The sequence below is a fragment of the Arthrobacter sp. MDB1-55 genome (assembly GCF_059092925.1).
In genome coordinates this window covers 397583-455253 of record NZ_JBNHID010000003.1, presented here as the reverse complement: position 1 = coordinate 455253, position 57671 = coordinate 397583, and the positions used below count along the sequence as shown (strand labels likewise).

51 protein-coding genes (2 of these 51 running past the window's edge) are annotated in these 57671 nt (G+C 63.4%); 21 read left to right on the top strand and 30 right to left on the bottom strand.

Annotation, left to right across the window (positions count from 1 at the left end; translation table 11 throughout):
• Together AC5RU3_RS13680 and AC5RU3_RS13675 are read left to right on the top strand one after the other, a co-directional pair.
• Positions 1 to 735 carry the 3' portion of an NAD(P)/FAD-dependent oxidoreductase gene (locus tag AC5RU3_RS13680; RefSeq protein ID WP_493965911.1) on the top strand. 489 nt of this gene lie to the left of the window's left edge, so only the last 735 of its 1224 coding nucleotides appear in the window; the start codon falls outside the window, past its left edge; the stop codon is at positions 733 to 735.
• Positions 736 to 797: 62 nt separating this feature from the next.
• On the top strand, positions 798 to 1232 hold the full coding sequence (locus AC5RU3_RS13675) for an SRPBCC family protein (RefSeq protein ID WP_493965910.1): 435 nt from the start codon (positions 798 to 800) through the stop codon (positions 1230 to 1232).
• 10 nt (positions 1233 to 1242) lie between these two features.
• Here AC5RU3_RS13675 and AC5RU3_RS13670 read toward each other — a convergent pair whose 3' ends face one another.
• Positions 1243 to 1905, bottom strand: a complete 663-nt coding sequence (locus tag AC5RU3_RS13670) for a class I SAM-dependent methyltransferase (RefSeq protein ID WP_493965909.1) — start codon at positions 1903 to 1905, stop codon at positions 1243 to 1245.
• A complete protein-coding gene (locus tag AC5RU3_RS13665) occupies positions 1905 to 2948 on the bottom strand; it encodes an NAD(P)/FAD-dependent oxidoreductase (RefSeq protein ID WP_493965908.1) in 1044 nt (347 codons plus the stop codon). Before AC5RU3_RS13665 ends, AC5RU3_RS13670 begins: the two co-directional genes overlap by 1 nt.
• A gap of 65 nt (positions 2949 to 3013) precedes the next feature.
• Here AC5RU3_RS13665 and AC5RU3_RS13660 point away from each other — a divergent pair, with 65 nt between their 5' ends.
• On the top strand, positions 3014 to 3592 hold the full coding sequence (locus AC5RU3_RS13660; protein WP_309124604.1) for a helix-turn-helix domain-containing protein: 579 nt from the start codon (positions 3014 to 3016) through the stop codon (positions 3590 to 3592).
• Here AC5RU3_RS13660 and AC5RU3_RS13655 read toward each other — a convergent pair.
• From AC5RU3_RS13655 to aztA, 3 genes are all read right to left on the bottom strand, one after another.
• On the bottom strand, positions 3537 to 5081 hold the full coding sequence (locus tag AC5RU3_RS13655) for an HNH endonuclease signature motif containing protein (RefSeq protein WP_493965907.1): 1545 nt from the start codon (positions 5079 to 5081) through the stop codon (positions 3537 to 3539). The genes AC5RU3_RS13660 and AC5RU3_RS13655 overlap by 56 nt on opposite strands.
• Positions 5082 to 5268: 187 nt before the next feature.
• Positions 5269 to 5805, bottom strand: coding sequence for a GNAT family N-acetyltransferase (locus tag AC5RU3_RS13650; RefSeq protein WP_458116507.1), 537 nt, complete (start codon positions 5803 to 5805; stop codon positions 5269 to 5271).
• A complete protein-coding gene (gene aztA / locus AC5RU3_RS13645) occupies positions 5802 to 6506 on the bottom strand; it encodes a zinc ABC transporter ATP-binding protein AztA (protein ID WP_493965906.1) in 705 nt (234 codons plus the stop codon). The genes AC5RU3_RS13650 and aztA overlap by 4 nt, the downstream gene beginning before the upstream one ends.
• Positions 6507 to 6561: 55 nt before the next feature.
• Between aztA and aztB the strand changes: the two genes are divergently transcribed.
• The 5 genes from aztB to AC5RU3_RS13620 all read left to right on the top strand — a co-directional run bounded on the left by aztB (position 6562) and on the right by AC5RU3_RS13620 (position 11977).
• The gene (gene aztB, locus AC5RU3_RS13640; protein ID WP_493965905.1) at positions 6562 to 7440 is read left to right on the top strand and encodes a zinc ABC transporter permease AztB; all 879 of its coding nucleotides are present in this window, start codon (positions 6562 to 6564) and stop codon (positions 7438 to 7440) included.
• Between the two features lie 16 nt (positions 7441 to 7456).
• On the top strand, positions 7457 to 8635 hold the full coding sequence (locus tag AC5RU3_RS13635; protein WP_493965904.1) for a hypothetical protein: 1179 nt from the start codon (positions 7457 to 7459) through the stop codon (positions 8633 to 8635).
• Positions 8632 to 9552, top strand: a complete 921-nt coding sequence (gene aztC, locus AC5RU3_RS13630; protein ID WP_493965903.1) for a zinc ABC transporter substrate-binding protein AztC — start codon at positions 8632 to 8634, stop codon at positions 9550 to 9552. Before AC5RU3_RS13635 ends, aztC begins: the two co-directional genes overlap by 4 nt.
• Positions 9553 to 9584: 32 nt before the next feature.
• Positions 9585 to 10814 (top strand): zinc metallochaperone AztD, encoded by a 1230-nt coding sequence (gene aztD / locus AC5RU3_RS13625; RefSeq protein ID WP_493965902.1) that lies wholly within the window; start codon positions 9585 to 9587, stop codon positions 10812 to 10814.
• 128 nt (positions 10815 to 10942) lie between these two features.
• Positions 10943 to 11977 carry a copper resistance D family protein gene (locus AC5RU3_RS13620; RefSeq protein ID WP_493965901.1) on the top strand — a complete coding sequence of 345 codons (1035 nt, stop codon included), beginning with the start codon at positions 10943 to 10945 and terminating at the stop codon, positions 11975 to 11977.
• 41 nt (positions 11978 to 12018) lie between these two features.
• Here AC5RU3_RS13620 and AC5RU3_RS13615 read toward each other — a convergent pair whose 3' ends face one another.
• The 3 genes from AC5RU3_RS13615 to AC5RU3_RS13605 form a co-directional block, all read right to left on the bottom strand.
• Entirely contained in the window at positions 12019 to 12681 is a 663-nt protein-coding gene (locus tag AC5RU3_RS13615) for a class I SAM-dependent methyltransferase (RefSeq protein WP_493965900.1), read from the bottom strand.
• A 133-nt stretch (positions 12682 to 12814) separates the two neighbouring features.
• Entirely contained in the window at positions 12815 to 13078 is a 264-nt protein-coding gene (locus tag AC5RU3_RS13610) for a hypothetical protein (RefSeq protein ID WP_493965899.1), read from the bottom strand.
• A 118-nt stretch (positions 13079 to 13196) separates the two neighbouring features.
• Positions 13197 to 16775, bottom strand: coding sequence for a proline dehydrogenase family protein (locus AC5RU3_RS13605; protein WP_493965898.1), 3579 nt, complete (start codon positions 16773 to 16775; stop codon positions 13197 to 13199).
• 269 nt (positions 16776 to 17044) lie between these two features.
• On the opposite strand from AC5RU3_RS13605, the gene AC5RU3_RS13600 reads away from it, so the two are divergent.
• Positions 17045 to 17983 (top strand): LysR substrate-binding domain-containing protein, encoded by a 939-nt coding sequence (locus AC5RU3_RS13600; protein ID WP_309123968.1) that lies wholly within the window; start codon positions 17045 to 17047, stop codon positions 17981 to 17983.
• A gap of 10 nt (positions 17984 to 17993) precedes the next feature.
• On the opposite strand, the gene AC5RU3_RS13595 is transcribed toward AC5RU3_RS13600, so the two are convergent.
• On the bottom strand, positions 17994 to 19037 hold the full coding sequence (locus AC5RU3_RS13595; RefSeq protein WP_493965897.1) for a matrixin family metalloprotease: 1044 nt from the start codon (positions 19035 to 19037) through the stop codon (positions 17994 to 17996).
• 204 nt (positions 19038 to 19241) lie between these two features.
• Between AC5RU3_RS13595 and AC5RU3_RS13590 the strand changes: the two genes are divergently transcribed.
• Positions 19242 to 19892, top strand: a complete 651-nt coding sequence (locus AC5RU3_RS13590; protein WP_309072384.1) for an SDR family oxidoreductase — start codon at positions 19242 to 19244, stop codon at positions 19890 to 19892.
• Positions 19893 to 19954: 62 nt separating this feature from the next.
• Here the strand turns inward: AC5RU3_RS13590 and AC5RU3_RS13585 are convergent, their stop codons facing one another.
• From AC5RU3_RS13585 to AC5RU3_RS13540, 10 genes are all read right to left on the bottom strand, one after another.
• Complete coding sequence (locus AC5RU3_RS13585) at positions 19955 to 21517, bottom strand: aldehyde dehydrogenase family protein (protein WP_493965896.1); 1563 nt, start codon at positions 21515 to 21517, stop codon at positions 19955 to 19957.
• Positions 21518 to 21565: 48 nt separating this feature from the next.
• On the bottom strand, positions 21566 to 22681 hold the full coding sequence (locus AC5RU3_RS13580; RefSeq protein ID WP_458116519.1) for a LacI family DNA-binding transcriptional regulator: 1116 nt from the start codon (positions 22679 to 22681) through the stop codon (positions 21566 to 21568).
• On the bottom strand, positions 22678 to 23898 hold the full coding sequence (locus AC5RU3_RS13575) for a fumarylacetoacetate hydrolase family protein (RefSeq protein ID WP_309123965.1): 1221 nt from the start codon (positions 23896 to 23898) through the stop codon (positions 22678 to 22680). The genes AC5RU3_RS13580 and AC5RU3_RS13575 overlap by 4 nt, the downstream gene beginning before the upstream one ends.
• Positions 23899 to 23955: 57 nt before the next feature.
• Positions 23956 to 24747, bottom strand: a complete 792-nt coding sequence (locus AC5RU3_RS13570) for an enoyl-CoA hydratase/isomerase family protein (protein ID WP_309071932.1) — start codon at positions 24745 to 24747, stop codon at positions 23956 to 23958.
• A gap of 2 nt (positions 24748 to 24749) precedes the next feature.
• Positions 24750 to 25904: a hypothetical protein gene (locus tag AC5RU3_RS13565; protein ID WP_493965895.1), complete on the bottom strand. Its 1155-nt coding sequence runs from the start codon at positions 25902 to 25904 to the stop codon at positions 24750 to 24752.
• Positions 25901 to 27169, bottom strand: a complete 1269-nt coding sequence (locus AC5RU3_RS13560; RefSeq protein WP_493965894.1) for a CaiB/BaiF CoA transferase family protein — start codon at positions 27167 to 27169, stop codon at positions 25901 to 25903. The genes AC5RU3_RS13565 and AC5RU3_RS13560 overlap by 4 nt, the downstream gene beginning before the upstream one ends.
• A 103-nt stretch (positions 27170 to 27272) precedes the next feature.
• A complete protein-coding gene (locus AC5RU3_RS13555) occupies positions 27273 to 28394 on the bottom strand; it encodes an aldose 1-epimerase family protein (protein WP_309071935.1) in 1122 nt (373 codons plus the stop codon).
• A 10-nt stretch (positions 28395 to 28404) separates the two neighbouring features.
• Positions 28405 to 29166: an SDR family NAD(P)-dependent oxidoreductase gene (locus AC5RU3_RS13550; protein ID WP_309071936.1), complete on the bottom strand. Its 762-nt coding sequence runs from the start codon at positions 29164 to 29166 to the stop codon at positions 28405 to 28407.
• Positions 29167 to 29168: 2 nt separating this feature from the next.
• Entirely contained in the window at positions 29169 to 30083 is a 915-nt protein-coding gene (locus tag AC5RU3_RS13545; RefSeq protein WP_309071937.1) for a sugar phosphate isomerase/epimerase family protein, read from the bottom strand.
• 70 nt (positions 30084 to 30153) lie between these two features.
• Positions 30154 to 31260 carry a Gfo/Idh/MocA family protein gene (locus tag AC5RU3_RS13540; RefSeq protein WP_309071938.1) on the bottom strand — a complete coding sequence of 369 codons (1107 nt, stop codon included), beginning with the start codon at positions 31258 to 31260 and terminating at the stop codon, positions 30154 to 30156.
• A gap of 225 nt (positions 31261 to 31485) precedes the next feature.
• On the opposite strand from AC5RU3_RS13540, the gene AC5RU3_RS13535 reads away from it, so the two are divergent.
• From AC5RU3_RS13535 to AC5RU3_RS13520, 4 genes are read left to right on the top strand one after another with little or no spacing between them, the layout of a single operon-like run.
• Positions 31486 to 32568, top strand: coding sequence for an ABC transporter substrate-binding protein (locus AC5RU3_RS13535; protein ID WP_309071939.1), 1083 nt, complete (start codon positions 31486 to 31488; stop codon positions 32566 to 32568).
• A gap of 9 nt (positions 32569 to 32577) precedes the next feature.
• The gene (locus AC5RU3_RS13530; protein WP_493965893.1) at positions 32578 to 34146 is read left to right on the top strand and encodes a sugar ABC transporter ATP-binding protein; all 1569 of its coding nucleotides are present in this window, start codon (positions 32578 to 32580) and stop codon (positions 34144 to 34146) included.
• Entirely contained in the window at positions 34143 to 35162 is a 1020-nt protein-coding gene (locus tag AC5RU3_RS13525; RefSeq protein ID WP_309071941.1) for an ABC transporter permease, read from the top strand. The genes AC5RU3_RS13530 and AC5RU3_RS13525 overlap by 4 nt, the downstream gene beginning before the upstream one ends.
• Positions 35159 to 36178, top strand: a complete 1020-nt coding sequence (locus AC5RU3_RS13520) for an ABC transporter permease (protein ID WP_458116523.1) — start codon at positions 35159 to 35161, stop codon at positions 36176 to 36178. The genes AC5RU3_RS13525 and AC5RU3_RS13520 overlap by 4 nt, the downstream gene beginning before the upstream one ends.
• On the opposite strand, the gene AC5RU3_RS13515 is transcribed toward AC5RU3_RS13520, so the two are convergent.
• From AC5RU3_RS13515 to AC5RU3_RS13490, 6 genes are all read right to left on the bottom strand, one after another.
• Positions 36175 to 37587 (bottom strand): MFS transporter, encoded by a 1413-nt coding sequence (locus AC5RU3_RS13515; RefSeq protein WP_493966040.1) that lies wholly within the window; start codon positions 37585 to 37587, stop codon positions 36175 to 36177. The genes AC5RU3_RS13520 and AC5RU3_RS13515 overlap by 4 nt on opposite strands.
• Before the next feature lie 136 nt (positions 37588 to 37723).
• Positions 37724 to 41239 (bottom strand): TM0106 family RecB-like putative nuclease, encoded by a 3516-nt coding sequence (locus AC5RU3_RS13510; RefSeq protein ID WP_493965892.1) that lies wholly within the window; start codon positions 41237 to 41239, stop codon positions 37724 to 37726.
• A gap of 96 nt (positions 41240 to 41335) precedes the next feature.
• On the bottom strand, positions 41336 to 42070 hold the full coding sequence (locus AC5RU3_RS13505; protein ID WP_493966039.1) for an endonuclease/exonuclease/phosphatase family protein: 735 nt from the start codon (positions 42068 to 42070) through the stop codon (positions 41336 to 41338).
• Positions 42071 to 42124: 54 nt separating this feature from the next.
• Positions 42125 to 43237, bottom strand: coding sequence for an alcohol dehydrogenase catalytic domain-containing protein (locus AC5RU3_RS13500; protein ID WP_493965891.1), 1113 nt, complete (start codon positions 43235 to 43237; stop codon positions 42125 to 42127).
• Positions 43238 to 43259: 22 nt separating this feature from the next.
• Entirely contained in the window at positions 43260 to 44033 is a 774-nt protein-coding gene (locus AC5RU3_RS13495) for a maleylpyruvate isomerase family mycothiol-dependent enzyme (RefSeq protein ID WP_493965890.1), read from the bottom strand.
• A complete protein-coding gene (locus AC5RU3_RS13490) occupies positions 44030 to 44731 on the bottom strand; it encodes an HAD family hydrolase (RefSeq protein ID WP_493965889.1) in 702 nt (233 codons plus the stop codon). The genes AC5RU3_RS13495 and AC5RU3_RS13490 overlap by 4 nt, the downstream gene beginning before the upstream one ends.
• 113 nt (positions 44732 to 44844) lie before the next feature.
• Between AC5RU3_RS13490 and AC5RU3_RS13485 the strand changes: the two genes are divergently transcribed.
• Both AC5RU3_RS13485 and AC5RU3_RS13480 read left to right on the top strand, forming a co-directional pair.
• Complete coding sequence (locus AC5RU3_RS13485) at positions 44845 to 45207, top strand: hypothetical protein (protein ID WP_458116528.1); 363 nt, start codon at positions 44845 to 44847, stop codon at positions 45205 to 45207.
• 194 nt (positions 45208 to 45401) lie between these two features.
• Positions 45402 to 46814 carry an NAD-dependent succinate-semialdehyde dehydrogenase gene (locus AC5RU3_RS13480; RefSeq protein ID WP_493965888.1) on the top strand — a complete coding sequence of 471 codons (1413 nt, stop codon included), beginning with the start codon at positions 45402 to 45404 and terminating at the stop codon, positions 46812 to 46814.
• Between the two features lie 48 nt (positions 46815 to 46862).
• On the opposite strand, the gene AC5RU3_RS13475 is transcribed toward AC5RU3_RS13480, so the two are convergent.
• Positions 46863 to 48122 (bottom strand): multidrug effflux MFS transporter, encoded by a 1260-nt coding sequence (locus AC5RU3_RS13475; protein ID WP_493965887.1) that lies wholly within the window; start codon positions 48120 to 48122, stop codon positions 46863 to 46865.
• A 279-nt stretch (positions 48123 to 48401) separates the two neighbouring features.
• Here AC5RU3_RS13475 and AC5RU3_RS13470 point away from each other — a divergent pair, with 279 nt between their 5' ends.
• Complete coding sequence (locus tag AC5RU3_RS13470) at positions 48402 to 49748, top strand: MFS transporter (protein ID WP_493965886.1); 1347 nt, start codon at positions 48402 to 48404, stop codon at positions 49746 to 49748.
• Positions 49749 to 49826: 78 nt separating this feature from the next.
• Here the strand turns inward: AC5RU3_RS13470 and AC5RU3_RS13465 are convergent, their stop codons facing one another.
• The 4 genes from AC5RU3_RS13465 to AC5RU3_RS13450 all read right to left on the bottom strand — a co-directional run bounded on the left by AC5RU3_RS13465 (position 49827) and on the right by AC5RU3_RS13450 (position 54044).
• A complete protein-coding gene (locus AC5RU3_RS13465; protein WP_493965885.1) occupies positions 49827 to 51512 on the bottom strand; it encodes a metallophosphoesterase family protein in 1686 nt (561 codons plus the stop codon).
• Positions 51513 to 51647: 135 nt separating this feature from the next.
• Positions 51648 to 52004 (bottom strand): hypothetical protein, encoded by a 357-nt coding sequence (locus AC5RU3_RS13460; protein ID WP_458116533.1) that lies wholly within the window; start codon positions 52002 to 52004, stop codon positions 51648 to 51650.
• 35 nt (positions 52005 to 52039) lie between these two features.
• Positions 52040 to 52777, bottom strand: coding sequence for an alpha/beta fold hydrolase (locus AC5RU3_RS13455; RefSeq protein WP_493965884.1), 738 nt, complete (start codon positions 52775 to 52777; stop codon positions 52040 to 52042).
• A 154-nt stretch (positions 52778 to 52931) separates the two neighbouring features.
• Entirely contained in the window at positions 52932 to 54044 is a 1113-nt protein-coding gene (locus AC5RU3_RS13450) for a LacI family DNA-binding transcriptional regulator (RefSeq protein WP_493965883.1), read from the bottom strand.
• A gap of 164 nt (positions 54045 to 54208) precedes the next feature.
• Here AC5RU3_RS13450 and AC5RU3_RS13445 point away from each other — a divergent pair, with 164 nt between their 5' ends.
• The 4 genes from AC5RU3_RS13445 to AC5RU3_RS13430 form a co-directional block, all read left to right on the top strand.
• On the top strand, positions 54209 to 55066 hold the full coding sequence (locus AC5RU3_RS13445; RefSeq protein ID WP_493965882.1) for an ABC transporter substrate-binding protein: 858 nt from the start codon (positions 54209 to 54211) through the stop codon (positions 55064 to 55066).
• 111 nt (positions 55067 to 55177) lie between these two features.
• A complete protein-coding gene (locus AC5RU3_RS13440) occupies positions 55178 to 55966 on the top strand; it encodes an amino acid ABC transporter permease (RefSeq protein ID WP_309124703.1) in 789 nt (262 codons plus the stop codon).
• 2 nt (positions 55967 to 55968) lie between these two features.
• Entirely contained in the window at positions 55969 to 56766 is a 798-nt protein-coding gene (locus tag AC5RU3_RS13435) for an amino acid ABC transporter ATP-binding protein (RefSeq protein WP_458117125.1), read from the top strand.
• On the top strand, positions 56766 to 57671 hold the 5' portion of the coding sequence (locus tag AC5RU3_RS13430) for a Gfo/Idh/MocA family protein (RefSeq protein ID WP_493965881.1). Its footprint extends 138 nt past the window's final position; the window shows 906 of its 1044 coding nt (coding positions 1-906); its start codon is at positions 56766 to 56768; its stop codon lies beyond the right edge, outside the window. Before AC5RU3_RS13435 ends, AC5RU3_RS13430 begins: the two co-directional genes overlap by 1 nt.

The following is a 57671-nucleotide window of genomic DNA, read 5'->3' as shown; positions in this document are numbered from 1 at the left end:
ACCATGCCGGACGGTCCCGTCACCTGCGGCGGTGCCGCGCAGAAACCGATGTACCTGGCGTGCGACTACTGGCGCTCGCAGGGCGTTCTCGACAACATCCGCGTCATCCTCGCCGTTCCCACAAAGACCGTATACGGCGTCGAGGTGGTCGATGAGGAACTGAACCGCAAGATCGCCGAATATGGCATCGAACTGCGCTGCACAACCGAACTCGTCTCGGTGGACGCAGAGAACCGTGTTGCCACACTCCGTGACACGGCCGGAGGCTCGGAGGAGCAGATTGAGTACGACATTCTGCATGCCTGCCCGCCGCAGTCCGCTCCGGACTGGATTCGCTCCACCGGTCTGGCCGACGACGACGGTTTTGTCGCCGTCGACAAGAAGACCCTCCGACATATAACCCGCCCGGAGGTGTGGTCGCTCGGTGACGCCGCCGGGACGCCGAACTCGAAGTCGGGCGCGGCGCTGCGCCAGCAGACCAAGGTCCTGGCGAAGAACCTGAAATCTGTGCTCAAGGGCAGCGAGCCAAACCAGAAGTACAACGGTTACGGCGCCTGTCCTTTCACCGTCACCCGCTCTACAGTGGTGCTTGCCGAATTCGATGACACCCTGGCGCCCAAGCCATCTGTTCCCGGCTGGAAAGGCCTCGCCAAAGAGAAGCGCCTGACCTGGCTCGTGGAACGGTACGGGTTCATGCGGCTGTACTGGTACGCCATTTTGAAGGGCCGCGCGTAGGATATCCAGCGCAACCAGCTGCATAACCCTGGCTCCACCACCGCACTCAGGAGAGGACCCGCATGTCTCACCAGATCACCGTCACCCGCACCTTCGCTGCACCGAGGGAACGCGTCTTCGCGGCGTGGACCGACCCCGCAGACTTTGCTGTCTGGTTCGGCAGCTCGCAGGTGAATGTGCCGCTCGACTCCCTGGTGCTCGACGTCCGGCCCGGCGGCAGCTGGCGTGCAGTGATGGAGCTTCCCGACGGCAACACAATCAACTGGGAAGGCGAGTACACCGAGGTGACTCCGCCCGAGCGGCTCGCCCTGACCATGACGGACCGGCCCGGTACCGACCCCGGAGCTCCGGTCCATGTCACCTTCGCCGATGTGGACGGCCGAACCCAGATGACGCTCGTGCAGGAAGCCCCCGAGTTCTCCGAGGAACAGCGCGAGCAGACGGCAGCGGGCTACCAGGCATTCTTCGACGACCTGGAAGCGCTCGTCGTCTCCTGACGGAAGCTCCTCAGCTGCGGCGGCGGCCCCGGTAGATGGCATCAGCCACGGCAAGTGTTGCGCCATCGGGACCGCTGGTTTCCCGCGGGCGTGACTCGATCACCGCGTGCTCCCAACCCTCGCCGAGCATGTCCGCGATGTCCTTCCCTGTGAAGTAAAGATCGGGGAGGTTCGGACGGGCTGCCTCGCTCTGCATGTCCGACGGGTCATGCCCCACAATCAGCAGGGTGCCTCCGGGTGCGACGGCTTCTGCCAGGTTCCGGAACAGCGGCTCGCGCTGCATTGTCGGCAGGTGCATGTATTGGGCGGTGACCAGGCCGAACGCCTGTGCCGGCGGTTGCCACTGCGTGAAGTCGTGGTGTTCCCAGCGGACCGGCCGGGTGCCGGGTTTGCGCTGCTGCTGCTGCTCGTGCTCCGCAGCGCGGGCCAGCGCAACGGTGGAGATGTCGACGCCGGTCACGTCCCAACCGCGTTCGGCAAGCCATAGCGCGTCCGCACCCTCCCCGCAGCCGACGTCGAGCGCGGTACCGGGAGTCAGGCCCCCGGTCTCCGCCACGAGCTGGGGATTGGGCCGACCGCTCCAGATGCGGGTCTTCTCGCCGTACCTGGCGTTCCAGAACGCTTCGTCGAACGCGCGTGGTTCGTGCTCGTGGTGATGGTGGTGTGCATGCATCAGGAAACCTCCGCTCCTATCCTGCTCTCTCCGCGGGCGGGCATGGAAGAGAGAGAATCGGGAGAGGGCCGGTCCGATGAAGCACGATAGTCAGCGAGGTCCTGCTGCAGTTCCTCGGCCATGAGGTGATTGTTGATGGCAACCGCACTCATCGATCCCGAAGCAGCGGCCGGCAAGACCTGCAGCATCAGGTTTGCCACATTCCCCGCTGCCCACACACCGTCGACCTCGGTGGCACCCATCTCGTCCACGGCGAGGTGTTCGCCGACGCCCATGGGGTGCTGAACCGGGGTCAGCCCGAGGCTGGAGAAGATGCCGGTGTTGGCCACGAACCGCGGCCCGACGGCAAGAGCCTCTAAAGACACCACGTGCCCGTCGGCGAGTTTGACGCCGCTCAGCCGCCCGCCGTCGTTCTCGTTCAGGACGCGCGCTACTGCACCGTCCACCACCGTCACGCCGCGGGCAGCCAACTGCTCCCACTCTTCCTCGGTGGGCTCTACGGTGTCATTGAGGAAGAGGGTGATGTTGCTGCTCCACTGGCGGAACAGCAAGGCCTGGTGGCCCGACATGGGGCTGGTGCCGAGAATACCGATGTGTTGGTCGCGGACCTCCCAGCCGTGGCAGAAGGGGCAATGCAGCACTTCCTGACCCCATCGTTCCCGGAGTCCGGGAATCTCCGGCAGCACGTCGGTCAACCCGGTGGTCAGGAGAAGCCTGCGCGAAAGCAGCACTGTACCGTCATCCAGGGTGGTGCGGAATCGGTGCAAGGCATCGCCGGTGGGAACGACGTCGACAGCCGTTCCGGGGACGATGATGCCGCCGTAGCTCTCCACATCGGCCCGGCCGGCCGCCACGAGATCGAGTGGATTCATGCCTTCCCGCGTGAGGAAACCGTGTACGCCTGCGGCGGGGGAGTTGCGTGGCTGGCCTGCGTCGACGATTGCGACGCTGCGGCGTGTGCGCCCCAGCATGAGCGCAGCGCTGAGGCCTGCTGCTCCGCCGCCGATGACGACGACGTCAAATGAGTTCAGTTCAGATGTCATGTCTTCAGTCTGGAACCGTTCGCAATAGGTAGCAAGAAACCTTGCTGAAATGGCAAACTGGAGCAATGAGTGACGAAATTGGCGAGGCTCTGGCGGCGGTTGGTCCACGTCTTCGGGCGCTCCGGGTGAAACGGGATGTGACGCTGCAGTCGTTGTCGGAATCGACTGGAATCTCTGTGAGCACGTTGTCACGGCTGGAGTCTGGGCAACGGAAGCCAAATTTGGAGTTGTTGCTTCCGTTGGCGCAGGCACATCAGGTCCCGCTCGATGAATTGGTTGGAGCGCCGACTACCGGTGATCCGCGTGTACATCTCCGTCCCATCGAGTCGGGGCGCATGACAGTGGTGCCGTTGACCCGCCGACCGGGCGGCATCCAGGCCTACAAGCATGTGATGCACGCGGATATGCCGATGGAAGAGCCGGATCCCCAGGTCCATGAGGGATATGAGTGGCTGTACGTGTTGAACGGAAACCTGCGTATGGTGCTCGGCGAACTTGACCTTGTGCTCCCGGCCGGTGAAGCAGCGGAGTTCGATACCCGTGTGCCGCACTGGTTCGGGAAGGCCGACAGGCATCCCGTGGAGTTTCTCAGCCTTTTCGGACGGCAGGGGGAGCGGTTGCACCTTCGGGCGAAGAGCACCTAGCGCCCTGCATGCGTGCAGAAGCCCTCTCAAGATTGGGCTGTGCGGAGGTTCCGTGGGCGAGTTGTTCATGAACGGCGTCCTCCACCTGCCAGTATCTGTTCCGTCTCAAGGTTCTCTTGGGATCGAGGTATGCCGGCGGTCTGAACCAGGGAATTCCGTAGATCGATTCGACAGCCCAATTCCCCTCATGGATCACGTGGTGATGCCGCGAGCAGAGTAAGACGCCGTCGCTGATATTGGTGGACCCACCCGCCGCCCAGGGGATGATGTGGTGGGCTTCGCACCAGGTTGCGGGGGTTGTGCAGTCGGGGAATGAGCAACCCTTGTCGCGTGCAACCAGCGCTCGGCGCATATGCGGTGGAAAGAGGCGTTGGGCGCGCCCTATGTCGAGGACTTGACCCTTTCCGCCGAGTACTAGGGGCAGGATATCGGCGTCGCATGCCAGCTTCCGGATGCTTCGAGCGCCGATCTGTTGGGCGAAAACGGAATGACCGTCATGCCCCAGATCGCTGAGGAGATCGCGGTAGTTGATGGTCACCATCACCCGCGGGCGGTGGCCGCCGGTTGCTGGGAGGCCATCGCCGGAGAGTGCAATTTGGCATGCCGAGACCAGGCCGTCGAGCAATTCCTGCGCTCGCGTAGGGTACTCGAGCACCGAATCGTCGCCGGTGTTCAGCGATTCCCGCTTGGCCGATCCCGTGGAACCATCCGGACGGGACCCGCCCTGCGGCTGGGTTCCGGACGGCGTTGTGCCACTGACTCGGGGGTTGGTGGCGGTGTTCATCACGCTGACAAGATGCTCGAACTGCTCATCCGTGGCACCGATCTCCATGAAGTGGAGGCCATGACGCCGTCCTTTGAGGAACACGCCTTGCCTGGCTCGACGTGTTTTCTCGGTCGGTTCCTGGCCGTCCTGATCGATCACGCTCTCCCAGCGTCGCGCCAGTACCCTCAGAATGTCCTCGTCCGACTCGATGGCCTGGCGCGTCAGGTGCGTCTCCATGGCGTCCAGCTGACCCGGAGTTGCCACTGTCCTTACCCGGTGAACTGCATCCCGGATCACTGTTGCCGCCCGGCTGCTGATTGCTCCAACACTGCTTGCTGTGGCCAGGGTCGCCATCGGAGCTTCAGCCGGTGCCCCTGGTCCGGGGATGGCGGGCACCACGTCCTGTCCCAGCCGCAAACGTCGATTCGCTTCCGCACGGCTGATACCGACTCTCACCCGCAGATACTCAGACGTGCTCTTGTACGTTTCTCGAGCGTCCATCGCTTCGAGCTGATGGTCCTCGGCGGCGCGGGCTGCCAGCGTCTGGAGATGGTCGACGATCCTGGACACTCGCTCGACCGCTACGAGAGTGGACGCAACTTCCGCCTGGCTCAGCGTCAGATAGTTCGATTGAAAGTGCTGCGCAAGGGACAGTAGATCGGAATGCACTGCAGGCAGGAGGGAGGAGTCTTCCTCCTGACGTTCAGATAGTGCGACGGCCATACGTAAATTTTATCGAAGCTGTGTACTATTCGCGACGGAATACCGCCAATGTGGAGGAGTAGTGATAGTGGGTCTATCCACAGCCTGTGAGCACAGTCCTTCTCGACCAGCCGTCGCAGCCGCCGTCGTCATCCCGAGCCGCCGTTATTCGTACCCGAAGCAGTTTTGGCCGAGCCGAGTGCTCCGCCTAACGGAGGGCGCGCTCCAGTACGAAGTCGGTCTCGACGCCGCTGCCCAGCTGAAAGGTCTTGGCGCCCACGCGCGTGAACCCGTGCTTCTCGTAGAAGCGCACCGCCCGGGCGTTGCGGTCATTGGTGCCGAGCCAGATGCCCTGGGCGTCGGTTCCCTTCGATGCGATCTCCAGCGACGCTTCCATCAGGCGCGCCGCGGACCCTTGCCCATGCTGGGAGGGATGCACGTAGAACTTGCTCAGCTCGATCGTCGGAAAGATCGAGAGCGAGGACCGAACCTGCTCGTCCTTCGGGAGGTCCTTGACCAGCATGCTCCAGGCGAGGAGGTGCCCGTCTTCACGAAGACACAGCAGGATCTTGTCGGGATCCGCAATGTGCTGCGTGAATCGCTCCTCGGACAACTCTGTAGCAATGAAGTGCGCAATGTCCTCAGGTCGGGAGGTCGGTGGGCAGGCCAGTGGGAAGGTGATGGCGGCCAGCGTAGCTAGCGGGCCGGCGTCGTTCGCGGTGGCATGGTCAATAACAACGGTCACGAAGTCAGGGTAACGCTGATCGGCGTTCGTGCCGACAACGCTGATGAAAGCGATGAACCCGGTGTACCCGTATCCGCGACGACGCGACCGCCCGCGAGGGTGACTACACGCTCTGCCCGATCGATGTCCTCGGGATGGTGGCTTGACTCAATCACCGTCACGCCCCGCTGCAGTTCTTCGTCGATGGCTGCCCGAATCAGTTCGTGTGCCGCGCGGTCGAGTCCGGCTGTGGGCTCATCGAGCATGAGCACGTCCGATTCCTGGGCCAGCCCCTGAGCGATCAGTGCCCGCTGACGCTGACCCCCGGACAGTTCGGGGAGTTGCCTCCCTGCCAGATCCGCGATTCCCATCCGCTCCATCGCTGAAAGGGCAATCTGGCGATCGCGCGGACGCAGCGGTAGAAGTGCCCGCCGATGCGGCCATCGCCCCATCTCGACCGCCTGGCGAACGGTGCAGGGGAGGACTTCCGAGGTGCGGGTGTGCTGGATGACGAACGCGGGACGGAGGCTCGTGGTCAAGAGCACCGAACCGGACTGTGGCCTCAGTACGCCTGCGGCCAGGGCCAGCATGGTGGATTTTCCAGACCCGTTGGTACCCGTGATGACTGTGTGCACGCCGCGTTCGAATGTGAGCGACACTCCGCTGAGAGCCGGTCTGTCCGGATAGGCGTAACTGATGTCGCTCAAAATCACTGTTGCCACGGGCTTCTTCCTCGATTTGCGAATCATTCTCATTATCAATATAGGATGAATCACGATGGAATGGTTATTCGAGCCCCTGAGCGCGTCCTTCGTGCAGCGTGCAGTTATTGGCGGCGTGCTGGTTGCGGTCTTCTGTGCGGTGGTGGGTACCTGGGTAGTGGTGCGCGGCATGGCATTCCTCGGGGACGCAATGGCGCACGGATTGCTTCCGGGCATCGCGATCGCCTCTCTTCTGGGCGGCAACCTGATCGTCGGAGCAGCGGTCAGCGCAGCGGCGACAGCCGCTGGGGTCTCCGTCATCACACGGAATCGACGCGTCTCGCAGGACACGGCGATCGGGCTGCTGTTTGTCGTGATGCTGTCGCTGGGAGTGATCCTGGTGTCGTCAGCGGGATCTTTTGCCGTGGACCTGACGGGAACCCTGTTCGGTGACGTCCTCGCTGTCGGGACTGACGACATCCTGGTGCTCTCGATCGTCGGACTCGTAGTCCTGGCAGTGGCAGCCATCAATCACCGTGCCTTCACCGCCGTCGCGTTCAACCCGCAGAAGGCAGCGAGCTTGGGCTTGCATCCACGCCGTACCCACTTCATCCTGCTCTGCCTGATCACCCTCGCGGTGGCCGCATCCTTCCAGGTGGTCGGAACGCTGCTGGTGTTCGGCCTGCTCATCGCTCCACCGGCCGCAGCGCTGGTATGGGCCAAATCCATACGCGCCGTCATGGTGCTCGGCGCCGCAATCGGATCAGCCAGCGTCATCGCGGGCCTGTGGATCTCCTGGTACGCCTCCACCGCGGCCGGAGCCACCATCGCGCTCGTGGCAGCGCTGTCCTACTTCATTTCGGCACTTGCCTCCCCGCTCATTCCGCGAACGACGCCGGCACCCTCCCCTTCACGAGAAACGGAACTCCTCTCCAGTGCACCGCTCCACCCCTAAAGTCCCATTCCTACTGTTGGGCCTTCCGCTGCTGCTCACAGCCTGTGGCACCCACAACACGCCCGACGCCGGCACGGCGCCCACCGCTGAAGCCACCCCTCACGGCTACATCGAGGGAGCACAGGAAAACGCTGAACCGCAGACTGGACTGCTCACCTTTGACCGCGAAACCGGCGAGGCCCAGTTGCTCTCGCTGCTCACGGAGGAGAAGGCCGATGCCGGCACTTTTGGCCCGGTCGATGCGGTTCACCTCGACGTGCGCTACGCCTTCATCTCCAACGGTGACACGGTGGAGGTGTTCGACACAGGCGCCTGGACGGTGCCACATGGTGATCACAAGCACTACTACAGCACCGAGCCAAAGCCGGTAGGCACCATTGAGATCCCGGATCCGGGATCAGTCGCGGGGGATGGCTCAATGGTCGCTGTGTTCTCCGATTCGGAGGGTTACGCCTCGCTCTACAGCGTTGAGGACCTGGACGCGGGTGAGATCACCGAAACGGGACGCATTACCACCAGCCCTCACGACGGCGGCGTCGTCGTCCCGTTCAAGGACTCCTTCCTGGCAAGCACCGCCGAAACAGGGTCGGAGGAGCCCGACGGCGTCGAGGTCCGCGACTCTCAGGACCAGACAGTCCTCGCAAAGGAAAGCTGCCCGGGTCTTAGCTCACATGCACAGACGCGCGTCGGCGTCGTCTTCTCCTGCACCGATGGTGCCCTGCTGTTCACCGAGAACGACGGCGCGTTCACCGCTGAGCACATCCCATACCCTTCCGGTGCGGCGGACCCGGTTGTGACCCTCGAACACCGTCCGGGCTCCACTGAACTCGCCGGCCCGGCCGGTGATGACGGAGTCTGGCACCTCGACGTCTCGGATCGTGCCTGGACCCTTCTCGAAACCCCGGTCGCTGCAGTCACCGCTGCGGCCGTGGGCGACAGTCAGCGGGTGCTGGCGATTGGCACCGACGGTTCGCTGCTTTCCCTGGACCCCGCCTCGGGGGAGATCCTCACCTCAGTCGAGCTGCTCGACGCCGATACGGACCAGATACCGCAACTCCGCATCGACACCTCCCGCGCTTACGTCAGCGACCCGGCGTCGTCGACCGTGTACGAGATCGCCTACGCCGATAACCTTCGCGTAGCCCGAACCTTCGACGTCCCGGCCGTCGACTTCCTCCTGGAGACCGGGCTGTGAAGCGCGCGCTGAAGGTCGCCGCAGCGGCCCTTGCCCTCGCGGCCGGGTTGAGCGGATGCTCGGCCGCGGCGGCGGACACTCCAACCGTCGTCGTCACCACCAACATCCTCGGCGACATCACCAGCAACGTCATCGGGGATCAGGCCGATGTCGTCGTACTGATGGAATCGAACGCCGATCCGCACTCCTTTGGGATCTCGGCGCAGCAGGCGGCACAGATCGAGAACGCGGAACTCATCATTCACAATGGCGCGGGGCTTGAGGAGGGCGTCCTCAACCACGTCGAGACGGCAGCCGCCCAGGGTGTGCCCACCATCGCCGCCATGGACGCCATCGAGCCGATCTCCTTCACTTACGACGACGACGGCAGCACCGAGGGCGCGGACGACCCTCACTTCTGGACAGACCCAGGCCGGGTGGCGCAGGCGACGGAGGCGATCGCCGAGGGGATCGTCGAGCACGTAGACGACGTCAACGAGGAGGCGGTCCTGGATCAGACGGCCGCCTACGTGGCGGAATTGAAGGAGCTCGAGACGGCGATGGAAGACAGCTTCGCAGCGATCCCCGAGGACCGGCGGAAGCTCATTACCAACCACCACGTCTTCGGGTACCTGGCCCAGCGGTTCGGCTTCGACGTGATCGGTGCGGTTATCCCGAGCGGCACAACGCTCGCCTCACCCAGCTCATCGGACCTCGATGACCTGACGGGGAAGATCCGGGGAGCCGGCGTCGTCGCAATCTTCGCCGACTCCTCACAACCCGAACGCCTCGCCGAGGTCCTCGCCGCGGAAGCCGGGACCGACATCGCCGTGGTTCCGCTCTTCACCGAGTCCCTCGGCACGGAAGGCTCCGGGGCCGAGACCTACTTCGACATGATGCGCGCCAACACCGAACGCATCACCAGCGCACTTTCATGAACTGCACACCATCCAACCGAAGGGAAATACTCATGCATCACCGCTCCAAACCCGCACGCCTGGTGACGGCGCTCGCCGTCTCCGGCCTCGTACTCACCGGCTGCGGCACCAATGCCGGAGAGCGCACCGCAGGTGAAACCGAGAGCACGCCCAGCGCCGACTCCGCAGCAACTGCTGCCGAAGCCACCCCGCGCGTAGTCACCACCTACGACGGCGGCGTGCAGGTCCTCGACGGCGAAACCTTCGAGGTGCTCGGCGACTTCCCGATGGAAGGCTTCAACCGGATCAACCCGGCCGGTGACGGACGCCACGTCATCATTTCGACGGCGGCCGGGTTCGAAGTCCTTGATACGGGCGTCTGGAGCGAGGGTGACACCTCCTACGCGGAGGAACCGGCGATGACCGACATCGTGTTCCCCACCTCAAAGCCCGGCCACGTAGTCCGTCACGACGGCAAGACCATCCTCTTCAGCGACGGCACCGGCGAAATCACCGTCTTCGAAAGCGCAGACCTCGCCGAGGGCCAGCCCGAGGTGGAAACCCACGCCTCGGAGGAGGCACACCATGGTGTCGCCGTCGAACTGTCCACCGGTGAGATGGTGCAGACCCTCGGCAACGACGAGGAGCGCCCCGGCATCGTCGTCTTCGACGAGAACGGCGAGGAAATCGCCCGTAACGAGGACTGCCCGGGTGTTCACGGTGAGGCCACCGCGGCGGGTGAGGCAGTGGTCATCGGGTGCGAGACCGGCGTCCTGATTTACAGCGATGGCGAGATCACCCAGCTGGACAGCCCCACGGAGTACGGACGCATCGGCAACCAGGCCGGTTCCGAGGAATCGGTCATCACTCTCGGCGACTACAAGCAGGATCCCGACGCCGAACTTGAGCGCCCCGAGCAGATCTCGCTGATCAACACCGAAACCAAGAAACTCACGCAGGTCGACCTCGGCACCAGCTACAGCTTCCGCTCCCTCGCCCGTGGTCCGCACGGGGAAGCACTCGTGCTGGGGACGGACGGATCGCTGCACGTGATCGACCCGGAGAGCGCGGAGATCACCAACAGCTTCCCGGTCATCGAGGCCTGGGAGGAACCGCTGGAGTGGCAGCAGCCGCGCCCGACGATCTTCGTCCAGGACCACACGGCCTACATCACCGAGCCGTCAACCAACACCATCCATGCCGTTGACGTTGAATCCGGGGAAATCACCGGAACCGGTGAGCTGGAGCAGACTCCGAACGAGTTGACCGCCGTCGCCGGATGATCTGAGAAGCAGGGCAGCAGGACCCCGTCGCGGAACAAACGGTCAGCGGCGGGGTCCTGCTGTGCATACCGGTCCAAAGCTGGCTTAGGATCGCTGTACCGACTTGTTCCCTACCGCGGAAGGCAGCCATGCACGTGTTTCCGCGCAGCTCGCCCAGCACGAACATGCGCAGCGCGAAACAGCGCAACGTGCCTTCCTGGCGGTTCCTTGCCCAGCTTGCCGTGGCCTCCCTCCTGGTCACGCTGATTCCGCTTGCCGCGGTGGCAGTGCTCGACGACGGCATGCCGGACGACTGGGTGGGCTGGACCCTGCCGCTCGCCCGCGCGCTGGTGCACCTCACGAGCCTGGTCACCATCGCGCTCCTCTGCGTTGGAGTGCTCCTGCCGGGGGGCGCACGCGGCGACGAACTCTCGCCGGAAGCCGAGAGGCTGGGCAGGCGAGGGAGCACAGCTGCGCTTGCCGCCGTCGTCGCCTGTGGCGTGCTGCTGCTGTTGACCTACTTCGATGTGCTGGGCGCCGGTCCTTTGCAGGCTGGATTCTCCGACTTCGGTCTTTTCCTGGATCAGCTGGCCTCGGGGCGGGCGCTTATCGCGCAGATCGCATTCCTTCTCGCCAGCGCCGTCATCGGAACGATGGCGCGGACGCTTACCGCGCTGCGCATGGCGCTCTTCCTCGCGGTAGCGGGCACGACGACGCTGGCCCTCGGCGGGCACGCCGCCTCCGAATCGGGGCACGGCCTGGCGATGTTCAGTATGACCGGGCACATCGCCGCGGCGTCGTTGTGGGTCGGCGGCCTGGCAGGTCTCGCCTGGTTGGCGTTCATTCGAAGCAACCTTCTGCACCTGACCGTGCGCCGGTTCAGCCGGATCGCCCTGATCTGCGCGACGGTGGTAGCACTGAGCGGCGTGATGAGCGCACTGGTGCGCGTACCCGATCTGGCGACCCTGGCGTCGTCGTCCTATGGGCTGGTTCTGCTTCTGAAGGTGCTTGTGCTGGGTTTGCTGATCACATTCGGGGCCATGCACCGGCGTCGGCTGCTCGACGGAAACACGTTCAGTCGAGCTGACTTTGGAAAACTTGTCACCGGTGAACTGGTAATCATGGGCGTCGCGTACGGTTTGGCAGTTGCCCTGGTGGCGCTGCAGCCGCCTGTGCCTGCATAGCACTGCCCCACCGAGACTGCGTTTCCGAACGGACTGCCACCTCAGGGCGCGACGGCGCGGCCGAGGATGTGCGCCACCGGCGGCGCCAGGGGCTGGACGGAGAAACCAAACCGCTCGTTGTCCCGGATCTTGAAGCCGGCGGCGGTGATCGACTGCAGAGTGTCCCTGTTCGGGTGGCAGCCGCCGGCAGCCCGTTGCCAGAGCGGCGTCAGCAAGTCCTCGACAGCAGCCAGCAATTTCCGGTCAGACCGGACGTGCTCGTAGAAGGCTAAAACTCCTCCGGGACGCAGCACCCTGCGCGCCTCCGCAAGGGCTGCCCCCTGATCCGCGACGCTGCATAGGACGAGGCTGGTAACCACCGCATCGGCGCTGTAATCGGCAGCGGGGATGTGCTCCGCGGTTCCGGCGACCACCCGGACAGGAACCGGTGCGGAAGAGGTTCGACGCCGGGCGAGTTCCCTGAGGTGATCGTCGGGCTCCACAGCCAGAACCTCGGTGACCGTCGCCGGATAGTGCTCGAAGTTGGACCCCTCACCGGCACCGATCTCGATCACGTAGCCGCTCAAGCCGGTCAGCAGGGCACGACGGTGCTCCGTCCCTCCTCTGCTGTTCATACCCTCGACTGCCCCGGCATAGGCGCGGGCGAAACGGGGGTGCTGCAGCTCAGCAGGTCCTCGTTCGGTCTCCGGATCGGGAACGGTCACGGACCAACTGTGGAGCCGCAGGACCGCGCCGTCAAGGGGAAATCAGTCGGTTTCGGGGCCACTGCAGAAGTAGCACCCGTCTTCGCAGGCGTGCCGGAGAGGCTTCCGAACGGGGGCGCCGAATGTGCGCGCCTTAGAAATTATCAATGAAGGCTCCTGCCCCGGGGAGGGCGTATTTCGGTTGCCGCGAACCGGACCTGGTGGCGACGAGTGTCCAGGTGACGCGGTCCCCGTCATAGGCGGGAAGGACGTTCCCCCGCCCGATGTAGCGCTGGTCTGCTTTGCTGTCGGCAGGTGCCCACCAGCCGTCGAGGGGGCAGTGTTCCCCGGTCCGGGCCTGGCGGGTTGTGTGGGTGTTTTTTCCCTGCTCGGGATGGTGTGGGTTGTGCTTCTTCATCGCTGATTCTGACCTCGTTGTCGGTTTCGGGCGGGTTGAAATTATGGGTTCAACTCTACGCCGTTGGGTCTGTTCACCCGCTGTGCGAATGAACAGACCCGGCCCGTGTTGCTTTGTACTAGATGAGATTTCCAGTGAGGTTGTTCGGGGTGCCGAACCGGTGCGCTGTGATGGACACAGCCTGCTCACGCATGAAGGGGAGCAGTTCGACGCGGCCGGCGGCGACGACGTCGTTCGCGTAGAGGGCGACGTCCGGCTTGCCGTCGGCGGCCTCGGCTGTCTCGGCGACCGAAGCGCCGATCAGGCGGATGCGAACCCCCGACTCCGGGCCCGTCTTCCCTGCGTAACCCTTGACGCGAGCGGCCCAGGCTTCAGCGTTTTCGGCCACCACAACAATGCCTGACTGCCGAAGGGCGTGTGCGGCAGCCTCGGGAAGCGCCTCTGCCGTGCTGACGGTCAGCGCATTGAGTTCGGGCCGTCCGTTCCAGGCGGTCACACCCGCTGAGGCTACGCGGAGCAGTTCGGCCACGCCGTGCCCGGACGTCGCTGCTTCATAGCGAATGGTGACCGGAAGCGGCCGGTAGCGGAAGACATTCCGTTCAGCGTGGAGTCCGGAGACGTCGCGGGCTGCGCCGAACTCGGTCTGCCAGGCGACGGCGTCGGAAGCCAGTGCCGATTCGAGCCATGCCCGATCAGCCGGAGTGATGTCGCCGGTGCTGACGGCGTCGGCGGCTGCGGTGAGGAACTTCCGGGCCGGAGAGGACAGCGGGGCTTCGGTGACCGCCCGGACCGGGGTGTCCTTCCACTCACCGAGGCCCACCAGGTAGTTCGGGCCACCGGCCTTGGTGCCGGTGCCGACCGCGGACTTCTTCCATCCGCCGAAGGGCTGACGGCGCACGATCGCTCCGGTGATGCCACGGTTGATGTAGAGGTTGCCGGCCTGGACGTTGTCGAGCCAGTACTTCAGTTCCTTCGGGTCCAGCGAGTGCAGGCCGGAGGTGAGGCCGTAGTCGATCTCGTTGACCATGCTGACGGCTTCTTCGAGCGTTTCAGCGGTCATGATGCCGAGGATTGGGCCGAAGTATTCGGTCTTGTGGTACTCGCTGCCGCGCTGGACGCCGGTGCGCACCCCCGGGCTCCAGAGTTTGCCCGAGTCATCAAGCTGCTTGGGTTCGAGGACCCAGGACTCGCCGTCACCGAGTGTGGTGAGCCCACCGAGCAGTTTGCCGTTGGCAGGTTCGATGATCGGCCCCATCTGGGTGCGCGGGTCTACGGGGTAGCCGACGTTCAGGGACTGCGCGGCGTCCTTCAGCTGCTGGTTGAAGCGGCGCGAGGTGGCAACCGATCCCACGAGGATGACCAGTGACGCTGCCGAGCACTTTTGCCCGGCGTGGCCGAAAGCAGACTGCACGACATCGCGGGCGGCGAGGTCCAGATCGGCGCTCGGGGTGACGATGATGGCGTTCTTGCCGCTGGTCTCGGCCAGGAGGGGCAGATCCTTGCGGAAGGAGCGGAACAGTTCGGCGGTCTCGTAGCCGCCGGTGAGGACGAGCCGGTCGACGGCGGGATGGGACACCAGCGCGGTGCCCAGCTCACGCTCGGACAGCTGGACGTACTGCAGTACGTCGCGGTCGATTCCCGCTTCGTCGAAGGCCTCCCAGAGTGCCTCGACCATGACGGCACCGGAACGGCGGGCCTGGCGGGCCGGCTTGATGATGACCGCGGATCCGGCGGCGAGCGCTGCGAGGACGGAACCGGCCGGGATGGCGACGGGGAAGTTCCAGGGCGGCGTGACCACGGTCAGCTTCGACGGGATGAACTTGGCCCCGTCCACGCTGTCCAGTTCCTTGGCCAGTTCGGCGTAGTAGTGGGCGAAGTCGATGGCCTCGGAGACCTCAGGATCACCCTGGTCGAGGGTCTTGCCGCACTCGGATGCCATGACTTCCAGCAGTTGCGCACGGCGTGCCTCAAGACGGACGCCCGCGCGGTGGAGGACCGCGGCGCGCTCGGCACCGGTCAGGGATCCCCAGGCGGTACCACGGGTGAGTGCTTTCTCGACGACGGCCTCGAGCTGATCGCTGGTGCTGAGCTCGTGGAGATCCGCTGTTGCCTCGCCAAGGGTGGAGGAAGGAACGCGGTCGAGGATTGCGCGGCCCCAAGCCCGGTTCGCGGGCAGATCGGGGTCGGTATCGGGGGTGTTGGTGAAGCCGGCAGTGGGTCCGCCGTAACCGGGTGCGCCTGTCTCGAGGTCCGCCTGAGCGGTTATCTCGGCAAGGGCGGCGTCGGCGTCAAAGCGGCTGCGGTCCTGGATCCGGTTCGGGCCGGGAACCGTGTCGGTGAGCGCGGCCAGCGAGGCGAGAAAGCGCTGCTTCTCGCGCTCGAAAAGCGCTTCGTTCTTGTCCAGTTCGAACACTGCTGACATGAAGTTCTCCTGGCTGGCACCCTCTTCAAGGCGGCGGATCAGGTAGGCGATAGCGACGTCGAACTCGGCAGGGTGGACTACCGGAGTGTAGAGGAGGAGGGAACCGACGTCGCGCTTCACCGCTTCGGCCTGGCCGGTGGCCATGCCGAGAAGCATCTCGAACTCGATGCCCGAGGTGATGCCGCGTGCCTTGCCCAGGAGGTGGGCGAGGGCGACGTCGAACAGGTTGTGGCCGGCAACACCGATGCGGACGTTACCGATGCGCTCCGGGGTCAGCGAGTAGTTGATGACCGCCTTATAGGAGGTGTCGGAGTCCTGCTTGGTGCCCCAGGACGCCAGCGGCCAGCCGTGCAGGTCGGCGTCGACCTGTTCCATCGGCAGGTTGGCGCCCTTCACGACGCGGACCTTGATCGGTGCGCCGCCGTTTGCGGTCCGGGCTGCTGCCCATTCCTGGAGGCCCATCATGGCGCCGAGTGCATCCGGCAGATAGGTCTGGAGGACGATGCCGGCTTCCAGGTTGTGGAACTCAGGCTTCTCGAGCAGACGGGTGAAGACAGCGACGGTCAGGTCGAGGTCCTTGTATTCCTCCATGTCCAGGTTGATGAACTTGCGGGGTGAGGATGACGCGGCGAGGCGGAACAGCGGTGAGAGCGTCTCCACGATGTGGGTGACGGCTTCGTCGAAAGCCCAGTGGTTGTGCGGGGCTACTGTGGAGGAAACCTTGATGGAGACGTAATCCACGTCCTCGCGGGCGAGGAGCTTGTGGGTGCCCTCGAGGCGGCGGAATGCCTCATTCTCGCCGAGGATCGCCTCGCCGAGGAGGTTCACGTTGAGGCGGATACCTTGGCGCCGGATCTTGGAGATCGACCGGCCGAGCTTGGCATCGGTCGCATCCACGATGAGGTGGCCCACCATCTCGCGCAATACCTTGCGTGCAACAGGAATGACGACGCCGGGGATCACCGGCGCCAGGTGCCCGCCGACGGCGACGGCCGACTTCATGTACCAGGGCAGGAAGGACGGGACCTTGGGAACCAGCGTCTTCAGGTTCCGGGCAGCAACGGACTTGTCCTCGGGACGGATGACGCCGTCGACGAAGCCCACCGTGAACTCGAGACCGTGCGGGTCCTTCAGCACCCCGGCCAGCTGAGCGGCGGCGGCGTCAACCGGGAATTTGGCTCCCTCAGCCAGCCAATGGCGAACCAACGCCACCACTTCCTCAGCGAGGTCACTGGGGCGGACAAGCTCGGTGCTGATGCCTGTTACAGCGGTCATACGGTACTCCTCGGGGGGTGGTGTTTCGGCGCAGGGCCGGGCTGAGGGCATTGAGGTTCAGGGGTTGACCTCGCCGCTCAGGCTCGGTCCTTGGTGAAGCGCGTTCGGGAGCTGTCGTGCTGCGAAAGATCCCGGGAGCAGTCCCCGGTCCGTCTGCCGACTTTGGCCGATTCTTCAGGGGCTTGACTTTCAGTATGGGGCTGAGGGAAGTTAAGGAAAAGTTACCTTTTCCGACGGGTAATCTTCATCAAAAGTGAACGGTCGTTGACGTGCTGGATATCCATAGGTTGCGGCTACTGCGGGAGCTCAGCATCCGCGGAACCATCGCTGAAGTAGCAGCGGCTCTGCGGTATAGCCCGTCGTCAGTGTCCCAGCAGCTATCGCTGCTCGAGCGCGAGGCGAAAGTAGCGCTGTTCCGCAAGAGCGGGCGGCGTCTGCAGCTCACCGCGCACGCCATGGTGCTGGTGGAGTATGCCGAGGAGTTGCTCGATGGTCTCGAGCGAGCGGAAGCAGCTCTGGCCGTCACGAGGCCCATCGTGTCCGGGACGGTCCGCCTGGCCGTCTTTCAGACCGCGGCGCTTGCCCTGATCCCCAACATGCTGCGCACCCTCCGCGAAAGGCATCCATTGGTTCAGGTGAAGATGGTGCAGCACGAACCGGAGACGGCTCTGCGAGAGACGTGGGCGCGCAATTTCGACCTGGTGGTTGCCGAACAGTATCCGGGACACGCCGCTCCGCACTACGAGACGCTGGACCGCGACCCATTGACCCGTGACGAAATTCAGCTTGCCGTCCCCACCGAGCTTGCCGGGGCACCGGAAGACTTTCACCGGGTCGGTTCCCTGCATGACGCCGGAGGGCTTCCGTGGGTGATGGAACCCCATGGCGCTGCCTCACGGCACTGGGCCGAGCAGCAATGCCGCCTCGCCGGGTTTGAACCGGACGTACGTTTTGAGAGCGCGGACCTGCAGACGCATGTGCGGCTGGTCGAGTCCGGCAATGCCGTGGCGTTGCTCCCGCAACTGGTCTGGGCGCAGCGGGAACAGCGCTCCCGCCTGGTGGAGCTGCCTGGCCGACCGCGGCGCACGATCTTCACCGCGGCCCGTCGGTCGAGTGCGGGTGATCCGGCTATTGCAGCTATCCGCGAAGCTCTGACCGCCGAAGCGGCAGCGCTGGGCCTGGACGCGCCGGGGAAGTCCGGTACTTAGGGGTACCGGCCTAGAGCTCAGGAACGCAGTGGCCGGCTCCCAGCTTCGCAAGACCGGCGCGGTCGCCGTCGGCGAGTTGGAGCTGACCGGTGTTCTCGCCGTACATCAGCTGCGTCGGGTCGTCGACATGGTCGAGTCCGAGCACATGCGCAAGCTCGTGGATCACGATCGCTTTCACCTGCTCCCGCCCACCCGGGTACTGAAGCATCAGCGTCATGTCCGGTGCGTCGAGCATCGTCTGACCGGCGACGTAGACAATCGGTTTCCCCGGCCGCTGCGCGATCTCGCTGCCTCCCAGGCCAGCGACGTCACCGGCAAGTTCGGGCACTTCTGCGGGACTCGTCCACGTGATGAGCACAGGCGCCCAGCGCTCGCCGTACAGTTCGGGCTGATAGGGGTCGCGGTGGCCGGGGCTGGGCGCTTCATCGGTCGGACCATCGAAAACGAATGTCAGGCCCGTCGCTGCAGCAACTTCGGCGACCGCTTCCTGGACGATTCCGTCTGTACCCGCAGGTGCGAAGTCAGGGCGGACCACATAGTGGATTGGACGGCACGGGTCATAGGCGACGAATTCCTGCCCCAGGTCTTCGTAGGGAAACATCGCGTACTGTGTGGACCCGGTCGATGGCGGGGGCGTACCCAGTGGGGCATCGGCTGCCTCCACTCCGCGAGGGGGGACATTCGACCACGGCAGGTGGGGAGTCAGGTCTGGAAGGACCGCGCGTTCGAGGAACGAGGGCGAAAGATAAAGCGCAGCAACACAAGCGACCAGCGCAGCGGTGCGCAGACGGAGCTTGAAAGCGGATGACCGCGGACGACGACGGCGCGTTACCCGGTCGCGGTTCCGTCGTCGTCCGTTGGTTTCAGCCGCGTAGGAGCGGAGCTGTTGGTTGAGCGCTTCTTCGAGCGCCCACTCGGGGACGCGTCCCGAAGGTGATTGGCGCAGTCCTTCCTGCGCTGATTCCGACGACGACGGCGGACGCCCCCCGTCTGCCTGTCCCCTCGATGGCGTCGCACCGTCTCTATGGAACCACTCGCGGTCCAGTACCCCCATGATGGTGTGCTTCTTTCCGTCTGACTCTATCCCTAGAAACAGCTTCCTGGACGAGCACCGCCAGATGCCCGCAATTGCGGCAATCCTGCCCGAAAGCTGAGTGCCGGGCTCAGCCTTCGTCGTTGTCTTCTCACCGGTGGTGGAATGACAAGCCGGTCTTCGGTGTTGGGCCGAACAAGACATCCACAACGAGAAGGAGCGGTCATGTCACGAGTTGCCATTATTGGAGGCCACGGAAAGGTGGCGCTGCACCTGTCCCGGATTCTTTCCGGTGCCGGTCATGAGGTGAGTTCGATCATCCGCAACCCGGATCATGCCGGCGACGTGGAAGAAACGGGCGGCAAGCCCGTCGTCGCGGATGTAACGCAGCTGTCGGTCGGCGAGCTGGCCGACGTCGTGCGTGGGCATGACGCAGTGGTGTGGTCGGCTGGGGCTGCCGGAAGCAGCCCGGAGGATACCTATGCGATCGATCGGGATGCGGCGATTCGTTCCATGGATGCGGCGAAGGAAGCCGGCGTTGACCGGTACGTGATGGTCTCTTACATCGGTGCGCGGAAGGATCACGGCGTGCCCGAGGATACCGGGTTCTTCCACTATGCAGAGGCGAAGGCAGCTGCGGACGAGTACCTGCGCGGAACGGATCTGGCGTGGACGATTCTCGGTCCGGGCGCGCTCACGACCGATCCGGGCAAGGGGTCGATCGAGGTTTCGAGCGAGCCGCAGCAGGATTCGGTTGCGCGTGAGGACGTGGCTCAGGTCGCTGCGGCCGTGCTGAGCAACCCCGGGACGGTGGGGAAGTTCATCCAGTTCAACACTGGCGAGACGCCGATTGCGGAGGCGCTCGAGGTGGTTTAGCGCCGTCGTCGTCGTTGCTCGTCCGCTGCCCTCGCATTCTTTGCTGCGGGGGCAGCGGTGTTTCACGTGCCCGAGAGGACCGTCACCTTCTCCGAAAGGGCAAGGACCCCATTGACACGCCGGGGGATTGCTGTGAAATCGTCGCGCAGTTCCTCGGGCAGCGCTGCTGCGGGAGCGTTCTGCCAGGCCACTGGACGAAGGAAACGCCGCACAGCGGTTACGCCCACCGATGTGTGCTGTGAGTTGGTGGATGGCCACGAACCGCCATGATGTTGAGCCCAGGTAACGCGAACGCCCGTCGGGTAGCCGTTGAAGACAATCCGCCCCGCGTTGTCCTGCAGGGTGGGAAGCAGCCGGGACAGCACATCGTCCTCGTCTTCTTCAAAGTGCAGGGTAGCTGTCAGCGACTTCGGGATGTGCGTGAACGCCTCAGCGACTTCATCGAGTGAGGTATAGCGGACTATAACGATGAGCGGGCCGAAGCACTCCTCGGCAAGGTCGGCACTCAAGATTGACGCTCGGGTCTCCAACAGAGCCGGAGCGACGCTGAAAGCATCGGAAGGTTCTTCCGCGGGTTCTTCAGGCCTGCTCCTGGCGGCATCCTGCATGCCTGCGAGCGGGGTTGCCCCCGCGCGCACAAGCCCTTCTGAGATCTCGGCAAAAGAAGTCCGAATTCGGTCATTCAGAAGAACCTGTGAAGGGGCTTGCTGGGTGAGTTGCGTCAGGGAATCTACGAGCAGTTGTCCTTGGGGACCCTCCGGAACAAACGCAATGCCAGGTTTGGTGCAGAGCTGGCCGGCAGACCCGGTGAAGGAGGCGAACAAGTTGGATGCGATGTCTGCACCCCGAGTTTTCGCTGCACCTTTGCTCACAATCAGCGGATTGACGCTCGAAAGCTCCCCGAAGAACGGAATCGGGTCCGGCCTGGTGTTGATCGCGCGCTGCAGGGACTCCGCCGCGAAGAGCGAGCCGGTAAAGCTGGCCGCCTTGATTGCCGGATGCTTGACCAGAGCCAGCCCTGCTTCCTGACCGAAGACGGCACCAAAAGTCCCCTCGGGTGCATTGACTGCACGGGCAGCCTGCTGCAGCACGTCCAGCGAAAGCTGCGACGTCAAAAGATGAGAACCGTGGGCCTTGATTACGACGGACGAGCCAGCGGCGATGGCCGATGCGGTGTCACCGCCCAGGACCGAGAAAGCGAAAGGAAAATTGCTCGATCCAAAGACGGCAACCGGCCCGATGGATACCAACATGCGCCGGACATCCGACGCGTCGCCTAGAGGCGTCCGACCGGCGGAGTCGATCATCGCTTCGAGATAGCTGCCTTCCCGGACAGCTTCCGCGAAAAGCCTGAACTGAAAGACTGAGCGACTCACCTCGCTATTGAGGCGGGCGGTCCCGAGCCCTGTTTCAGAATCAGCAGTAGTGATGAGGCCCTCGCGCGCTTCCTCGACGTATGTGGCGATTGCTTCCAGTAGTTCCGCCCGGAAGGCGCGTCCTCGCCGCATGAGCTCGCGCCAAGCTATCTCGGCCTGCTCAGCGGCAGCCTCCACATCGGTCCGAGTCGATGGCTGGCGGTTGACTGTAGCGCTAACACCCGTGCGGGGATTGGTGGTCTTCAACATTCAATAGTCCTTGTCAGAGGAGGGAGGACGGCGACGTCGCGGCGTGGCTCAGGCGCTTTCACGAGCAACAACGGAAAATCCGAGATCAACTTTCCTTGTGAGCGAAGACTTGTTCATCATGCGTCCGAGAAGCAGTTGACCTGCGGTGGTCCCGATCTCACGGTTGGGCACAGCGACCGTAGTGAGCGTGGGCACCAGGTGCCGAGCGATCTCGAAATCACCGAAACCGGTGATGGCGATGTCATCGGGAACCCTGATGCCACGGCGCGCACATTCGAGGATGGCACCGGCTGCAAAGACGTCGCTGGCGAACATCAGGACATCTGTCTCGGGGTGTACTCGGAGCGTCACGTCCAGGAGTTGCCGGCCCGATTCGAAGTCAACCTTCGAACCCCCCGAATCCACCACTCGTATCGGTTCGTCCGGATATAACCTTCGCACCGCGTCTTCAAAACTGGCTTTACGGGCAACGGCACGAAAGTCGCCGCTCTGGAATGAACCAGCGAAAGTAGGATGCCTGTAACCTCGCTGAGCAGTGAAGTCGACGATGGCCTGTAGGGCATCGCCGTTCGAGAATCCGACGAGGCTGTCAATGGGATTCTCGGTCAAGTCCCAGGCTTCGACGATGGGAACCTGTGATTCCCGAAGCAGATGAGCAGTCACGGGTGAATGGTCGGTGCCCACAATGAAAATGCCGTCTGGTCGGCGTCCTAGGAACGCCCTCACAAGTTCTTCCTCGTGGGACGGACGGTAGTCGGTGGAACCGATGAACAGCTGGTATCCCGCTGGGGCGAGGACTTCGTCGAGCCCGTGCAGCGCATCCGCGAACACCGACGCCGAGATGGCCGGGATGATCGCTGCGACCGTCATGCTGCGGTTCGACGCGAGATTGCTCGCTGCAAGGTTCGGCACATAACCAGTGGCCTCGATGGACTGCCGCACCCGTTCGAGGGTGAACTTCGAGACCAGCTCCGGAGAACGGATGGAACGGGAGACAGTCTGGGGCGATACGCCCGCATGAAGGGCAACATCCGACAGCGTCACCGTGTTGGTTGAGCGCCGCGTCTGCCGGTGGTTGCCGGCTTCGCTTGCCGACCCCTCAGCGTCGGCCCGATCTGCATCAGATTGAGCGTCTATCGCTGCCGACGTTCCTGTGTTGGTCACAGCAGGTTCCGGCTGGCGAGATTGCGCATCAGAGAGCCGATTCCGAACTCCCACGGCTCGCACCTCTCGCTCTCCTCGACGTAATTGACAAGCGTACCGAGTTCGCGGGAAGAGATCCTAACCACATCGCCCCGTTTATGGGTGAACCCGTGGTCCTTGGTATCCCGGTCGACAATGGGCGCGAACATTGTTCCCAGCATCAGCACCGCGCCGTCCGGGTACTGGTGTTGTGGGCCGATGAGCTGCCCCACGAGGTCCAGCGGGTCGCGGCTTATCTGCGCCATTTCCGACGTTCCATCAAGGTGGAAGCCGTCAGGACCATCAATCTCGAGGTTCACCTGCATCTGCCGGACGGAGTCCAGGTCGAATGAGTCATCGAAGAGCCGGATGAAGGGTCCCAGGGCACAGGATGCGTTGTTGTCCTTGGCCTTGGGCAGCAGGAGCGCGCTTCTGCCTTCCACGTCCCGGAGGTTCACATCGTTGGCCAGGGTGCTGCCCACGACGCGTCCCCGTGAATCGATAATGATTGCGACCTCGGGCTCGGGGTTGTTCCACAACGATGTGGAGAGGATTCCCACCTGGGCCGCCGTGCCCATGGCAGAGAGCGTTGGTCCTTTGGTGAAGATTTCGGCATCAGGGCCGATTCCCACTTCGAGGTACTGGCTCCAGAGCCCTTCCGCTACGAGATAGCTCTTGAGCCCCGCGGCCTCTGCAGAACCCGGACGCATCTCGTGGAGATCGGTGCCTATTTCCGCCAGAATCTTCTCGCGCATCCTGGCTGCGGCTTCGATGTCTCCACGAACGCGCTCCTCGATGACCCGCTCGATCATGGAGACTGCGAAGGTGACGCCTGCTGCCCGGAGCGTCTGCAGGTCAACCGGCGCGAGGAAACGCGGTCCCGAACCGGAACGGGCAACGGTGTTCTCGTAGATCTCATCAAGGCCACCGAGTCGTGCCCCCGCGGCAGCACGTGCAGCGGCAACTGGATCAGGGTGCTCGGAAAGCTCGCTGACAGTTGGGAAGGAAGCTGACAGATCGAAGACGCCGTCCTCAAGGAGGATGACAGGAGAGGGGCCCGCTACCGCCGGATCCCAGACCCGACCGACAAGTGTTCCCGCGTACCCGTCCTCGGGCAGCGTCCGGCTGGCTGCACCAAGGAATGATGTACCCGGCCGCTTCAGCGCATTGTTACTGCCGGTTGTTTTCTTAATGCTCATCATGTCTCCGTGTATCTGCTCTGGCATGGTGTTAGGTGCGGGGTGTCTGGGACTGGTTCACCGGCGTCGGAAATTTCCCTGCCGTTTCTCGGCGAAGGCAGCGCGGCCCTCGTTCGCATCCTCGGTCGCGAAAGTGATCGTTTGCAGATCCCGCTCATACGCGATTGCCTGGTCCTGCGGCAGGTTGTACGCGGCGCGCAGGTTCGCCTTGGCTGTTTCTACAGCGATCGGCGGACGTGATGCGATGATCGCGGCGATTTCGGCCGCTCGGGGGAGCAGGGCATCAGGGTCGACCACCTCGGAGACGAGGCCCCAGGCCAGCGCCTGCTGGGCGTCGATCGGTTCGCCCGTCATCAGCATGAGCGCGGCGTTACTCGATCCCACCGAATGTGCCAGGAACGTACTCATCCCGCCTCCTCCGATCCATCCGAGTTTGACCTCGGGGGCAGCGAAGGACGCCGCTGTTGAAGCAATCCGTATGTCGCAGGACATGGCTGTCTCCAGGCCTCCGCCAAACGCGTATCCATTGACCGCCGCAATGACAGGCTTGCGCAGGAGGCGAAGCGCATCACAGTAGTCCGCGCGATTCCGGAAATCCCAGGGCGTGGCGTACTTGTCCAACTGCCGGATGTCAGACCCGGCGCAGAAGGATCGTCCTCCGGCTCCGGTCAGGATGATAACGCGCACTTCATCGCTCTCATTGGCCCATTCGGCCACCGCGACCAGCGAGTCCGACATATCCTGCGTGACTGAATTGAGCTTCTGTGGGCGGTTCAGCGTGATGGTGGCGACGTAGTCCGAGCGATCGACAATGATCTCCTCGGTTTCCAGCTCGATGGGGGACAGCATGGTCAGACCCTTTCTGTGGTTACGGGCAGCGCGTTGACGAACCCGGCGCGCAGGCTGGCGAGGCCGCTTTCCGCACGCTCATGCCCGGCGACCACCGCCCGAATGATTGCTGAAGCGCTCGACTGGAAGGAGATGTAGCCCGGGAACCGGGGCCGTACCCAGGAGTCTTCGATCGTGGCGAGAGTGGAGCGGTAGAAACCCTCAGATGCACGATTGACCTCATCGTCCACCCAAGCACCCCGGCTGGACGGCTGGCCGTCATGCTGGGGAATGAAACTGCGCTGAGTGCTGGCGCTCATCAGCCACTCGACATGTCTGATGAGTGCAGGGGTAACTTGGGTGCGCGCACTGATGGCGAGTCCGGTGCCTCCGATGGTCGATCCGTGGCGACCGCCAGCGACGGCGCTGGGGGCATCCGAGAAGCGCAGGGACGGAGACGAGTAATTGACGTAGCCGTACACGAGCGGACAGAACGCAATGTCGTCGGTGTCGGTCATGCGTTGGAGCAGGCTGATCGGGTTCTGGGTGAGTGAACCCTCTGGAGCGCGCGAGCTAATTGACCGCATGAGTTCCAGGACGGGGATGGCCGTGTCATCCGCTACCAGTTCAGTCATCGAGTCGCCCGCGTCAGCCCCGTAGGCGTCCCTCAGTGGTGCACCGTAGGCGGCGCAGATGGAGGCAAAGGTCAGAAACGCATGCGGTCCGGCAAGCGAGAGGGCTGTCGGAACCTTGGTCGAGATGTCCTCGACGTCGTTCCAGGTAACCGGAGCGTCCGGTACGCGGTCAGGTTTGCGCACTGCAACCTGGGTTGCAGCATCGAGCGGAAGCGCCCACTGGTGCCCGTTCAGGTAGTACGAGTCAAAGGTGGGTCCGACGGCCTGGCGGGACCACTGCTCGAGACGTTCCAGTCCGAACACCGTGTCCAGGGGAGTCAGGGATTGATGCTCGACTGCCTCACCCAAGTGCGGATGGTCAAGGACGATGAGGTCGTACCTCCTGGCCAGATCATCGACAGGGTGCGACTCGAAGCCTTCAAGGGAATGCGCTGACCACTCGAGGCGGAACCCGGTGTCGCGGCGCTGCTCTTCCCGCGCGGCGGCCAGGAGTGCATTTTTGCCGCGGGGGTGGTCCCACGTGATGCCTCGATAGGTGTTCACGCCGACCCTCGGCCCACGGTTGAAACGGGGGACTGGCCCGCGCTGACAGGTCCGTCCTCGGCTACAACACCGGCATCGATCAGTTCGGCCGCGCGGGTCTCTGCCATGCCCAGTTCAGTGAGGATCTCCAGCGTGTGTTCGCCGGCGACCGGAGCGCCCCGGTGAATCCGCGGAGGCGTCGCGGACAGCCGGTAGGGAAATCCTGGAGTTTTGACCAGACCCTCGGTGGGGTGCTCGTACTCGATGAAGGTGCCGTTGTGCTCGATCTGTTCATCATCAATCAGATCCTGGTAGTCGTAGACGGGGCCGGCCCAAATGCCCACGGCGCTGAGAAGCTCGAGCCACTCGGCGCTGGTGCGGGTAATGAGGCGCGCGGCCGTCTTTTCGAAGATTTCGTCGCGGCTGGTCCAACTGTCGGTCTCGGAGTCCATCCCCAGGAAAGAAGGCTCACCGATGACATCTCCCAGAAGGTGAAGGTCCGGCATGGCAAGCGCTATGAAACCGTCCGACGTCGAGAAGGTGCCGTAGGGTGCCCGGATGTAGACGTGAGCGTGGGGCTGTGCACCACGTGTCTGCGGAACCTTCCCCACCGTGAAGACCGACAGTTCCTGCATCTGCAAGGTGGTGATCGCATCGAGCATGTTGACCGAAACCAGTTGGCCTTCACCTGTGCGCTCACGGTGGAAGAGGGCGGCCAGTACCCCCTCGAAGGCAGTTGACGCCGTCACGGCGTCGACGAGGTACTGACCCGCCGCTGCTGGAGGTTCGCCGTGGCGGCCCGCGGAGAGCATTGCACCGCTCATCGCCTGGAGCAGCAGGTCCTGCCCGGGCCGGTTCCGGTAGGGGCCGTCCTCGCCGTAGCCGGAGATCGACACGTAGATGATGCCCGGATTGATTGCCTTGATCGTTTCGTAGTCCACACCCAGTCGGGCTGCAACGCCGGGCCGGTAGTTCTGGAGAAACACGTCGGACGTCTTGACGAGGTCGTAGATGATGTCCTTGCCCTCAAGCGATTTCAGATCCACCGCAATGGAACGCTTGTTCCGATTAAGCGACAGGAATGAAACGTTGATTCGGTTTCCTGTTGCTCCACCGGCCGCGGCATGGCGCTGCCATTCTCCGGTGGTTGGCTCGACTTTGATCACGTCAGCGCCGAGATCGCCCAGTCGCTGTGCGGCGAAGGGTCCTGCCATGGCGATTGAGCAGTCGAGCACACGGATACCCGAAAGCACTTCCGGCGCATCGTCGTCTATTGGGTTACTCATTGTGCTTCCTCTATTTCGGGGGGGGGGGCCAAGCATCCGTCGGTCAATCGGAGATCGACGGTGTGTCCCTGAGTGTGAAGTTATATTCAGTGCCGGCGGTGGACTACTCGGGTTGGTCGCCAACCGCTCGGATGGTGCTGCGCACTGAATCCACAGCGTTCTCACCCTCGAGGACGCGGATGGTGGTGCGGTAGTCACGGGATTCTCCGTGCTCGAGCCAGATCATCGAGCCGTCATCGCGGGCCGCTGCGTCGCCACTCACGTGATGCGTGGAGGGCTCCAAACCGATGGCGTATTGACCGCTGCGCAGGTTCTGCCACTCGAAGAAGTGCGGCATCCCTGCTGCTTCCCACGACACCTCGACGCCAAAACCGCTGTCAGCCGCGAGCAGTGCAACACGATGACGGCCCGTGTCATCGGCAATGAGTTCGTGCTCGAATACCTGCTCAACGAAGCCTTTCTGGGGCTGGGGGAGTTTCCGGTAGGAGACCGCCTGGGACGAAACGGAATCGGAGGCCCACAGAGTCGAGTCGATAGCGGCCACAAATTCGGTGCCCTCGTCGACCAACGGCCAGCCGAAGTTCAGGTGGTAGAGGAACATGTGCGGTGTTCGCTCGAATCCGAGATTGTCCACGACATCGTGCAGCCGGATCTCGCGGCCGTCGAAGTCCACTTCGATACTGCGGGTCAGGCGCAGGTGTTCGCCGAAGGAGGTGGCTTGAACTACCTCGCCTACTACCCGAAGGACGGAGGCCCCGTCGTCCGAGATGACCTCACGCGCTTCCAGCAGGCGGGCCGGTATTGCTGTCAGGCGGCCGTGCAGGCCGTGTGAGACCTTCTGTTTGGGCGGGTAGGCGTAGCCCGTGGCATCGACTTCACCGCCGAACAGTGTGTGGTCCAACCCGCCGCTCACGAGCAGCCCGTCGAGTGCGCGGAGCCAGGAGAGACCGCCCTCGTCATTGTGTTCATGCAGGCCGGGGTGCCGGAAGCCGTTTCCTGAGCGCCAACCCAGCGGCACGCCGCGATACCGTGCCGAGCCCAGGTCGAAAGCGCGGTCAACGAGTACTTCGATCTCGAGGCCCGCGGCGGTGCGAAGGTCGATCGCCCGTACTCCTCGCTCCACGCCGTTGTCCAGCACGACCTGGCGAATTCCAGCCACTGCTGACAGATCCCCGGTGCGCTCTGCGAGCTCTACCCTCGATACTTCTCTGCCAAAAATGTTCATGCGGGCATCCTCATTCCATGATCCATCCGCCGTCGACGTTGATTGTCTGCCCGGTGACGAACGATGCGTCCGGTCCGAGCAGGAAGGAGATGACCGCGGCGAGTTCTGCGTCCCGGCCACGGCGTTTCAGCGACTGGTGCGCCAGGACGTGCGCGGAATACTCGCCGGCGTCGCCCTGGATTTCCTCTGCCTTCGTGGGGAAGGCCCCAGGCGAGACCGCGTTCACCCGGACACCAAATTCGCCCAGCTCGCGGGCAAGCGCTCGGGTCAGCGAAACGGCCGCGCCTTTGGTCGATACGTAGCTTGCGAGGTTGGACCAGCCGCCATGCCAAGTGATCGACCCGACGTTGACAATCGCACCGGATCGCCGTTCGACCATCCCGCGCGCCGCGACCTGGGCGGCGTAGAAGTACGCTCGCTGGTTGACTGTCACAACATCGTCGTATTCGGACAGCGGAATGTCGAGAAACGGCGTGCTGGGATAAATCGCAGCGTTGTTCACAAGTGCTTCGACCGGGCCGAACGTCTCGTTCGTGGTGGTGAGGGCGGTTTCGATGGCATCGGAATCCCGCAGGTCGACCTCGAGTATGCGAACCGGCACCGACGCTGCTTCGAGCTGAAGGGCTGTTTCTTCAAGCTCGACGCTCTTGCGTCCCAATACGCCGACAGCAAAGCCGTCCGCTCCGAGACGAAGGGCTGTGGCGCGGCCCAACGCGCCTCCCGCCCCCGTAACCACCGCAACCCGTTCGTGCAGCACGCCGTCTCCCGCCATCCTCAGATTCCGTACTTCTTGAGGGTTTCGACGATGAACTGCTTGGCGCGCGGAACGTCGGACTCATCAAGGTGCTCGATGATGAGCGGAACGTTGGGGTTGCGCTCGGCGAGCCGCTGTAGGTAGAGGTCGTAGTTGAGCGACCCCAGGCCCGCAGCGGGCAGTTCGATCTCGCCCACACCGCGGAAGGTGTGGGAGGCAAGGGCGTTCTCGTCACCGATGTCCGCGTGCTTCTCGCTCTTGTCCTCACCGGCCCGCTTGACGTCTTTCGCGTGGGCGATTCTTACCCGGTCGCCCAGGGTGTCGAACACCTCGTTCAGGACCGCATCCATGCTGTCGATATTGGTGCCGTCGAAGTAGTTCGTCGGGTCCATCAAAAGTTCCAGGCCGGGAGTCCGAATATCGTTGAATACGCGGACAGTCTCACGGACTGAACCGATCACGTTGTTGACGTAGGTCTCCAGCAGGAACGTGGCTCCGTGATCGTAGGCGGTCTGGGCAAGATCCGCGAGGACGTCCCGTACCTGCTCGTATCCGTCCTCCGACCGGTTGTGGGGGTGGTGGTCCCACTCACTGTCAGGATTGAACGTGCCCGATTCGCTGATGACGTATGGGGTGCCGAATGAACGGGCGTTGCGGAGAATCTCCTTCAGGTACTCGACGTTCGCTTTCCGGTGCTCCGGATCTGGATGAACGATATTCGTGTAACCGGAGATGGCACAGATGGGCAGGTCGTTATCGCGGAAAGTGTCACTGACGCGCTTCGCCTTTTCCTTCGTGATCTGGCCGGCTGAGAGGTCCAGGTCCTTGAAGTGCAGGTCCAGCTGCACTGTATTGAAGCCGAGATCGCGGATGGTCTTCGCGGTCGTCTCGAGCTCGTAGGGGAAGTACCCCGTGAAGATACCTACTTGAATCATGGCGCCATTGCTCCTTTGAGTGTGGGAATTGAAATAGAAACGGAAGTGCTCTGGTGGGTTTGCTGTGTGATCAGAGGTTGAACTCGTTGAGGAAGACCGGCCGATGTTCGGCGATGGACCGGTAGCCGGCCTCGATCAGGGCCATGGTCTTGACGTTGTCCGCGACGGAGAGCTCGGGGTCGGTGCCGGTTTCGACGGCGTACTGCACCTGTTCCATTACGCCGATGAAGGCGTGCGGGAACCAGTGGGTTTCCCATTCGGGGGTGACCCATTCACCACCGGTGGTCAACGCGGACGCGTAGGTAAGGGTTGACGGTTCGCCCGTGGGCCAACCGATCGTTCCCTGTGCAACCCCACGTGTGCCCTCGACCCGCCACTTGATGTAGATATCGGAGTCGAAACCCTCCTCACGGGGTCCGCTCCACACATCCTCCATGGATACGGCCAGGAGATTGTTGGGGAATCGAAGGGTGGACACCACGATGCCGTCTTCGTGCTCGAAGCTGGTCCGCGGATCCTCACGCGCAACCGTCATTATTTCGGTGGGTTCACCGAAGAGGAACCGTAGCGCATCCAGGTGATGGACGCTCATGTTGGCGAGCGTGAGGCGGTCGTAGTTCTCAAGGAACCCCTGCCAATGCGGAATCGCGCGCATTTCAATGGTGGCAAGGACGGGCTCACCGAGCTCTCCCCGCTCAAGAAGCTGGTGGAGGACTCGAATGGACTGGTCGTACCGCATGTTCTGGTTGACCGAAAGGATCTTTCCGGCCGCCGCTGCCTCGTCACGCAGCGCTACTGCCTCATCGAGGTCCAGCGCCAAGGGCTTCTGCGCGAGTACTGCCTTGATATGTGGCGCTGCGAGCGCCCGCCGGATGAGAGCCGGCTGCTGATCCGGCGGGTAGGCGATGTCGAGGATTTCGACCGCGGCATCGTCGATGAGGTCCTCGGGCGTCGAATGAACGGTCGGGATGCCGTAACGAGCAGCGACCTCCCGCGCCTTTGCCTCGGTACGTGAGGCGATGGCTACTACCGGGAACGCTGCCTGGCGGTACGCCTCCAGGTGAACGTCCGACATGATCATGCCGGCTCCGATGCAGCCGACGTTGGAACCGCGGCTGCGGATTTCGACGTTCGGAGACAGCTGGGACTGCTCTGCCGCCATGGTTGTGCTGCTCACTAGTACTCCATTCGCGTCGTTGCGACGACCTGTTTCAGGACTGGGTGGATCGGTGAAGCTCGTTTTCACACCATATCAAGAATTAGTGATAGCGCTACTGGTAGCGCTAACAATTTTAAGCTAGTGTCGCTGAGTACATCCCGTCAACGCCCGTTCCGTCCTGAGGCTAAGCAGCATTCGATGCAGGTTGACGCAGATGGAAACCCAGACTTCAAAGGAGAAATCATGGCTAGAACACAGCTCGGCACCTCCCTCAGTAAGGCAGCGGGCCTCACCGCAGCCGCCTCGGCCATCATCCTCGTTGCAGGCTGCACCAGCGCACCGGCGAACTCGAGTGGTGCTCCTGACACCGGCGGAGATGAAAAGTTCGTCATTGGATTCGAACAGCCCCTCGGTGGGCAGGCCTGGCGCGAGATGGGTCTTGCATCACTGCAGGCCCTCGCCAACTCACCCGAATACAAGGACAAGGTCGAACTCAAGATCGTTCGGACCAACGACAACGATGCTGCGCAGCAGAACGCTGCAATGCAGAACCTTATCGCCGACGGAGTTGATCTGATTCTCTTCGATCCTGCATCGTCGAGCGGTGCGGATGCGGCCATCACGCAGGCATCAGCACAGGGCATTCCAGTAATCGCCAACGGTGGCCCCTACGAAAGCGACGACGTCTACGTTGTGTCCACCGACTGGGCGACCGCCGGAACCATCGGCGCTGAATGGCTGCTGGAAAACCTCGGCGACAACAAGAAGATTGCAGTGCTTGAGGGACTCGCGGGAGTACCGCTGAATGAAGGGTCGATGCCCGGAGTCGTCGAGACCCTTGAGAAGGGCGGTGCAACCATCGCCGCACAGGACACCAACGGCTGGAACGAGGCGACGGCGCAGGAGTCGATGTCGAAGATCCTGCGGTCCAATCCGGATATCGGCGGGGTCTACTCCTTCCTGACCGGTGGGCAGGGCGTGCCTGAAGCCTTCGCGTCAGCCGGCATGCCATTTGTTCCGGTTGTGGGAGGCTCGGGCTATAACGGCGAAGCTTGTGCCCTGGTGGAGCACGACGGCGAGGGCCTGACCGGGAACATGGTCTTTGGCCAACCATCCATCTACGCGAAGGGTCTTGAGCAGGCGGTGAAGCTCCTTGAAGGCGAGGAGATCGAGAAGCAGCAATTCTTCCCGCCGCTGGAGATCACCAACGAGAACGCCGCGGACTACTGCCTGGATGACAAGCCGAGCAACTTCCAGCTTGGTTACGACTTCCCGGGCCTGGAACTCAAGCTCGAGGACGTCATGCAGTACTACTCCGGATCCTAGGAGATCGCAGTGACTGACGCACAACTTGGCACTGCCGGCCCTGCGCAGATCCCCTTCCAGCCGGAGGGAGAGCGCCCAGCACGGCCGGAGGCCCTCCTCGTGGCTACAAACCTCGTCAAGAGCTACGGCCCTGTTCATGCTGTGCAGGGCGTGAGCTTTCAGTGCAACAAGGGCGAGGTACTCGCCCTTGTCGGTGAAAATGGGGCAGGGAAGAGTACCGTGGCGAAGATGCTTGCCGGTGCCGTCGCGCCAACGTCCGGCAGCATTGCTGTCAATGGTGAGCCGCTGATCTCCGGCAGCGTCAAAAAGTCGCGTCAGTCCGGCGTGCGGTGTGCCTTTCAGGAACTTGCCCTGGTGGCGGACTGGACTGTAGCGGAGAACCTCAGCCTGCCCGACGGTGCGCCGCATCACCGGTTCTCCCAGAAGAAGTCGGTGGCAGCTGCTGCAGAACTTCTTGGAACGCTGGACCTGCCACATATCGATCCCCGGGCGACGGTGGGTTCTTTGTCGCTAGCTGACCGGCAGTTGGTGGAGATAGCACGTGCGCTGGCCGGCGGGCCGGAACTGCTCATCCTCGACGAGGCCTCGTCTGCGCTCACTCCACCGGGGGTTGCTTGGCTTTTTCAGCGCATCCGCGAGCTTACGGCCGAGGGCGGTAGCGTCATCTACGTCTCGCACCGGTTGGGCGAGATCGCCGAGATCGCCGATCGCGGAGCGGTGCTTCGTGACGGGAAGGTCGCGGGGGAGTTTGTCCGTGGCGGATGGACGGATGACGAGCTGGTTTCGCTTATGGCAGGGCGGGAAGCCGCACGATTCTTCCCGGATCCGCCACCTCGAATCACCGACGACGTCGCCCTCTCCGTCTCTAACCTCAAATCGGATGGGGTACACGGCATTGGCCTTTCCATCGGGGCCGGGGAGATCCTGGGAGTCGGCGGACTGCAGGGCCACGGTCAGGCTGAATTGCTTCGGGCCCTGTTCGGGGCGGCTCCGGCCACCGCTGATTCCTGGACAATTGCTGGCCGCACAATCTCGGGCACTACGCCCGTGCGCTCGGTCCGATATGGGGTTGGCTACGTGCCCGAGGATCGAAAGAAGGAGGGCCTGGCGCTCGAGATGAGCGTGGGGGAAAACCTCCTCGTTCCCTGGTTCAAGGCCTATCAGCTTGGCGGGCGGCCACTCCTCTCCCGCGAGCGAGGGTGGATAAGCGGCATCCTCGACGCACTGTCGGTGCGGACACGCGGGCCCAAAGAGGCCGCTGGTTCCCTCTCGGGCGGGAACCAGCAGAAACTGGTCTTCGGCCGCTGGATGGACCGCTCGCGCACGGTCATCCTCCTGCACGATCCGACCCGCGGCATAGACGTACGTGCAAAGCAGGAATTGTATGCGGCCATCGTCGATCTGGCGAAGCAGGGCGTGGGTGTCCTGTGGTTTTCAACTGAAGTGGAGGAACTCGTGCACGTATGCCATCGGGTCGTTGTGCTTTACCGGGGCGCGGTTATCGACGAGCTGGAGGGCGAACGACTCACGGGCGATGCCGTGGTTGGCGCCGCCATGGGACTGAGGGCAGCCGCATGAGCGTCCTTGCATCCTCTTCGGCTTCCGCGCCGGCCCCGACGCGCCTGCGTTCCGGGGGTGGCATGGTCCGGTTGCGTCGAGAAGGAGCGATCGCGCCGGTATCGGCCTTCATCGTGTTTCTTCTCGTCTACGTAATCATCAACCCCGAGCTGCTCACCCGGTTCCAATTGCAAACCGCAGCGAATCTCGTTGTGCCTCTGGCTCTGGTAGCCCTGGGGCAGCTCATCGTAGTACTGGTCGGCGGGATCGACATCTCCATCGGCGCAATCATGAGCCTGTGCAACGTTGTGTTCGCAACTCAGCTCGAGGCGGTCCCACCACCTGTCGCAATCCTCCTGTCGCTCGGCGTCGGGCTCGGCTGCGGCCTTTTCAACGGACTTCTGGTTGCCTACGGAGGGCTGCCCGCCATAGCCGTGACTCTGGCGAGTGCGTTCATCTTCGGGTCCCTGGCAAGTGAGGTGCTGGACCGGCCGGGCGGCGGACTGACCAAGGAAATCTACCTGGCAACAAGCGGGGAACTCGTCCCGTTCCTTCCCGTCTCCCTGGTCTACCTCGCGATCGTTGCAGTCCTTCTGTGGCTGCTGCTGCAACGAACTGCACTGGGCAGGCATATCTACGGGGTCGGCTCCAACATGGAGAGCGTGAGGGCGGCCGGCCTCAACGCGCGGCTCACCAAACTGATCGCTTTCGGGCTAGCCGGAATGGTGACATCCGTCGGTGCAATGATGCTGGCTGCTTCCACAGTTACCGGTGACCCCCGAAGCGGAGATGCCTACCTCCTCAGCTCGATCGCCGCAGTTGCATTGGCGGGTGCAGCGTTCACCGGGGGAAGGGGCAGCATCATCGGTACAGTGCTTGCTGCATGCACCCTCGGGCTGATCGGTAACCTGCTCTTCTTCGCCGGAATCAATTCCTACTGGCAATACGTCATCAGTGCGCTCATCATCTTCACGGTTGTCGGGCTGCCTGTCATCTGGAGCAAGATCGCTTTCGCTGTGAAGGGAGCACGAGCATGACCGTGAGCGCCGCGCCACCCAACAACCCATCGGTCGAGACGCCGCAGGGAAAGCTTCGGGGACGGGCATCAATCAAGCAGGCTGCCTCTCTCGTTCCCCGCAGCGTATGGCCGCTCCTCGCCTTCCTGGTGCTATTCGCTGTCGGCGGTGTCATCAGGCCGAATCTCATCACTGTCGAATCACTCATCGGAACGGCTACGTTCGCGATCATCCTTGCGATCGCATCATTCGGTCAGACAATCGCTGTCATTCAGGCCGGCATCGACCTGTCGGTGCCCAATACCATCGGGTTCTCCGCGCTGTCCTTCCTGGGGCTGGTGGGACCGTTGGGCCCTGCTGGTGCCTTCGTGGGGGCACTCGCGACAGGCGCCGTCATTGGATTCTTCAACGGGATCGTCGTGTCGAAGCTTGGACTGACTCCGATCGTCACCACCATTGCGATGAACGGATTGCTCTTCGGAGTCATACTGCTGGTATTCAACTTCTCGGAACTGACGGCAATCCCCGAATTCATCGTTGCGATCACCTCGGCAAAGGTTTCATTTCTGGGGCTCGAAATGGCGGCGGTGCTTCCGTTGGGGGTCGCGCTGATGGTTGTGCTGCAACTGCTGCTCAGCTTCACAGGGTGGGGTCGGTCGCTCTTCGTCGTCGGCTCCGCGGCAGAAGCTGCGCGGCTTGGAGGACTTCCGGTGGACCGCATCCGGGTTGGTGGCTATGTACTCAGTGGAGTCCTCGCTGCTTTCGCAGGCATCGTGATCGTCGGTTATTACCAGCAGGCGTCGGCAACCATGGGCGCCGGGTATCTGTTGTCGTCAGTCGCGGCGGTGGTGGTTGGCGGCGCCTCGATCTTCGGCGGACGCGGATCAGTGGTCGGTACAGTGGGCGGCGCACTGGTACTGGCCCAGGTGTCCACGCTGGTCACCGTGCTGAACCTAGGCGCGAACATTCAGCAGCTCATCTACGGGGTCATCATCCTCGTAGTCATCTCGCTGTACGGGCGCCAGGGGAGGGGTTAGCGCAGTGTTGGTTCCTGTTCAGCTGTTGATCCTGCGCTGAGCGTCGTGAGGGCGAGAACCGCGGCGAGAGCGAGAACACCAGCGGCGACGGTGAGTGAGGCGCTGTACCCGACAACTAGAGCCTCACCTGTGCCCATGGAATCGAGGTGCGCCGTCGCAGTGACCGTGGCGGAGACGCCGGCAAGTACCGCCAGACCAAGGGCGACGCCAATCTGCTGAGCAGAATTGAGCAGCGCGGACGCGATTCCGGCCTTGTCGGGATCGACCCGGTAGACAGCAGCCTGGGTCAGGGCGATGACGCCGAGCCCGAACCCCAGGGCGAGGATGAACATCGCGGGAGCCAGGTGCAGCCAGTAGTTGGCTTTAACGGTTATCACGGAGAACCAGAGTGCCGCTGAGGCACTGAACAGGGCACCAACACCCGCAATGATCCGGGGCGCGAACCGAAGCAGAAGCTTCGGAGCCGCACCGGCACCGAGCACCAGACCCCCGGCGAATGGCAGCCATGCCGCGCCGGTCTGAAGGGGTCCGAAGCCCAGGACGTTCTGGAAGTAGAGAGTGACGACGAAGAACGTTCCCATGGGGCCGATTGCCAACAAAAGCATGCTCGCATACGCCCCCGAGCGGTTCCGGTCGCGGAACAGGCTCAATGGCACCAACGGACTCCTGCTCCGAGACTGGTTGAAGATGAACACCGCAATCAGCACGGCAGCTGCGCCGATGAGCAGGAAGGCTGTGGGGTCCCCCAATCCCTCCTCACCTAATCGGGTGATGGCGTAAACGAGGGCAACCATCCCGCCAGTGCCGAGCAGTGCTCCAGTGGCGCCGAGCCGGCCGCCATGGCTATCAGCGCTGACGAGAGTCCGGCTGCCGAGCAGGACGAGGAGACCGATCGGAACATTAATGAAGAACACCCATCGCCAGCCAAGGGTTCCCGTGAGTAACCCGCCAAGAAGCAGGCCGATGACAATGCCGAGTCCCGACATGGCTCCGTAGAGGGCCAACGCAGTATCGCGGGTCTTCCGGTCAGGGAAAGTAGTTGTGATCAGCGCCAGCGCGTTGGGCGCCGCCAAAGCCGCGCCAATACCCTGAACCGCGCGGGCGGCAATTAGCATCATGGCGTCCTGTCCGAGTCCACCGGCGAAGGATGCAGCGACGAAGACGCCGATACCCACCTGCAGCGTGCGGCGGCGCCCCCACACATCACCCATGCGCCCTCCGAGCAGGAGTAGCGCGCCGAACGCGAGGATGTAGGCGTTGACGACCCAGGGGAGATTGACGGAGTCGATCCCAAGTTCGTCCTGAATGCTCGGCAACGCGATGTTCACGATCGAGTCATCAAGCACCAACATCAGCTGGGCAGTAGCGATCACCAGCAGTGGGATCAGTGCGGTGCGCTGGCTTGTCATTACGGTCACGGGGAATCCTTTACGAAGCGGTAGAAATACCCCCTAGGGGTATCCCACTCCGAAACCTTACCCCCCGGGGGTATGGCAATTCAACGAGGCGGCAAGTGAAACGAAGCACACGGGCTTCCCGGCCTCACTATGAGCACAGACCGATGAACGCTCCAAGTTCCTCGAGGTGCTCCGGGCGCGACGGCACATGTTGTGTCAGCCCGGGGGAGCGCACAAGGATTGCACGCCACTGACCGCGCGAGATTGCGACGTTGATTCTGTTGCGGTTGAGCAGGAAGTGAATTCCGCGCGGCGCTTCGGATGCAGCGGAGCAAGCCATCGACACGATGACCACAGGAGCCTCCTGGCCCTGGAACTTGTCCACCGTCCCGACTCGTGTGCCCTGCAAGCCGGCATCTTTGAGTTTCCGCCGAATCATCTGAACCTGCGCGTTGTACGCGGCGACCACCAACACGTCAGCGTCGGTGAGAGGCCGAGGCTCGTGGACGGCATCGTCCCAGCGCAACCCAATGTGCTTCTGGACTTGCCGAACCACCTCCTCGGCCTCCTCGGAGGAAGCACTCGCGTTCCCTCGATGCTCAATCAGGACGCATTCGACACCGGCCGCGACTCCGTCCAGCACCCGCTTGGTCGCGATAACGGCGCTTTCAAGTTTGTCGTCGTACGAAAGTCGGGAGACCGCCCGGCACAGGTCAGGGTGCATTCGCCAACTGTCGGCAAGGAAGTAGCCGAGTTCGGGGTCCAACGTCGCGCTTCCCTGCGAGAGCCAGCCGAGCGCTGATTCGTCGACCGGTTCCGGATGGTTTGCCTGGGTCACCTGAGGCAACTGCTGCGGGTCTCCCAGAAGCAGCAGCCGCTTGGTTGCCCGCGACACCGCCAACGTATTCGCGAGTGAGAACTGGCCGGCCTCGTCGATCACCAGCAAGTCGAGTGAACCCGGAGGCACCTTGCTCCCGGTCATCGTCCACGCTGTGCCGCCGACAAGTGCCCCGCCCGATCCATCAAGGAGTGTGGCGACGTCATCGTCAGTCTTGTAGGTCCACGGCGCATCGGGGTTGCTGGTCTTTTTCGCGACCCGATCTGCCGGTACACCTGCTGTGAGGGCGGCCTCGAGCATGTGCTCGACGACGGCGTGAGACTGAGCCACAACGCCGACCTTCCAACCCCGTGACACGAGCGCACAGATCACATGGGACCCGACGTAGGTCTTTCCGGTGCCGGGTGGACCCTGGACGGCGAGGTAGGAGCGGTCAAGCGCTTCGACGGCCGCAGTGATAGCGGCGACGTACTCGTGGTCAACCACCTCGGGAAGGCTCGCTACGCCCGTCAGCGTGGGATGCGCCTTTCGGAGAATCTCCAGGCCTGGCGTCCGGGGCAACTCGGGAAGATCGGCACCCACCTCTCTCGCCAGTTCGACCAGCGCCCCTCGAATCGACTTGGTGGAGATCGGCTGGTCCGGGGTCAAGGCCATCGGCGTCTGCGCGTACTGCTCGCCGCCACGCTTGAGCTTCTCCCGGATGACCAGGTGCTCGCCGTCCCGGTCAGCATAGGAATCGACGATTTCGGTGCCGAACCAGCCTCCGCGTCCGTCGACCTTGCCGTCGAACGGCTCCAGACCCTCGGGAAGCGGCTCACCGTACATGCGGAACCATTTGCTTCCCGGTTTGAACTCCGAGCCTTCCGACGAGATGCCGCACAGGTCCACCACACGCACCGGGTTGCTGCGGGAATTGGGCTTCTCCCAGTCCTGCACAACCGTGGCGTGCCGAACGATGAACACGTCCCGTGTGTCCGACCAGTCGTCGACGGGGGAGCCCAGCCGATCAAAGTGCTCCCACCAGAACTGCTTGTCCTCCCGGCGGTGATAACCGACTGCGGCGGCCACCATGGCGATCGCCTGTTCATCCTTCGTCAGGACACGGCTCGTGGGCAGTGAAGCCACGTAATCGAGCAGTACCTGCTCCTCGGGCGACGGTGGGTCCGACGTGTCGACCTTCGGCTCCTGAGGCTGCGCCAACGCAATGCCGCGCTCACCGGCCAGGCCCAGCAGCCAATTCCGCAGCTCAAGGGTGGACAGGCAGTCGTACCGGTTATAGTCGCTGATTCCTGTGAGGATGTCTGCAGCGCGCTCGCTATCCCCGGAATCGCGCGCCTCGCAGTACTGTGCGTAGGCCACCACAGAGGCACCGGCGTCGGTCACGTCCCCTGAGCGCAGGTTACTGCCCATGTAGAGCGGCTCGAGTTTTTTGATGCTGTAGGAGCGGTCCGAGATGCGCAGGCTGGTGCGCACGGTCTCGTAGAGGTCGACCAGCACTCCATCCCGCAGTAGCGTATCTACCGCTTCCTCGCCGATGAGGTGTATCAATGACAGGTTACGCAGCGCCGTCTTCTCGTACGCGGCGTAGTGGTAGATGTGCATGTTGGGATAACGACGACGGCGCTCGGCCACGTAATCGAGGAAGCTCGCGAAGGCCTGACGTTCCTGGGCGCGGTCATGCGCCCAGAAAGGCACGAAGGGAGGCTCGGCGCCGGAAGCCGGAGGATTCTCCACCACTCCAAAGAGGTACTCGAGGCCCCAGCGGCCGCTCTGCGGGTCCTGCCACAGCGGGTCGCCCTCGAAATCGAAGAAGATGTCCCCCTCATCAGGCTCCGGGAGGTTGCCGAGGGTGTTCTCGGCCAGCACCCGGTAGCTCAGCGTCTGCCGCTCGCCGTACTTGTCCGGGTAATCGACACTGCCGTCGGTGTCCGCCACACCGAGCTGCATACGGGCCTGGTCACGCAGCGCGAGCAGGCTCTCGTTGTCCTCGGCGACGTCCATCGCCGCAAGATCGTCGATGGTGTAGATGCCGTCCTTATGGAGTTTCGCACGCCGAGCGGTGCTCATCCGCCCAACCAGCAGGAGATCCCGGGTTGCCGCCACCATCAGCTGGCAATACTCACAGCGCCCGCAGGTCGTGTGGGTTTCGTCGCCCCACAACACCGGCTCCGGCTTGCTGCGGTGGTTCTCGACGAGGTCGAGGAAGCGATCCCGGCGCTCGCGGTACACCGGCAACAGGTCAGCCAGCCGGTGATTACTGTGTTGATTGTTGCCGAGCACCAGGGTTACCAGGGGTGCGGGCTCAATTCCCGCCTTCAGCAGCTGATCTCCATACGCAGCGAGTTGCAGCAGCGCACCAACTTTCGCGTGCCGGGCGAGCTTGGTGTCCCAGACCGCATACGCGCCATCAACCTTGACAAGGAAATCCGAACGACCGTGAAACTGGCCGTCGAAGAAGGCTGCCTGAAAGACGACGTCGGCGCCGCTTCTCAACGCTTCGATGGATTCCGCGTGCTTCGCGAGCAGGAGCGGACGCTCCATGCCGGCGGCGGGAACGACGTCGTAGACGCCCGTTTTCCGCTCAGGATCCCACTCGCCGTATTCCGCAACGAACCCGTCAAGGATTCTCCGCTCATGGACGTCGCCGAGTTGGGCGGTGCGCTCGAGCATCTCATCGGCGTCGAACGCCGGCTTCTCCGCGCGGCCCAGCTTCTCATCAAGCACGCGCAGCGTGCGGTATTCGCAGACCGACGCGTTGACTAGATCAGTGGCTGAGAAGACGAGATCGGGTTGAGTATTCGCAACTGGCGGATCGAGCAGGAACATGAGGTCTCCGTGACTGTGGTTTCATTCCATCGAATCACGTGCCACTGACAATCGGGGAAGCAGATTCGTGCAGCGGTTCAGGAGTTGCTGCAGCGACTACCCGATGGACTTCGGTGCTGCATCGTGCCCCTTGCCGTCGCCCTCGCCGTCGTCGTCATTTCCGTTCCGGTAGTCCGCCAGGACCAGGATGGGCAGGTGATCCGACGCCCCGCGCGGGAGGGTCTCGACCTTCTGGATATCAAGACCGCGCGAGGTCGCGAAGTCGAAGTGCCCGCGGAAGAACATGCCGCGGGTGTAGGTCCGCTTGTCGCTGAGCGACAGGTCATAGCCGGACTCGTTCATGCGGGCGGTGAGGTTCCGGGTGAAGAACGGATAGTTGAAGTCGCCGACCATCAACGTAGCGATGCTCTTGCCCATGCCCAGCAATTCGATGTGTGCTGCGTTGATCTGGTGCCGGCGCAACGAATTCGACGCGGTCAGGGGAGCGGCATGGAACGATCCTGCGACCAGGGTGTGGTCGGTTTCCAGGTCAAGCAGCTTCACCCCGATGAGGCGCTCGTGTGCGGGGGTGAGCACCCGGTCGTGCAACGACTTCTTCAGGGAGAATGCATCCGCCCGGACCATGTCGAAACGACTTCGCCGGTAATAGAGCGCCAGCCCCAGGCGGTTTTCCTTGGTGGCGGTTGCCAACTGGAGGCCGCCAACGACGTCGGGCAGGTCCGATGCGTCGCACTCCTGCAGGCATAGCAGATCCACCTCGTAGTCCTGAGCCAGGGCTTCGAGTTCTCCACGCGCTTTATGCTCTCGGAGGTTGTAGCTGATTGCGCGTATCAGGACGCACTCCTTCGGTGGGGGACGGCAGAAGCAGGTTCAGTCTAAACACTCTCAGGCGCCATCGAAGATGATGACCTGCCGAATCGCTTTGCCGTCGGCCAGCTGGTCCATCGCCTCGTTGATATCCTCCAGAGCAATGTGCGAGGAGATCAGTGCTTCCACAGGGAGCTTTCCCTCCCGCCAGAGCTGCGCGTACCGCGGGATGTCCCGTTCCGGCACCGCGGAACCGAGGTAGCTGCCCACGATCGTTCGCGCTTCGGCGGTGATACCGAGGGGCGCAATCGACGCCCGCGCGTCCGGGGAGGGAAGGCCCACCGTGACGGTGATACCGCCGACGTCGGTGAGCTGCACCGCGGTCTCGAACGCCCGCGCGTTGCCGGCAGCTTCAATAACGACGGCGGCCTTCAGCCCGTTCTCGAGGGCCTCCTGCGGCGTGTAAACGGCGTTGGCCCCCAGTTCCCGCGCGGACTCCAGCTTCTCCGGGACCGCATCGACGCCGATGACGTCACCCTTGCCGAGTGAAAGCGCGGTGATGAGCGCGGCCATTCCGACGCCGCCCAGCCCCACGACCACCACCGTGTCCCCGTCCTGCGGCTGGCCGGTATTGATGACGGCGCCGCCTCCGGTGAGCACGGCGCAGCCGAGGACGGCGGCGATCTCGGGCGGGACGTCATCGTCTATTTTGACCACCGACTTCCGGTTGACCACGGCGTGGGTTGCGAAGCCGGATACCCCCAGATGATGTTTGACTGCCTCGCCGTCGCGGTGGAGCCGCTGGCCGTCGTCGAGCAGAACGCCGGCGTTGTTCGATGCGGAACCAACGCTGCAGGGGAGCTTCCCGTCGGTCCGGCAGTTCCTGCATTCACCGCAGCGGGGCAGGAAAGCCATGACCACGCGGTCGCCGACGGTGAGGTCGGTGACACCGTCGCCGAGTTGCTCGACCCTGCCGGCTGCTTCGTGCCCCAACAGCATGGGGACAGGTCGGACGCGGTTGCCGTCCACTACGGACAGATCCGAATGGCACAGCCCGGCCGCCTCGATGCGGACCAGGATCTCGCCGGGGCCGGGCGGATTCAGCTCCACCTCGCACACGCTGATGGGGCGCGAATCGGCGAAAGGACGGGAACGGCCGATCTCCTCAAGGACTGCTCCGGTGATCTTCATTGACTACCTTCGGTTGGAGGGTTCAGGTGGTGGCGGCCAGACGCCGTCGTAATTCTGCTGCCGCCGGCTGGCGGGTCATTTCGGCAGGGAGCGGGCCACGCCCCCATAGCCATAGCAGAACGTCCGAGGGGTCACCGCTGACAGTGGCGTCGGGCTCGTCCCCGGCTTCGCGCGCGACCTCGATGTCGTGCGGCAACAAGCCGACGAACCAACGAGTTCCGCCGCCCTCGATCACCACGCTTCCGGTCACGTTTTCCGGGTTGGGTTCGGACCCTGCGGCCGACCGCCCGCGCTGGAACATAACGGTGAGAACCTCGTCGATGCCGTCGACGGCGAGTTCGAATTCGATCGGACGGCCGTCGTCGACGGCGGTTTCGATGTCGTAGCGGTGGACCGCCGTCTCATGAGTGAGACGGCGGATCCAGAACCCCACCGTCTGGTCGTCGGGCATCCACGACTCGGCAGGGTCGGATGGCTGATGGGAGTCGAACTCCTCGACCAGCCGGCCGTACCCGAGCTCGAGTTGCGCCGCCGGATCCAGCGCCAGCACCGGCTCCGGTATCCAGCGGCCGGTGGGCTTCACACCGGTGCGGATAACCTCGGCCTTCTGCAGGTACAGCAGGGCGGTATGGCGTACCAGCTCCTGGACGTCCCAGCCGGGGCAGGACGGCACCGGCGCTGACAACGAGCCACCGTCCTGCGCAGACCTGGTCAGTTCCAGCATCCGGGCGAAATCCTTGGCCAGGTACCCGCGGTACTGCTCTAGGCCGAGCGCGTAGGGATAGTCGGGGCTCACCGGTTTGATCCTTTCGGCAGCTCCGGAACCTCACCGGCGATGATCGCGTTCAGGAGGTCGCGGACGTTCTCGAACACGTAGGCAGCGCCGGCGTCGCGCAGTTCGGCTTCGCTGGTTCCGCCCGTGGTGACGGCGATGGTCGGCAGGCCCAGCTTGTTCGCTGCCTGCACGTCCCAGACGGCGTCACCGACGAAGACCGCATCCTCGGGTTTGAGGTCACCGACGCGCAGCGCCGCCTCAAGGATGTCGGGGGAGGGCTTGCTGACTCCGGTATCCGTTGCGGTGGTTGCACCGCTCAGCGCATCATCGGCATCGATCACCTTTTGGAGGACCTCCAGCTCCTCATCGGACGCTGACGTCGCGAGAACGACGGCGAGACCCGCGTCCGCGCAGTGCTTCAGCAGGTCACGGGCGCCGTCGAAAGCTCGAAGGGACGGCCACTGGGCGGAGAAGAGCGCCGCGTGGGTGTCCTCAAGGGCTTCGTCCTGATCGGTGTTCCGGTCAGCACCGATGAGGTGCTCGATGAGCGTCACTCCGCCCATCCCGATGGTGCGGTGGATGGTTGCCATCGGCACGTCGTGGCCAAAGCGCCGGAACGCCTGCCACCACGCGATTGCGTGCAGGTAGTTGGAGTCAACGAGAGTGCCGTCGACGTCGAAAAGGACGCCGCGTACGCCGCCGTCGTGCTGTTGTGTCATAGTGTCCGCCTCGGTGAGTCTTGGTGGAATAGTATGTGCTGCATCACGGGCGCACCGGCGGTAACTCACCAACAGGATCCCGGACTATCCACCTTGTCTCAGAAGGAATACCCATGTCGAGTTACTCGAGCCAATCCCGCGCCCCGTACCCCAGCGAGCAGCCCTTCGCCGCACCCGGCACCCGCCGGCCCGCGGGAATGAGTTACGCCGGTTCGGACTACGAGGGCAAGCGCGCTGCCCAGCTCTCCCTGGCTTACGGAGTGCTGGGGATGTTCCTGTTCTGGTTCGTCTTCGGACCCCTGGCGATCAGCAACGCCAATAAGGCTGAGCGCATGGGCGAGCCCGCAGCCGGCGGACGTCTGCTGGGCTGGGTCGCCATCATCCTGGGCGTGCTGAGCATCCTCCTCATTATCGGGTGGGTCATGTTCTTCGCGGCCACCTTCTCGACTGCGTTCCAAAGCGGAATGAGCGTCTAAACGCTGATCACGACACCGATCACGACATCGATCACGACGACGGAAGCCGTCCCGCGGACGGCTCCCCTTGCGCGGCGTCACCACCACCCGGCGTCGGGCCCGGGACCGCTCAAAGTTGCTTTCGAACCTCGGTATCCTGATGGTCTATCTGGTCTTACGAAGCCCATACCAATCAAAGAAGAGGACGATGAGCAATGACCGCTGACGTGAAGCAAAAGGCTTCTTCCGCCGGACCCCAGTCGTATCGGGTCCTGAATCCGGCCACCGGTGAGGTCGAGGAGGAATTCCCCAGCGCCACGGATGAGCAGATCCAGGACGCACTGGCCGCCGCCCACAATGCCTTCCGTGCCTGGCAGGAAGTGCCGATCGAAGAGCGTGCACAGGTCGTGAAGCGGATCGGTGAACTTTTTACGGAGCGGGCGGACGAGCTTGCCGCGACCATCACCAGGGAAATGGGCAAGCCTCTCTCCGAAGCCAAGGGCGAAGTCGAGTTCTGCACCGACATCTTCGACTACTTCGCCACAGAGGGGCCGTCCCTGGCCGCTGACCAGCCGATCAACCCCATCGGCGGCGGCAAGGCGGTCATCCAGAAGCGCCCCGTCGGTGCGCTGCTGGGCATCATGCCGTGGAACTACCCCTACTACCAGGTTGCCCGCTTCGCGGCACCGAACCTGGTGCTGGGCAACACCATCGTGCTCAAGCACGCTGAAAGCTGCCCACGATCGGCTCTGGCCATCGAGCAGATCATGAAGGACGCCGGCCTGCCGGACGGCGCGTACGTCAACGTCTTCGCCACCCATGAGCAGATCGCCGACATCATTGCCGACAACCGCGTCCAGGGGGTCTCCCTGACCGGATCCGAACGGGCAGGGGCGGTGATCGGCGCGCTCGCCGGAGCCAATCTGAAAAAGGCCGTGCTCGAGCTCGGAGGTTCGGACCCCTACGTCGTGCTGGACAGCGTTGATGTGAAGGCTTCCGCGGCCGCAGCATGGGCAACCCGGCTGGAAAACACCGGCCAGGCGTGCAACTCCAACAAGCGCATGATCGTCATGGAAGACATCTTCGACGATTTCGTCGCCGAGCTTGCCGAGAAGGCGCGGGACCTCAAGCCCGGCAACCCGGCCGAGGAAGCGCCCGGCACCTACGCTCCGCTGTCATCCCGGGGTGCGGCGGAGTCCCTGTACGAACAACTGCGCGACGCCGTCAATAAGGGCGCTACCCTGCATGCCGGCGGTGAACTGTCCGACGACGGCACTGCCTATTTCGCCCCGGCAGTGCTCACGGGCGTCACTCCGGAGATGCGCGCGTGGCACGAGGAGCTCTTCGGTCCAGTCGCCGTCGTCTACAAGGTGTCTTCGGACGAGGAAGCCCTGACGCTGGCGAACGACACCCCGTACGGATTGGGCGGCGCTGTGTTCAGCACTGACGAAGAACGCGCGCGGGCTATCGCTCAGCAGTTGAACGTCGGCATGGCGAACGTGAACGGAGTCGGTGAGGCTGCGGATCTGCCCTTCGGCGGAGTGAAGCGCTCGGGCTTCGGCCGTGAACTCGGGCCTCTGGGCATGGACGAGTTCGTCAACAAGCGGCTGCTCTACATCGCCGAATAATTGGGGGAAGTGAGACGGCGGCGGCACCGGTTGGCGCCGCCGTCGTCGTCAGGCGTCGGTCGAAGGTTTGTCGCGAACCCCGGTCAGCAGGAGCACTGCCGCTCCAACCGCGCAGCAGAGCATAACGACGGCAGTGGGCACCGGGGAGGACAACCCGAAAGCTCCGGTGACCGGCGCGATGATCGCCGCGCCGGTCATGTTCGATGCGCCGAGCAGGGAGGCGGCGGTGCCGGCGCGGAGACCGTGGTGCTCCAGCGCCGTGGCCTGCAGCGCTGGAGTCGTCAGTCCGAACGATGTCGTGAAGAGCATGATGGGTGCCATCAGTCCCCAGATGCCCGCCTGCGGTGCGATGGTGAGGCTCACTAACAGAATCGTTGCGGCTGAGACGAGCGCAACGGCTCCAATCCGGACCACCAGGACCGGGGACCCACGCCGGGCGATGAAGCCGCCGATCTGCGCACCAATCACCATCAGTGCGCCCTGGGCACCGAACAGGAGGGCGTAGCCGGTGGGGCTCAGACCGTAAAACTCCTGAATGAGGAAGGCGCTTCCGGCCATGAAGGACATCATGGCGGAGAACAACAATCCGCCGGCCAGCGCAACGGAGCGGAACTGTCCGTCGGCAAGCAGGTTGCGGTAGTCGTCGCTCAGCCGCACGCCCTTCCGTTGCAGCCGACGCTCGAGAGGGTTGGTTTCGTTGCGCATCAGGATTGCACCCGCAACGCAGAGCAGTACGAGCCCGTAAGCAAGCAGCACCCAGAATAGTCCGCGCCATCCCACAAGTTCCATCAGCTGTGCGCCGAGGGCAGGAGAGCCGACAACGAAGACGCCTGACACGATGGCAAGGCGCGCAAGGATGATCATCAGCTGCTTGCCCGTGTAGAGGTCGCGAACAATCGCAAGCGCGATGACAGCGCACGCCGCTGACCCCATGCCCTGGAACGCCCTGCTGGCGATCAGCCACTCCATTGAGGGCGCCAAAGCGCACGACGCCGTTGCAACGCTGTAGACGACGATCATCGCCGCCAGTGGCCGGGCGCGCCCGACGGCATCGGATACCGGGCCGGAAGTCAGCTGGCCGATTCCCATCCCGATGAACGCCGCCGTCAGGGTCAGCTGCACGGCCGACTCGGGTGAGCCGAACTCCCTGCGGATGGCAGGGAAGGCAGGAAGGTACAGGTCCATGGTGAGCGGCCAGATCGCCTGCAACATGGCGAGCGCGGCGAAGACCAGCAGAATGCGCGGCCGGCGACCTACGGGTGGGCTATCCGACTCCGCCAACGCGGAGGAGGGGCGCGCTTGTTTCACGGAGGACCTTCCCTTGGATAGCGCTTTCCAACTGATTCTACTGGGTCTTGCTGCACTTGGTACAGGGGCCTCCAGCCAGAGACCCGCGGAAACTCGCCCGGCACGAGCGGGCGACTTTGACGTGAGGCAGAAGCGCCCCCTATGCTCGTGAATCGATTCAATGTGAGGATTCACACTACGTGGTTTTCGTCTCCGCGGTGTTGACGCCTCGATCACGAAGAACAGGCCGGAACGAGATAACTCCGGCTCCTTGCCAATGGCGACGAAGGAATATCAGCAATGAGTAGAACGCCCACCGGGGAATTCAGCCCGGTCCGCGAAGCAAGTGTCGGACAGAGGGATCCGCGGAAGGCCGCGATGAGCGGTTGGATCGGCAGCGCACTTGAGTATTACGACTTCGCGTTGTACGGACTCGCCGCGACCCTGATCTTCCCGGCCCTCTTCTTCCCATCCGAAAATCCCACCGTAGGGATCATCGCTTCCCTCGCGACCTATGCAGTGGGATATGTCGCCCGTCCGGTCGGTGCGGTTGTCCTCGGCGCATACGGAGACAGGCACGGCCGCAAGCAGGTGCTCGTCTTTGCGATGCTTCTGATGGGTTTCGCAACCTTCGCCGTCGGGCTTTTGCCCACCTACGGTCAGGTCGGCCTCCTCGCACCGGTCCTGTTGGTGCTCCTCCGCCTGGTCCAGGGGTTCGCTGTTGCAGGTGAGCTCGGCGGAGCCAGTGCGATGATTGTCGAGCACTCGCCCGATGCCCGGCGTGGGTTCTTCGCGAGCTTCAGCCTGCAGGGAACGCAGGTCGGTTCTATTCTGGCGACGGGCGTCCTGCTCTCGCTTGCCGCTATCCTCCCCGATGATCAATTCGAGGGCTGGGGGTGGCGAATCCCGTTCCTGCTGAGCGCTTTCGTAATCCTCGCCGGTTACTACATTCGCCGTCGCGTCGAGGAGCCTCCGGCATATCAGGCACAGGCTGAAAAAGCCGAAACGAAGCGCCGGTTCCCGCTGTTCGAGCTGCTGCGCACCTACCCGTGGGTGGTCATTCGCTGCGTGATCATGACGTTCACCAACGTCATCGGGATGGCGACGCTCATCTTCGGCGTTTCCTACGCGACCCAGGATGGCTACGGCATCGGTTTCTCGAGTGATCAGTTCCTGTGGGTGACCCTGGTGGCGAACGTGGTCGCTGTACTCACCATCCCGGTCTTCGGCGGGTTGTCTGACAGGATCGGTCGACGGACACTCATGATCGTCGGAGGACTCGGTGGTGGTCTGCTGGCAGGTGGATACCTGTGGGCCATCGATCAGAGGAGCCTGTTCCTGGTGTTCGTCTGCGTGGTGATCGTTCAGGGGCTCTTCTTCCAGATGTGGAACGCCACCTTCGCCACCTTCTTCCAGGAACAGTTCCCGATGCGCATTCGGGTGACCGGCTTCGCGGTGTCGCAGAACGTCGGGCTCATGATTGCGTCGTTCTTCCCGAGCATCTTCACCGCGATTGCTCCTCCCGGCTCGTCGAACGTCCCGATGGTCATCGGGCTGACCACGTTCGGTATCTGCGTCGTAGCGGCGGTCGCCGCTCTGCTGTCTCCGGACACCAGGAGCAAGTCACTCGAGGACCTCGAAAGCTAATAGGGGAGTATGCGCGACGAAGGGGCGGCATCAATCTGGACCAGTCCAGTTCGGTGCCGCCCCTTCTGTCTGGCCTGGCTACTTCGTCAGCGGATTCGGGATAGTGACTGAGCGGACGACGTCGTTCACTTCATTGGTGCCGTTGGTCCCCGCTACGCCGAAGTCACGTGCGTCGATGACCATGCGATCAGGAAAGACGTCGATGGTCAGGCCGCGGTTGATATCGCGGGTGACAATCTCGGTGATGCCTTCGGTGTTCTCGCCGCGGGCGTCCCACTCGACCTGGATCGCGCCGGTGTTGACTGCCCAGAAGCCGTCGGGGTGGCCGCCGTCGGTACGCCGCTGGACGGCCCAGTCGCCGAGCTCGAACGGGTAATGGGTGTGGCCGTTGAGCATGACGGCGTTCGGGTAGTCACCCAGGATGCCGGTGAGCAGGTCGTTGTGCTCGTAGTGCTCGTGGTACCAGGGGATCCACGACGCAGACGCTGTATCGCCCAGGGGGAAATGCGAGATCACCAGGATCTGCTTGTTCTGCTTCGTCCAGTACGCCAGTCGTTGCTTGAACCACTCGATCTGCTCAGCCGACAAGGGCACCTCTGGCTGCCGTGGTGTCTCCTGGCCCAGCACCAACACGGGAACCTCGCCGCCGTTCCCCTCGAGGACGTATTCACCCCAGACGCGGTCACGCTCAGCAAAGGCAAGGAAGCGGTCCCGCAGGGTCTCGAATGACTCATTCGCGTAGCTTTCGTGGTTACCGATCGCGGCGGCGACGGTTCCCGGGAGGACCGGTTCGGCGTCGTCCATCACCGTGTGAATGTCATCCCATTGCGCTTCCGTGCCGGTGGAGACGATGTCTCCGACCATGAGCAGACCGGCGGCATCCGGACGAGCGACAGCAAGGTCCTGGAATGCGTGGGCCAGATCGCCGGGGTGCCCTTGGATGTCGCTGACAACCCACGCGCTCGTCGGTTCCTGCGCTGCAGGCAGGACTTCGCGGACGGAGACCGAGTCGATGGCCCAGTACCAGCTGTTCGCTTCGGCCTCGAAGTTCCAGCGGACGGTCGCGTTCTTTGCACCTTCCGGAACATCGATCGTGACGGTCTCGGTGGCGTTGAGAACCGATCCGTCGTAGTTGTCCTCGACCGTGCTGCTGTCGTAGCGGAGGATCTCGGTCTGCTCGCCGTCACCGTCGAATTCGACGGTAACGGTGGCCGACTGGCCGGCCCATCCGCGGTAGTGCGAATCGAAGCTGAGCTCGACGGCGGAGTGCCCCTTCACCTTGATCTCGTCAGAGACCAGTGTGGTGCTGAAGGTGTGATTTGGGTTGTTACGGTCGGCGAACTCGTCCGAATCGGCAACGGCCATCACGTTGTCCGCCCGGGCGAAGCGGTTCCGCATCTGGTCCTCGGCATCTACCCAGAAGTCGCGTGTGGTGAAGGACCAGCCGCGCCACTCCTCGACACCGTTATTCGCCATGCTCTCGTCGTTCTCGACGCTCCAGCCCTTGGGAGCGGTGTGGGTGAAGCCCACGGTGCCCTCCACAATGTCCGGGTCGCTTGAGCGCGCCTGGAGGTTTCTGGCGAGGCCGTTGAAGTTCTGCCGGTACAGAACACCGTCGGTCGACGTGGTGTTGACCGGCTGGGCCTTGTGGGCAGAACCGTCCGGCGCTGCTGCAGCGATGGAAGTGGTGCCGACGGTCAGCGGTACGACGACGGCGATCGCCAGTGCGCCGGCAAGCGCACGGCGCGGGGGAGTCCCGAGCATGGGTAGGGCCTTTCGTGAAGGAAGGTGAACATGCTCGAAGCTAGGCGCAGGGCCGGAACCGCAGACAGCGGTAGGGGGAAGCTTTGCTGAACGGCCGTCGTCGTCCGGGCGAACTTCGATTCAGAAGGCGGGTGCCTAGCGCCAGAACACCGCGATGATGATGTTGAGCAGCGTCAGTCCACCGATGGTGCCCAGGATCGCGGACGGCACTGCGTCCTTTGTGCGGTTGATGAAGGCCAGCACGACGACGGCGACCATCACCAGGAGCTTTACTCCGATTTTGAGGTTGTCCACTTCTCCAAGGTCAGCGGCTTCAATCACTCCGACGAGTCCGAGTCCGGTGACCAATTGCAGCCAGCTGCCGTGCATGATGCCGGGAGTGACGACGGCCCGATTCGTGCGCATGCTGCGGATCTGGGCGATGACGCCGCCAAGGATGGCGGCGAGGCCGACGAAGTGCAGGACGAGAAGCAGGCTGCGGAGGAATTCCATTCGAATAGCTTAAGGGGAGTCGGAGAGGCGGCCGTTCAGGCCGTCAACCAGTCGCTCACGCGCCGACCGAACCATTCCGGTCGCTGGAACGGAATCCCGTGGCCACAGCCTTCGACGACCTCGAGCTCGCAGCCGGGAAGGGCAGCGGAAAGAGTCTCGGCCGAACGGCGCATGAGCGACCGTTCGCGCTCTCCGACCATGACCAGGGCCTGGCCGGGGAACTTCGACCATCCATCGGGGAGCTGGAAACGCAGATTGTCGCCCACCGAACCCACCAAGGTCGATCGGGAGATACCCGCGCTGGTGCGGATGTACTGCTCCATCAATTCCGGGGGAACGAAGAGTTCCCGAGCTTGCAGCCGTGCGAACCATCGCCGTCGTGCGAGGGGTGAGGCGAGGGCAAGCGCCTGAAGGGTGAGCTGGGTGAACGGCATTGTCTTCGCCTGCGCGCTGACCACCAGCACCCCGGCCACAAGTTCGGGATGGGAGGAGGCGAGCTGGACAGTCAGCTGCGCACCCATCGAGAACCCAACGACGCGCACCGGTCGCTGAACCTCACGGGTCAGTATCTCGACGAGCGACTGTACGGTCTGGCCGTGCGACCGGTAAGGCTGCCCGGCACTCGCGCCATGACCGGGCAGGTCGGGAACCAGGACATAGTGCTCCGGTTCCAGGTCCCGGCGCAGCGAGTCCCACATCCAGCCGGCCACGCCGCCGCCGTGGAGCAGCAGGACGGGGGAATTGCCGGCGGATCCGAAGGTGTTTACGTGCATGCCGTCCATGTTTGCAGAGCCGGTGGAGCCAGACACCATGCAGGATCAGCGCAGCGGTGCAGGACCGAGGTCCTTGATGAGCTCGCGTTCCTTCCCTAGCGCTCTGACTCCCGGCTGGCTGGGCGGGGTGCCGCCGTCGTCGTTCTGGGTTTCGTTACGCTCGCTCGCCCGTCGACTCGAGGACGAAGCGTCCAGTTTCCTCCGGCTGACGCGACCCGACAGATCCCCTCTTGATCAACCGGGCCGTGAGAACGGGGATAGCGTCCCCGGTTCTTCGACCTTCGATCTGCCGGATCAGCGCAGTGGCGGCGGCTACTCCCATGTCGTACACGGGCTGGGCTATGACTGTGAGGGGCGGGGTGGTGAGACGGGTCCAGGCGAAATCGTCGTACATGAGGAATGAAACGTCCTCAGGGATGGACAGACCGAGGCCCTGGATAGCTTCCACGACGCTGAGGCCGATGAGACCGTCGGATGCTACGACCGCCGTGGCCGGGTCCGGCAGGGTGAGAACTTCGCGCGTGATCTTCTGGACAGATTCCGCGTCGCCGGCATTGAGCCGCACCAGGTCCCGAGGGAGGTCCAACCCATCTTCCAGAAGAGCGCGCCGCATGCCAGTGAGGCGTTCAGAGATTTGCGAGGACTCCAGCTGAAAATTCTCGTCGAACGGAAGATTCGTCTTGAGAGTGGAAATGAATGCGATCCTGCGGTGACCTGAGTCGAGCAGATGTCTGGTGGCTTCGTAGGAAATATCTGTCATGTCTACGGCGACTGTTTCACCTGGAAAGCCCTCGGCCCTGCGGTCAAGCAGGACCAGGGGGCGGCCTGAATCATGAACGCTCCGCAGATGCTCCGTTTCCGTTGAGGACGCAGGAGCCACGATGAGTCCATCCACCCGTTTGTCCAGCAACACCTGGACAGCGGCAACTTCCGCTTCCCTTTCCTCATCCGTGTTGACGAGGATGACGTTGTAACCGCTTTTCTTGGCGGTGTCCGTGATTCCGCGGGTGGCCAGGCCGAAATGCGGGTTCTCGATATCGCCGACCACAATGCCGATGGTGTGGGATTTCCCTGTGTTCATGCTGCGGGCTAGTTCATTCGGACGGTATGAAAGTTCCTCCGCCGCCGCAAGCACGCGCTCCCGGACGTCGTCGCTGACGGCTCCGTAGTTTCCCAGCGCACGTGCTGCCTGCGCTTTGGATACCTGCGCTGCCTTGGCTACGTCGGCGACTGTCGTTTCACGTCGCCTGGAATTGTTGCTGCTCATTTCGGCCTTTCTCCGCGCCCCTTGACGGCCCGTGTGTCATAGGTTACATTTTTCAGCAACCCATTGTGAGTCCGGTCTCAACCATAGCGACTGAGACCGGACTCAACAAGGGATCATCTAGAAACTTCTCTCGAAGCCCTCGGCTTTCATGATTGGACAACACAGTGAAAACACGACTGAACTTCCGCTCGGGGGGCATCCTCGCGGGTGTTGTTGCGACGCTCCTGGCACTCACCGGCTGCGGCGGGTCTGCTACGTCGACATCCTCCTCGACCGACAATCCTTACGACCTGATCGAGCCCGGCACCGTCCGGGTGGCGAGCCTGGGGGACGCGAAGCCCTACACCTTCACGGACGCCGAGGGAAACTTCACGGGCTTTGATGTGGAGCTCTTCACGGACGTGGCCAAGCGTGCGGGTATCGACGAGGTAGTTTTCACCGGGCAGGATTTCTCGGCAATTCTGCCGGCGGTGGCCAACGGGCAGTTCGATGTCGGCGTCGCGGCGATCGGTATCACGGAAGAACGTAAGCAAACCGTTGACTTCTCCGACGGCTATCTCGCCGGTTACCTCACCGTTCTTACCAGCAAGGAATCCGGAGTCACGGACGTGGAGGGTCTTGCCGGCAAGCGTCTGGGCGTGGTGCAGGGGAGCCTTCAGGAAGCGTATGCGGTGAAGAACTTCACCTCCACGGACCTGGTCCGCTTCCCGGACAACAACTCGGCGATCTCAGCGGTCAACAGCGGCTCGGCCGATGCGCACTTCCTGGACTACGAGGCGGCGAAGGAATACCAGGAGCAGCACGGGCTGGTCAGCGCTGCTGACATTCCCTCCTTTGATGCCCCAGCAGGTTTCGCTCTGGGGAAGGACAAGACTGCGTTGAAGGAAGCCCTGAACGAGGCCCTGGCCGAGGCCATGGAGGACGGCACCTGGAAGACGCTTTACGAGAAGTGGTTCCCGGGTTCCCCGATGCCCGAGCAGTACCTGCCCAAAGCAGAGCAGACAGCTGCGTCCGGCAAGTAGCGGTCACCGACACTGAACGCCGGCACGTGCTGCCGGCTATCGAATGACCGGGCGGACCGTCAGTTCGCGGTCCGCCCGGGACTAACAAGCTAACTACGTCTGAGAGTAACCATGGACTGGTTCGACACCATTATCCGCACCTTCTTCGACCTTGAGGCGATGGTTGAAGTCCTGCCCCAGCTTCTGACGGTGGGCCTGATCAACACCCTCATCATCTCCATCGCTGCGACGATCATCGGCCTCGTGCTCGGCATGATCGTGGCCGTCATGGGCATATCACCCTCAAAATGGCTGCGTATCCCGGCCCGCATCTACACGGACCTGTTCCGAGGCCTGCCGGCCATTTTGACCATCCTGCTGATCGGTCAGGGTTTCGCGCGGCTGAGCCAGTCGATCTTTGGCCCCTCGCCGTACCCGCTGGGCATCATCGCGTTGAGCCTGATCGCCAGCGCCTACATCGGTGAGATCTTCCGCGCAGGCATCCAGAGCGTGGACAAGGGCCAGGGCGAGGCTTGCCGGGCTCTGGGCATGAGCTACGGCAAATCCATGGCTCTCGTGGTCATACCCCAGGGCATCCGCCGCGTGCTGCCGGCGCTCGTGAACCAGTTCATCGCCATCGTCAAGGACTCCTCCCTGGTCTATTTCCTCGGCCTGTTGGTCAGTGAGCGCGAGCTCTTCCGCGTAGGCCAGGACGCCGCTGTGCTCACCGGAAACCTCTCCCCGCTCGTCATGGCCGGCATCTTCTACCTGATCATCACCGTTCCTCTTACCCATCTGGTGAACTACTTCGATGCCAGGTTCCGCACCGGCCGCCGCCGCGCGGCACCGCCCACCAGCGGCCTCAAGGAAGTCAATGAACTCGACGCGGCCTCGCCGCTCACCTCCGGGAGCAACACATGAACATGAACCGCACCAAGGGCAGCGCCGGCAACACAGCTCTAGCTCAGCCGGCCGCACCGGATATCGAGACGTTCCACGGCTCCAGCCTGGAACTCAGGAACCTGACCATGGCGTACGGGGACATCGAAGTACTCCGCAACGTCAGCCTCACCGTTGCTCCGGGCACCACCACCTGCATCATCGGACCGTCGGGCTCCGGAAAGTCCACTCTGCTTCGTGGCGTGAACAGACTTCATGAACCCAAGAGCGGCGATGTACTCCTGGCAGGAGAAAGCGCGCTGGAGGTCAACCCCGACACCCTGCGCAGCCGGATCGGGATGGTGTTCCAGCACTTCAACCTTTTCCCGGACCACACCGCCCTGGAAAACGTGGCCCTTGCCCTGTGGAGCGTCAAGAAGATGTCCAAAAAAGAGGCACGTGAGCGGGCAAGCCGGCGCCTCGCTGAAGTCGGGCTCGCCGAACGCGCCGACCACCGCCCCCGGGATCTTTCCGGTGGCCAGCAGCAACGCGTCGCCATCGCCCGTGCTCTCGCCATGGAACCGGAGGTAATGCTCTTCGACGAGGCCACCAGCGCCCTGGATCCGGAACTTGTCAAAGGTGTCCTCACCCTGATGGCTTCACTCGCCAAGCGGGGCATGACCATGGTCGTGGTGACACACGAGATGGGGTTCGCCCGGAAGGTCGCTGACCAGGTCGTCTTCATGGACGAGGGCGAAGTCGTCGAGGCCGGCACTCCTGCCGACATCTTTGACAATCCCAAGAGCGAACGCCTGCAACGCTTCCTCTCGGAAGTGCTCTGATGCGACGAATAGCAGACGCACCTCTACGCACCGCAGTCATAGGCTTCGGCATCTCCGGGAAAGTTTTCCACGCACCGCTCATCGCGGCAGATCCCGGCTACTCACTGGACTTCATCGTCACGGCGGACCCAGCCCGCGCTGCGGAAGCGGCCAGGCTCTACCCACAGGCGCGGATCGTTCCAACACCGGAAGCCTTGTTCGCTTCCGCTGACGATCTCGACCTGGTGATCCTTGGCACCCCGCCGCTGACCCATTTCGACCTGGCGTCGGCAGCGATGGCCCGCGGCCTTCATGTTGTGGTGGATAAGCCGTTCGTCCCGACGTCGGCTCAGGGCGAGGCCCTTATCTCGCAGTCGATCGAAGCGGGCGTCCAGCTCACGGTGTTCCAGAACCGCCGGTGGGACGCGGACTTTCTGACGCTGGCAAAGCTGGTGCGGGAAGGCGCACTGGGTGAAGTGCGCAGCTTCGAGTCCCGCTTTGAATGGTGGCGGCCGGAAGGCTTCGGCAACTGGCGGGATTCAGCTTCGCTGACGGAGGGTGGCGGAATCCTTCACGACCTCGGCGCCCACCTGATCGACCAGGCCGTCCAACTGTTCGGAGAGGTCGTAGAGAGCTACGGCGAGATGGCGAACCACGGCGCGCATCAGGACGGGGCTGACACTGAGGCCTTCGTGTCACTTCGACACGCCTCCGGCGTCAGGTCCAGGCTGTGGATGAACGGCATGGCAGCGCAAGTTGGCCCGCGATTCCACGTCCTGGGTTCCACGGGCGGCTACACCAAATGGGGACTGGACCACCAGGAACCTGCCCTCGCTGGCGGCATGTCCCCGTTGGATCCGTTGTATGGCGTGGAACCCAAGGACACCTGGGGCGTTCTGGGGATCGACGGTTCCACCGTTAGCGTT

Bases quoted from the DNA above. Each gene is read 5' to 3' on its own strand.
- AC5RU3_RS13550 (WP_309071936.1), bottom strand. From the start codon at position 29,166: ATGGCGGGAGACGGCGTGCTGCACGAACGGGTTGCGGTGGTTACGGGG.
- AC5RU3_RS13665 (WP_493965908.1), bottom strand. From the start codon at position 2,948: ATGACATCTGAACTGAACTCATTTGACGTCGTCGTCATCGGCGGCGGA.
- AC5RU3_RS13435 (WP_458117125.1), top strand. From the start codon at position 55,969: ATGAACCGCACCAAGGGCAGCGCCGGCAACACAGCTCTAGCTCAGCCG.
- AC5RU3_RS13490 (WP_493965889.1), bottom strand. From the start codon at position 44,731: ATGACACAACAGCACGACGGCGGCGTACGCGGCGTCCTTTTCGACGTC.
- AC5RU3_RS13455 (WP_493965884.1), bottom strand. From the start codon at position 52,777: ATGCACGTAAACACCTTCGGATCCGCCGGCAATTCCCCCGTCCTGCTG.
- AC5RU3_RS13465 (WP_493965885.1), bottom strand. From the start codon at position 51,512: ATGCTCGGGACTCCCCCGCGCCGTGCGCTTGCCGGCGCACTGGCGATC.
- aztB (WP_493965905.1), top strand. From the start codon at position 6,562: ATGGAATGGTTATTCGAGCCCCTGAGCGCGTCCTTCGTGCAGCGTGCA.
- AC5RU3_RS13660 (WP_309124604.1), top strand. From the start codon at position 3,014: ATGAGTGACGAAATTGGCGAGGCTCTGGCGGCGGTTGGTCCACGTCTT.
- AC5RU3_RS13450 (WP_493965883.1), bottom strand. From the start codon at position 54,044: ATGAGCAGCAACAATTCCAGGCGACGTGAAACGACAGTCGCCGACGTA.
- AC5RU3_RS13560 (WP_493965894.1), bottom strand. From the start codon at position 27,169: ATGAGTAACCCAATAGACGACGATGCGCCGGAAGTGCTTTCGGGTATC.
- AC5RU3_RS13590 (WP_309072384.1), top strand. From the start codon at position 19,242: ATGTCACGAGTTGCCATTATTGGAGGCCACGGAAAGGTGGCGCTGCAC.
- AC5RU3_RS13545 (WP_309071937.1), bottom strand. From the start codon at position 30,083: ATGATTCAAGTAGGTATCTTCACGGGGTACTTCCCCTACGAGCTCGAG.
- AC5RU3_RS13515 (WP_493966040.1), bottom strand. From the start codon at position 37,587: ATGACAAGCCAGCGCACCGCACTGATCCCACTGCTGGTGATCGCTACT.
- AC5RU3_RS13670 (WP_493965909.1), bottom strand. From the start codon at position 1,905: ATGCATGCACACCACCATCACCACGAGCACGAACCACGCGCGTTCGAC.
- AC5RU3_RS13525 (WP_309071941.1), top strand. From the start codon at position 34,143: ATGAGCGTCCTTGCATCCTCTTCGGCTTCCGCGCCGGCCCCGACGCGC.
- AC5RU3_RS13595 (WP_493965897.1), bottom strand. From the start codon at position 19,037: ATGGGGGTACTGGACCGCGAGTGGTTCCATAGAGACGGTGCGACGCCA.
- AC5RU3_RS13570 (WP_309071932.1), bottom strand. From the start codon at position 24,747: ATGCTGTCCCCCATCGAGCTGGAAACCGAGGAGATCATTGTCGATCGC.
- AC5RU3_RS13620 (WP_493965901.1), top strand. From the start codon at position 10,943: ATGCACGTGTTTCCGCGCAGCTCGCCCAGCACGAACATGCGCAGCGCG.
- AC5RU3_RS13610 (WP_493965899.1), bottom strand. From the start codon at position 13,078: ATGAAGAAGCACAACCCACACCATCCCGAGCAGGGAAAAAACACCCAC.
- AC5RU3_RS13555 (WP_309071935.1), bottom strand. From the start codon at position 28,394: ATGAACATTTTTGGCAGAGAAGTATCGAGGGTAGAGCTCGCAGAGCGC.
- AC5RU3_RS13460 (WP_458116533.1), bottom strand. From the start codon at position 52,004: ATGGAATTCCTCCGCAGCCTGCTTCTCGTCCTGCACTTCGTCGGCCTC.
- AC5RU3_RS13485 (WP_458116528.1), top strand. From the start codon at position 44,845: ATGTCGAGTTACTCGAGCCAATCCCGCGCCCCGTACCCCAGCGAGCAG.
- AC5RU3_RS13585 (WP_493965896.1), bottom strand. From the start codon at position 21,517: ATGTTGAAGACCACCAATCCCCGCACGGGTGTTAGCGCTACAGTCAAC.
- aztD (WP_493965902.1), top strand. From the start codon at position 9,585: ATGCATCACCGCTCCAAACCCGCACGCCTGGTGACGGCGCTCGCCGTC.
- AC5RU3_RS13470 (WP_493965886.1), top strand. From the start codon at position 48,402: ATGAGTAGAACGCCCACCGGGGAATTCAGCCCGGTCCGCGAAGCAAGT.
- AC5RU3_RS13535 (WP_309071939.1), top strand. From the start codon at position 31,486: ATGGCTAGAACACAGCTCGGCACCTCCCTCAGTAAGGCAGCGGGCCTC.
- AC5RU3_RS13575 (WP_309123965.1), bottom strand. From the start codon at position 23,898: ATGAGCATTAAGAAAACAACCGGCAGTAACAATGCGCTGAAGCGGCCG.
- AC5RU3_RS13675 (WP_493965910.1), top strand. From the start codon at position 798: ATGTCTCACCAGATCACCGTCACCCGCACCTTCGCTGCACCGAGGGAA.
- AC5RU3_RS13655 (WP_493965907.1), bottom strand. From the start codon at position 5,081: ATGGCCGTCGCACTATCTGAACGTCAGGAGGAAGACTCCTCCCTCCTG.
- AC5RU3_RS13440 (WP_309124703.1), top strand. From the start codon at position 55,178: ATGGACTGGTTCGACACCATTATCCGCACCTTCTTCGACCTTGAGGCG.
- AC5RU3_RS13480 (WP_493965888.1), top strand. From the start codon at position 45,402: ATGACCGCTGACGTGAAGCAAAAGGCTTCTTCCGCCGGACCCCAGTCG.
- AC5RU3_RS13510 (WP_493965892.1), bottom strand. From the start codon at position 41,239: ATGTTCCTGCTCGATCCGCCAGTTGCGAATACTCAACCCGATCTCGTC.
- AC5RU3_RS13500 (WP_493965891.1), bottom strand. From the start codon at position 43,237: ATGAAGATCACCGGAGCAGTCCTTGAGGAGATCGGCCGTTCCCGTCCT.
- AC5RU3_RS13520 (WP_458116523.1), top strand. From the start codon at position 35,159: ATGACCGTGAGCGCCGCGCCACCCAACAACCCATCGGTCGAGACGCCG.
- AC5RU3_RS13605 (WP_493965898.1), bottom strand. From the start codon at position 16,775: ATGACCGCTGTAACAGGCATCAGCACCGAGCTTGTCCGCCCCAGTGAC.